58 protein-coding genes and 3 pseudogenes (1 of these 61 only partly in view) are annotated in these 56115 nt (G+C 51.1%); 36 read left to right on the top strand and 25 right to left on the bottom strand.

Annotated features, from left to right (window positions below):
* Together HEN33_RS09235 and HEN33_RS09230 are read left to right on the top strand one after the other, a co-directional pair.
* A protein-coding gene (locus HEN33_RS09235) for an IS6-like element IS26 family transposase (RefSeq protein WP_001067855.1) crosses the window boundary here: on the top strand, positions 1–545 show its 3' portion. Its footprint begins 160 nt before the window's first position; the window shows 545 of its 705 coding nt (coding positions 161–705); its start codon lies off the left edge, out of view; its stop codon occupies positions 543–545.
* A 52-nt stretch (positions 546–597) separates the two neighbouring features.
* Positions 598–735 (top strand): annotated as a pseudogene (locus HEN33_RS09230) (permease); the annotation flags it as partial.
* Positions 736–1027: 292 nt separating this feature from the next.
* Here HEN33_RS09230 and HEN33_RS09225 read toward each other — a convergent pair.
* From HEN33_RS09225 to HEN33_RS09210, 4 genes are all read right to left on the bottom strand, one after another.
* On the bottom strand, positions 1028–1645 hold the full coding sequence (locus HEN33_RS09225; RefSeq protein ID WP_000521603.1) for a ProQ/FINO family protein: 618 nt from the start codon (positions 1643–1645) through the stop codon (positions 1028–1030).
* A gap of 191 nt (positions 1646–1836) precedes the next feature.
* Positions 1837–3393: an AAA family ATPase gene (locus HEN33_RS09220; protein WP_000818556.1), complete on the bottom strand. Its 1557-nt coding sequence runs from the start codon at positions 3391–3393 to the stop codon at positions 1837–1839.
* A gap of 262 nt (positions 3394–3655) precedes the next feature.
* The gene (locus HEN33_RS09215) at positions 3656–4246 is read right to left on the bottom strand and encodes a hypothetical protein (protein ID WP_000194575.1); all 591 of its coding nucleotides are present in this window, start codon (positions 4244–4246) and stop codon (positions 3656–3658) included.
* Positions 4246–4503: a hypothetical protein gene (locus HEN33_RS09210; RefSeq protein ID WP_000343085.1), complete on the bottom strand. Its 258-nt coding sequence runs from the start codon at positions 4501–4503 to the stop codon at positions 4246–4248. Before HEN33_RS09210 ends, HEN33_RS09215 begins: the two co-directional genes overlap by 1 nt.
* Positions 4504–4856: 353 nt before the next feature.
* Here HEN33_RS09210 and HEN33_RS09205 point away from each other — a divergent pair, with 353 nt between their 5' ends.
* Complete coding sequence (locus HEN33_RS09205) at positions 4857–6995, top strand: AAA family ATPase (RefSeq protein ID WP_000350638.1); 2139 nt, start codon at positions 4857–4859, stop codon at positions 6993–6995.
* Between the two features lie 161 nt (positions 6996–7156).
* On the opposite strand, the gene HEN33_RS09200 is transcribed toward HEN33_RS09205, so the two are convergent.
* Both HEN33_RS09200 and vapB read right to left on the bottom strand, forming a co-directional pair.
* Positions 7157–7573 (bottom strand): type II toxin-antitoxin system VapC family toxin, encoded by a 417-nt coding sequence (locus tag HEN33_RS09200; protein ID WP_001044768.1) that lies wholly within the window; start codon positions 7571–7573, stop codon positions 7157–7159.
* Positions 7570–7800 carry a type II toxin-antitoxin system VapB family antitoxin gene (gene vapB, locus HEN33_RS09195; RefSeq protein WP_001261287.1) on the bottom strand — a complete coding sequence of 77 codons (231 nt, stop codon included), beginning with the start codon at positions 7798–7800 and terminating at the stop codon, positions 7570–7572. The genes HEN33_RS09200 and vapB overlap by 4 nt, the downstream gene beginning before the upstream one ends.
* 295 nt (positions 7801–8095) lie before the next feature.
* Between vapB and HEN33_RS09190 the strand changes: the two genes are divergently transcribed.
* Together HEN33_RS09190 and HEN33_RS09185 are read left to right on the top strand one after the other, a co-directional pair.
* Positions 8096–8386, top strand: a complete 291-nt coding sequence (locus HEN33_RS09190) for a hypothetical protein (protein ID WP_000111771.1) — start codon at positions 8096–8098, stop codon at positions 8384–8386.
* Positions 8376–9275: a TIR domain-containing protein gene (locus HEN33_RS09185; RefSeq protein ID WP_000963206.1), complete on the top strand. Its 900-nt coding sequence runs from the start codon at positions 8376–8378 to the stop codon at positions 9273–9275. Before HEN33_RS09190 ends, HEN33_RS09185 begins: the two co-directional genes overlap by 11 nt.
* 49 nt (positions 9276–9324) lie before the next feature.
* On the opposite strand, the gene HEN33_RS09180 is transcribed toward HEN33_RS09185, so the two are convergent.
* Together HEN33_RS09180 and pifC are read right to left on the bottom strand one after the other, a co-directional pair.
* Entirely contained in the window at positions 9325–11550 is a 2226-nt protein-coding gene (locus HEN33_RS09180; protein WP_000698737.1) for a KAP family P-loop NTPase fold protein, read from the bottom strand.
* A 1-nt stretch (position 11551) separates the two neighbouring features.
* A complete protein-coding gene (pifC, locus tag HEN33_RS09175) occupies positions 11552–12640 on the bottom strand; it encodes a transcriptional repressor PifC (RefSeq protein WP_000952217.1) in 1089 nt (362 codons plus the stop codon).
* Positions 12641–13182: 542 nt separating this feature from the next.
* Here pifC and HEN33_RS09170 point away from each other — a divergent pair.
* The 6 genes from HEN33_RS09170 (at position 13183) to HEN33_RS09145 (ending at position 17399) form a co-directional block, all read left to right on the top strand.
* Entirely contained in the window at positions 13183–13596 is a 414-nt protein-coding gene (locus tag HEN33_RS09170) for a hypothetical protein (RefSeq protein WP_000465043.1), read from the top strand.
* Between the two features lies 1 nt (position 13597).
* Positions 13598–14377 (top strand): site-specific integrase, encoded by a 780-nt coding sequence (locus tag HEN33_RS09165; RefSeq protein ID WP_021537353.1) that lies wholly within the window; start codon positions 13598–13600, stop codon positions 14375–14377.
* Between the two features lie 179 nt (positions 14378–14556).
* The gene (locus tag HEN33_RS09160; RefSeq protein WP_001144036.1) at positions 14557–15201 is read left to right on the top strand and encodes a ParA family protein; all 645 of its coding nucleotides are present in this window, start codon (positions 14557–14559) and stop codon (positions 15199–15201) included.
* Between the two features lie 86 nt (positions 15202–15287).
* Positions 15288–15596, top strand: a complete 309-nt coding sequence (locus HEN33_RS09155; protein ID WP_000030199.1) for a hypothetical protein — start codon at positions 15288–15290, stop codon at positions 15594–15596.
* 413 nt (positions 15597–16009) lie between these two features.
* Positions 16010–16990, top strand: a complete 981-nt coding sequence (locus HEN33_RS09150) for a plasmid segregation protein ParM (protein ID WP_000688514.1) — start codon at positions 16010–16012, stop codon at positions 16988–16990.
* Entirely contained in the window at positions 16983–17399 is a 417-nt protein-coding gene (locus tag HEN33_RS09145) for a plasmid partitioning/stability family protein (RefSeq protein ID WP_001278818.1), read from the top strand. The genes HEN33_RS09150 and HEN33_RS09145 overlap by 8 nt, the downstream gene beginning before the upstream one ends.
* Position 17400: 1 nt before the next feature.
* Here HEN33_RS09145 and HEN33_RS09140 read toward each other — a convergent pair whose 3' ends face one another.
* Genes HEN33_RS09140 through HEN33_RS09130 form a run of 3 tightly spaced genes read right to left on the bottom strand, consistent with a single transcriptional unit; the run spans position 17401 to position 19357 of the window.
* Positions 17401–18675: a Y-family DNA polymerase gene (locus tag HEN33_RS09140; protein WP_000457493.1), complete on the bottom strand. Its 1275-nt coding sequence runs from the start codon at positions 18673–18675 to the stop codon at positions 17401–17403.
* The gene (gene umuD, locus HEN33_RS09135) at positions 18675–19112 is read right to left on the bottom strand and encodes a translesion error-prone DNA polymerase V autoproteolytic subunit (protein ID WP_000109071.1); all 438 of its coding nucleotides are present in this window, start codon (positions 19110–19112) and stop codon (positions 18675–18677) included. The genes HEN33_RS09140 and umuD overlap by 1 nt, the downstream gene beginning before the upstream one ends.
* Positions 19109–19357, bottom strand: a complete 249-nt coding sequence (locus HEN33_RS09130; protein WP_000618110.1) for a DinI-like family protein — start codon at positions 19355–19357, stop codon at positions 19109–19111. The genes umuD and HEN33_RS09130 overlap by 4 nt, the downstream gene beginning before the upstream one ends.
* A 417-nt stretch (positions 19358–19774) precedes the next feature.
* Here HEN33_RS09130 and HEN33_RS09125 point away from each other — a divergent pair, with 417 nt between their 5' ends.
* The 9 genes and pseudogenes from HEN33_RS09125 (at position 19775) to HEN33_RS09085 (ending at position 24733) form a co-directional block, all read left to right on the top strand.
* On the top strand, positions 19775–20677 hold the full coding sequence (locus HEN33_RS09125; RefSeq protein ID WP_000273918.1) for a DUF1281 domain-containing protein: 903 nt from the start codon (positions 19775–19777) through the stop codon (positions 20675–20677).
* Positions 20674–20985: a hypothetical protein gene (locus HEN33_RS09120; RefSeq protein WP_010891263.1), complete on the top strand. Its 312-nt coding sequence runs from the start codon at positions 20674–20676 to the stop codon at positions 20983–20985. Before HEN33_RS09125 ends, HEN33_RS09120 begins: the two co-directional genes overlap by 4 nt.
* A 76-nt stretch (positions 20986–21061) precedes the next feature.
* Positions 21062–21745, top strand: a complete 684-nt coding sequence (locus HEN33_RS09115; RefSeq protein ID WP_000086178.1) for a DNA methylase — start codon at positions 21062–21064, stop codon at positions 21743–21745.
* Positions 21746–21967, top strand: coding sequence for a hypothetical protein (locus HEN33_RS09110; RefSeq protein ID WP_001104887.1), 222 nt, complete (start codon positions 21746–21748; stop codon positions 21965–21967).
* A pseudogene (locus HEN33_RS09105) lies at positions 21927–22413 on the top strand (DUF1380 family protein). The gene HEN33_RS09110 and the pseudogene HEN33_RS09105 overlap by 41 nt, the downstream one beginning before the upstream one ends.
* 50 nt (positions 22414–22463) lie before the next feature.
* Positions 22464–23234, top strand: a complete 771-nt coding sequence (locus HEN33_RS09100) for a hypothetical protein (protein WP_024133193.1) — start codon at positions 22464–22466, stop codon at positions 23232–23234.
* A gap of 416 nt (positions 23235–23650) precedes the next feature.
* Complete coding sequence (locus HEN33_RS09095) at positions 23651–24076, top strand: antirestriction protein (RefSeq protein ID WP_001198928.1); 426 nt, start codon at positions 23651–23653, stop codon at positions 24074–24076.
* 46 nt (positions 24077–24122) lie between these two features.
* Entirely contained in the window at positions 24123–24545 is a 423-nt protein-coding gene (locus tag HEN33_RS09090) for a DUF1380 family protein (RefSeq protein ID WP_000271725.1), read from the top strand.
* On the top strand, positions 24542–24733 hold the full coding sequence (locus tag HEN33_RS09085) for a hypothetical protein (protein ID WP_001027500.1): 192 nt from the start codon (positions 24542–24544) through the stop codon (positions 24731–24733). The genes HEN33_RS09090 and HEN33_RS09085 overlap by 4 nt, the downstream gene beginning before the upstream one ends.
* A 277-nt stretch (positions 24734–25010) precedes the next feature.
* Here the strand turns inward: HEN33_RS09085 and ltrA are convergent, their stop codons facing one another.
* Positions 25011–26678, bottom strand: coding sequence for a group II intron reverse transcriptase/maturase (gene ltrA, locus HEN33_RS09080; protein WP_176263375.1), 1668 nt, complete (start codon positions 26676–26678; stop codon positions 25011–25013).
* 1167 nt (positions 26679–27845) lie between these two features.
* On the opposite strand from ltrA, the gene HEN33_RS09070 reads away from it, so the two are divergent.
* From HEN33_RS09070 to HEN33_RS09020, 11 genes are all read left to right on the top strand, one after another.
* A complete protein-coding gene (locus tag HEN33_RS09070) occupies positions 27846–28373 on the top strand; it encodes a single-stranded DNA-binding protein (RefSeq protein WP_001276116.1) in 528 nt (175 codons plus the stop codon).
* Between the two features lie 57 nt (positions 28374–28430).
* Positions 28431–28664, top strand: coding sequence for a DUF905 family protein (locus HEN33_RS09065; RefSeq protein WP_000006012.1), 234 nt, complete (start codon positions 28431–28433; stop codon positions 28662–28664).
* 58 nt (positions 28665–28722) lie between these two features.
* Positions 28723–30681, top strand: coding sequence for a ParB/RepB/Spo0J family partition protein (locus HEN33_RS09060; RefSeq protein WP_176263376.1), 1959 nt, complete (start codon positions 28723–28725; stop codon positions 30679–30681).
* Between the two features lie 54 nt (positions 30682–30735).
* Positions 30736–31170: a conjugation system SOS inhibitor PsiB gene (gene psiB / locus HEN33_RS09055; RefSeq protein WP_000845897.1), complete on the top strand. Its 435-nt coding sequence runs from the start codon at positions 30736–30738 to the stop codon at positions 31168–31170.
* Positions 31167–31886, top strand: coding sequence for a plasmid SOS inhibition protein A (locus HEN33_RS09050; protein ID WP_001276260.1), 720 nt, complete (start codon positions 31167–31169; stop codon positions 31884–31886). Before psiB ends, HEN33_RS09050 begins: the two co-directional genes overlap by 4 nt.
* Before the next feature lie 129 nt (positions 31887–32015).
* Positions 32016–33191: an RNA-guided endonuclease InsQ/TnpB family protein gene (locus HEN33_RS09045; RefSeq protein WP_000942657.1), complete on the top strand. Its 1176-nt coding sequence runs from the start codon at positions 32016–32018 to the stop codon at positions 33189–33191.
* A gap of 446 nt (positions 33192–33637) precedes the next feature.
* Positions 33638–34138: an antirestriction protein ArdA gene (locus tag HEN33_RS09040; RefSeq protein ID WP_000117611.1), complete on the top strand. Its 501-nt coding sequence runs from the start codon at positions 33638–33640 to the stop codon at positions 34136–34138.
* Between the two features lie 728 nt (positions 34139–34866).
* Positions 34867–35301: a hypothetical protein gene (locus HEN33_RS09035; protein ID WP_000218863.1), complete on the top strand. Its 435-nt coding sequence runs from the start codon at positions 34867–34869 to the stop codon at positions 35299–35301.
* 93 nt (positions 35302–35394) lie between these two features.
* Positions 35395–35661 carry a hypothetical protein gene (locus tag HEN33_RS09030; protein WP_001247862.1) on the top strand — a complete coding sequence of 89 codons (267 nt, stop codon included), beginning with the start codon at positions 35395–35397 and terminating at the stop codon, positions 35659–35661.
* Positions 35662–35725: 64 nt separating this feature from the next.
* The gene (locus HEN33_RS09025; protein WP_000038404.1) at positions 35726–36628 is read left to right on the top strand and encodes an Rpn family recombination-promoting nuclease/putative transposase; all 903 of its coding nucleotides are present in this window, start codon (positions 35726–35728) and stop codon (positions 36626–36628) included.
* Positions 36628–36909: a hypothetical protein gene (locus HEN33_RS09020; RefSeq protein ID WP_001334682.1), complete on the top strand. Its 282-nt coding sequence runs from the start codon at positions 36628–36630 to the stop codon at positions 36907–36909. Before HEN33_RS09025 ends, HEN33_RS09020 begins: the two co-directional genes overlap by 1 nt.
* A gap of 30 nt (positions 36910–36939) precedes the next feature.
* On the opposite strand, the gene HEN33_RS09015 is transcribed toward HEN33_RS09020, so the two are convergent.
* Complete coding sequence (locus HEN33_RS09015; protein WP_000148286.1) at positions 36940–37191, bottom strand: helix-turn-helix transcriptional regulator; 252 nt, start codon at positions 37189–37191, stop codon at positions 36940–36942.
* 580 nt (positions 37192–37771) lie between these two features.
* Here HEN33_RS09015 and HEN33_RS09010 point away from each other — a divergent pair.
* Positions 37772–38620 carry a DUF4942 domain-containing protein gene (locus tag HEN33_RS09010; protein ID WP_001077027.1) on the top strand — a complete coding sequence of 283 codons (849 nt, stop codon included), beginning with the start codon at positions 37772–37774 and terminating at the stop codon, positions 38618–38620.
* A gap of 85 nt (positions 38621–38705) precedes the next feature.
* Here the strand turns inward: HEN33_RS09010 and HEN33_RS09005 are convergent, their stop codons facing one another.
* Positions 38706–39041, bottom strand: a complete 336-nt coding sequence (locus HEN33_RS09005) for a molybdopterin-guanine dinucleotide biosynthesis protein MobC (RefSeq protein WP_000157086.1) — start codon at positions 39039–39041, stop codon at positions 38706–38708.
* A gap of 233 nt (positions 39042–39274) precedes the next feature.
* Here HEN33_RS09005 and nikA point away from each other — a divergent pair, with 233 nt between their 5' ends.
* Together nikA and nikB are read left to right on the top strand one after the other, a co-directional pair.
* On the top strand, positions 39275–39607 hold the full coding sequence (gene nikA / locus HEN33_RS09000; RefSeq protein WP_001283947.1) for an IncI1-type relaxosome accessory protein NikA: 333 nt from the start codon (positions 39275–39277) through the stop codon (positions 39605–39607).
* 10 nt (positions 39608–39617) lie between these two features.
* The gene (gene nikB / locus HEN33_RS08995; RefSeq protein ID WP_001474686.1) at positions 39618–42317 is read left to right on the top strand and encodes an IncI1-type relaxase NikB; all 2700 of its coding nucleotides are present in this window, start codon (positions 39618–39620) and stop codon (positions 42315–42317) included.
* Positions 42318–42353: 36 nt separating this feature from the next.
* On the opposite strand, the gene trbC is transcribed toward nikB, so the two are convergent.
* Genes trbC through trbA form a run of 3 tightly spaced genes read right to left on the bottom strand, consistent with a single transcriptional unit; the run spans position 42354 to position 46935 of the window.
* Positions 42354–44645, bottom strand: a complete 2292-nt coding sequence (gene trbC, locus HEN33_RS08990; RefSeq protein WP_001289271.1) for an F-type conjugative transfer protein TrbC — start codon at positions 44643–44645, stop codon at positions 42354–42356.
* The gene (gene trbB / locus HEN33_RS08985) at positions 44638–45708 is read right to left on the bottom strand and encodes an IncI1-type conjugal transfer protein TrbB (protein ID WP_000151575.1); all 1071 of its coding nucleotides are present in this window, start codon (positions 45706–45708) and stop codon (positions 44638–44640) included. Before trbB ends, trbC begins: the two co-directional genes overlap by 8 nt.
* 18 nt (positions 45709–45726) lie before the next feature.
* A complete protein-coding gene (gene trbA / locus HEN33_RS08980) occupies positions 45727–46935 on the bottom strand; it encodes an IncI1-type conjugal transfer protein TrbA (protein ID WP_000121273.1) in 1209 nt (402 codons plus the stop codon).
* Between the two features lie 291 nt (positions 46936–47226).
* Between trbA and HEN33_RS08975 the strand changes: the two genes are divergently transcribed.
* Positions 47227–47379: a Hok/Gef family protein gene (locus HEN33_RS08975; RefSeq protein WP_001303307.1), complete on the top strand. Its 153-nt coding sequence runs from the start codon at positions 47227–47229 to the stop codon at positions 47377–47379.
* A gap of 71 nt (positions 47380–47450) precedes the next feature.
* Here the strand turns inward: HEN33_RS08975 and HEN33_RS08970 are convergent, their stop codons facing one another.
* Together HEN33_RS08970 and HEN33_RS08965 are read right to left on the bottom strand one after the other, a co-directional pair.
* Entirely contained in the window at positions 47451–47702 is a 252-nt protein-coding gene (locus HEN33_RS08970; protein WP_001291965.1) for a hypothetical protein, read from the bottom strand.
* A 923-nt stretch (positions 47703–48625) separates the two neighbouring features.
* On the bottom strand, positions 48626–48802 hold the full coding sequence (locus tag HEN33_RS08965) for a hypothetical protein (RefSeq protein ID WP_001054900.1): 177 nt from the start codon (positions 48800–48802) through the stop codon (positions 48626–48628).
* A 391-nt stretch (positions 48803–49193) separates the two neighbouring features.
* On the opposite strand from HEN33_RS08965, the gene HEN33_RS08960 reads away from it, so the two are divergent.
* Entirely contained in the window at positions 49194–49403 is a 210-nt protein-coding gene (locus tag HEN33_RS08960; protein WP_000062603.1) for a HEAT repeat domain-containing protein, read from the top strand.
* A 71-nt stretch (positions 49404–49474) separates the two neighbouring features.
* On the opposite strand, the gene excA is transcribed toward HEN33_RS08960, so the two are convergent.
* The 6 genes and pseudogenes from excA to traU form a co-directional block, all read right to left on the bottom strand.
* Positions 49475–50137, bottom strand: coding sequence for a plasmid IncI1-type surface exclusion protein ExcA (excA, locus tag HEN33_RS08955; RefSeq protein ID WP_000644794.1), 663 nt, complete (start codon positions 50135–50137; stop codon positions 49475–49477).
* 70 nt (positions 50138–50207) lie between these two features.
* The gene (locus HEN33_RS08950; protein ID WP_000698368.1) at positions 50208–52376 is read right to left on the bottom strand and encodes a DotA/TraY family protein; all 2169 of its coding nucleotides are present in this window, start codon (positions 52374–52376) and stop codon (positions 50208–50210) included.
* Between the two features lie 96 nt (positions 52377–52472).
* Positions 52473–53057, bottom strand: coding sequence for a conjugal transfer protein TraX (gene traX, locus HEN33_RS08945; RefSeq protein WP_001037998.1), 585 nt, complete (start codon positions 53055–53057; stop codon positions 52473–52475).
* A 28-nt stretch (positions 53058–53085) separates the two neighbouring features.
* On the bottom strand, positions 53086–54288 hold the full coding sequence (traW, locus tag HEN33_RS08940) for an IncI1-type conjugal transfer protein TraW (protein ID WP_001189158.1): 1203 nt from the start codon (positions 54286–54288) through the stop codon (positions 53086–53088).
* On the bottom strand, positions 54255–54869 hold the full coding sequence (traV, locus tag HEN33_RS08935) for an IncI1-type conjugal transfer protein TraV (protein WP_000337394.1): 615 nt from the start codon (positions 54867–54869) through the stop codon (positions 54255–54257). The genes traW and traV overlap by 34 nt, the downstream gene beginning before the upstream one ends.
* Positions 54869–56115: pseudogene (traU, locus tag HEN33_RS08930) on the bottom strand (IncI1-type conjugal transfer protein TraU); the annotation flags it as partial. The pseudogene traU and the gene traV, both read right to left, overlap by 1 nt.

Here is a 56115-nt window from a genome sequence, read left to right as displayed (position 1 = left end):
ATGCGCCTGAAATGGAAAAACGGCTGCGCTGGTACTGGCGTAACCCTTCCGATCTTTGCCCGTGGCACATGGATGAAACCTACGTGAAGGTCAATGGCCGCTGGGCGTATCTGTACCGGGCCGTCGACAGCCGGGGCCGCACTGTCGATTTTTATCTCTCCTCCCGTCGTAACAGCAAAGCTGCATACCGGTTTCTGGGTAAAATCCTCAACAACGTGAAGAAGTGGCAGATCCCGCGATTCATCAACACGGATAAAGCGCCCGCCTATGGTCGCGCGCTTGCTCTGCTCAAACGCGAAGGCCGGTGCCCGTCTGACGTTGAACACCGACAGATTAAGTACCGGAACAACGTGATTGAATGCGATCATGGCAAACTGAAACGGATAATCGGCGCCACGCTGGGATTTAAATCCATGAAGACGGCTTACGCCACCATCAAAGGTATTGAGGTGATGCGTGCACTACGCAAAGGCCAGGCCTCAGCATTTTATTATGGTGATCCCCTGGGCGAAATGCGCCTGGTAAGCAGAGTTTTTGAAATGTAAGGCCTTTGAATAAGACAAAAGGCTGCCTCATCGCTAACTTTGCAACAGTGCCATCGGTAGTGCTGGAGCGAGTCTGACAGAAGTAATATTGCTTAAATCAATGTTCAGAATGCCCATGATAATCGCATTTCTGACGGTTATCTTAGGTATGGCAATCCTTATGGGATATTTAACGCAATTTTTGTTTTAATCCTTATGAGAAGGGATTTTTGCGTCAATATGAAAATCCCTTCAGTCTTACGGCGCGGTTCTAACGGTGTAGCCCTTTTATTGTTATCCCTAAACCACCTCCTAGGGAGGTGGTGATTGATCCTGTAAGGCTATAGCCTGAAGAATGCCCATGTCGGAATATCTCTGCTTACTGACCACAAGTAAAAGCAACTGTTCTACCAGCAGCCTGCAAAAAACATATAAGCTGATCTGAAAGGAATACTTCACAATGAATATTATTGTGTTTGTAACCTGCTGTTATCGCGATGAAATTACCGTTCAGTTTTTTCGGTTGACGCGGACTGTTCCTGCATGGTTTTCATCTTTAGCTTCTGTTGTTCCCTTACTGCCAGCCAGCGTCTGGCATTCAGCGCATCGCATTCTGATACCTGACCTGCTGGTAGTCCATCCAGTCCATAACGAGGGATACCTGCGACAGCAGTACGCTGCAGATATACCTGTCGGGTGGTGATGCAGGATATTGCACAGGACCATTCATCCAGTGTCAGTTCTGTCTCAGGGTGTTCTGTCAGGAATGCGGCAAAATCATTGGTTATGCCAATTTTCAGTGGAAGAAATCCTCCGCCTTCTGCGCGAAGATGGGGAAACAGAGACTTCACTTTTTCCACGCAATCGTGAGTAAATTCATGAGTCCAATGAGGCTGGCGTGGAAAACGGCGTCTTTTCTTTTTTTTCTTACAGGCAGGAGCATCAGGGGTATGAGTATCGACGGCAGGCGAACTGATCCCCTCAGAGACTGATTCTTCCATCTTTTCTGTCTCTGAACGTGCGATAACACCTGTTTTTTCAGATAAGGAAGGGGGTAAAAGAGTGCGACGTTTTTTCACCATAATGATGGGTGTTTTCTTTTCTTCCTGATATTTCCCCATAAAAACCTCTACGATGTGTTCTTATATAATAATATATATCATATTTTCACGATTAACATAATATCTTCGTTAAGAAAACAACAGAGCAAAATTTGTTTTTTTTTGACAGGCATGAAATGAGCCAGCATAATTATATTAATTATTATCCCAAATGAGTTTTTGTATTTGCTCATTCGGGATGGTTGGATATTTTAAGTTATATCTACTGTATCATTCTCAGGTAATCGTTCCATTAAATCAGAAACTACGGGCTGTAACCAGTCAGTGACTTCACTCACATACTGATGCCATTCGGGATGCCTGGAGGCCAGATCCATCACTCGTGTTAACCCGGACGGACGATCAATGCCCAATTTAGTTAAAATATTCGAGATATAATTATGAGCATCAAGTTCAACTCTGATATCCCTTGCTGCTTCGATTATTTCTAAATATTCGCCACCCAATCCGTCCAGTGGGACATTTGTAATAAGATAATGAATGTATTGTTCAGGCTTAACCCCATTTGGGAGATTAAATTGTTTTACTTTTCCTTCCGCTGCCGCTTTTAACTCATAAGTTCGTGATTCTGTGCCGGTGAAAACTTTATCAAGAGCAGTTTTCTTTTCATTTTCTGTGGAATATTTATCGCCATCAAGAATATAAAGTTTACCAGATAGATTGTCACCACGAATAAGGGTACTGGCAAGTAGAGTGAATGCGTTTGAAGCTGCGCCAAATTTAAATATTTTTACATATTTGCTGGCCTTAAGTGAAGAACATATTTTATTTATTATGGCAACAGCTAAGTCATCTTCTACATATATTTCAATAGGCGTCGTTGATTCACCTGTTAATCTGTTTATAGCATCAGGTTTTGTTTCTTCAAATGAATAACTACGGCCTTGAATGTTTACGACGTGTCTTATATTTATCTTGTCTGATAAAGTGGTTATCATTTCTCTATGGGTAGTAAAGATGATTTGTTTGTTTTTATCTTTGGCATGAGATGATATGACTTCTATTAACTTTTTCAATGCTTCGTCATGCAACAATAAATCTAATTCATCAATTAATATTAAGGCGTTCTTGTCCGCTTTCAATATTGTTTCCAGAATTAAAAATATCTTTTGCTCTCCTGCGCTCATACTCAATGATGAGTAGGCCAGTCCCCCTGACTCAACTCCAATCAATATTTTTCCATTGGGTTGTTGATGCTGATTGAAACTTGTGTATGGTTTATTAAGTATATAGGAGGCGTAATGAAGAATGTTTGTTATTAAATCATTACTGACACTGCTGGTTTCATACTGAATATTATTCTTTTTTTCTGATTCTATTATAGGAACACATTTATCAATGCCAAGATAGTAAACTTCTCTTAAAGGACGACGAGCATAAATCTGAATCCATCGTGAGCCTCGAATATCTGCTTTTCCATAATTTTTCAATTCATTTTCAATCATTACCCCATCTTTACGATAAGTTAAATTTACAATGAAGTCACTGCCGTTCCATTCAGCATGTGGGCTGCGTGGAAAAAAATGCATTAACCGATGGTCTTCACCGGGGAAACCTTCTTCAGGCATGTATATGCTTGCTATAGCATGGAGTATTGTTGATTTTCCGCTTCCATTTGGACCTAAAATTGCGGTTAACGCATGAGGTTTAAAAATAATCTCGTTTAATCCATTTATACATTTTAGTTTGTTAATTTTAATGGAGTTCAAGACTTGACCAGTAATGGTTTTTTTATTTTTTTCTGCCATTTTCAAATCCTAGCATTATGTTGGGGGGATTCACCATGTAATTCAGAAACATATAACTGTGAACAGGGGATATATCAAATCCTTTTAATATTCTATTTGGCACAGTATTCTACATCAGGCCTCTTTTATGCTACAGACTTTTTGAGATGTCTGTAATTTTAGACTTAATGTTATGACTGATCATATCTCCTATCCACTGGTGGCGCAGGAAAGTTAACCAGCTGCCACCATGGGATGATGTGTAAACCGTGCTGGTATGTTTTTACGGGGTGACGCTTTCATTAACCTGTACACGAACCTCCATTCCGGCATCGTGACAGGCCTGCAGCCACTGCGCCACTTCCAGCGGATCGCCCTCCAGGCGTACCACCCTGCCTTCTTTATTCCATAACTGCAGACAGGTGCTGCCGTCGAGACGTACCACAAAATCCCCACGGCAGGCCTGATACGTTATGCCGTTCAGCTGCACCGCCAGATCAGTGGCAGAAGTGCCGTCTGCGGGCAGACCTGCTGCCGGGACCAGCGGCAGTACGACGACTTCTGCCGCACGCTGTTCTGCCCGGAGGCGGTCCTGTTCTGCCAGCAGCAGAGGCTGTGCCACGGCCCGGCCGGCGTCCGTCAGCTCGACAGCCAGCTGCAGATTCGGGGCGCGCAGGGTACGCAGCCAGCCGGCATCCTCCAGACGACGGCAGGAGGCGCGCAGGTTTGGCCCGTAGACCGGGGCTTCCCCGCTTCGCTCCAGCACCCGTTCCAGGTCCCGCGTCAGCACGGGGCCCGGCCGTTTTTCATCAAGCGCAGCCAGCACAATCAGCACTCTCCGCTGCAGTGGCGACGGTCGGCGGCTCTGGGTCATTACCTGTCATCCTCCGGCCAGATGAGGTTTCTGAGGCGCTGAAAGTCGGCGTCAATGAGCTCCTGTCTCTTTATGGCATTCATTGAGGCATAGCCATTTATGGCCAGTTCATGCCAGAAGATCAGCACGGCTCCGGCTTTGGCTGACTCGCAGAGATAAATCGCGCCCTGGCTGTCCAGATTGCATTCCCGGATGCGTTTTTCCGCAAACCGGGTCAGTTGTTCATAGCTGAGTGAAAACACCCTTTCTTCATCCATCCTGCACGCTCCATCTGATAATGTACTGACAGGTAAAAATAATATCCTGCATGATTTGTGTGCTCATGATTTCTGATAATATCAGATATTGTTTTATCATCAATGATGAAAACCATATCTGATATGATTTTATATATATTTCTTAATTATCATATCATTTGCGTCTTTTCTGCCGCGCAGATCCAGTTTCCGGCTAAGTCGGATCGACCTAATCTTTGTTTCTGATATGAACACCTCGGAGAGGTGTAAGCAATGGTATAAACGAAATGTATTATGTATCTGCATCACAGCATGCGGGCACATTTTGCGGAAGGATATGAATCCCCCCGGAATAACTGGCAAAGGACAGATAAATGGACATTGAAATACGCCACTGCAATAACATCGTACGAGCACATATCACCCTCACTGCCGATAAACTGAACATTAAGTTTGCGCCAAATGGTACTGGAAAAAGTACGCTGTCACGGGCCATAAGCTGTGCGGCGCGGGACGACATTCAGGGACTACAGGCACTGATGCCCTTCCGGCTGCGCGGAGAAAACCCCGATAGCACCGGGCCCATTGTCATCGGTGCTGACGGGATTGGGGACGTGATGTGCTTCAACGAGGAGTACGTCAGTCAGTTTACGTTCCAACCGGACGAGCTCATCAGTGATAGCTTTAATATTCTTATCCGCAATCAAGCCCATGCGGAAAGAGAGCGTGAAATAGAAGAAATGACGCAAAAGATCCGGGCTGTTTTCACGGATCACACTGAGCTGAACTCTCTGATAGACCATCTACAGGAACTCAGTAATGCTTTCAGATCAACCAGTTCCGGGATTTCACGTTCTTCAACCGGCATGAGAGGTCTGTCAGGCGGAAATAAAATACACCACATTCCGGCTGGTCTTGAGAACTATCAACCCTACATCCGCAGTGAACGCCGCGTGGAATGGATTGACTGGCAGACAAAGGGACTCGAGTTTTCGCCCCTTTCGGATGGCTGCTGTCCGTTCTGTACCGGTGATATCACGGGAAAGGAAGCACAAATTCGCCAAGTCAGAGAGGAATACGATAAATCCACCATTAAAAACCTGACCGCTATCATCAGACTGGTGGAAAACCTCGGTAATTACCTGACGGAGAGCGCCAGAGAACGCCTTCTGGCCATTACTATGCTTCAGAACGGTCCGGAAGCCGAACATATCGAGTACCTAGTAGCGTTGAAACGCCAGACCGATACGCTGACAGAGAAACTCACTGCGCTGAGAGGCCTGAATGTTTTCAGCCTGCAGGAACAGCAGAACGTTCGGGAGGTGCTCACTGCCAGGTTGATTGACCTGCAGTTCTTCCCTGATCTGCAATCCGAACTCATGCAGGGGATCACCGACAGACTGAACGCGGCCCTTATGGACCTGATAAACCTTGCCGGACCGCTGCAGGGAAAAATTAACCGGCACCGGGACAGCATGATCCGGCTGATCGCACAGCACAAAACAAACATCAATAATTTCCTCACTTATGCAGGCTATAAATACAGGGTGGATATAGCCGGCGAGGGAGAGCAGAGAAAACTCAGGCTACGACACATAGATTTTGACGGGTACGTCAGCGGCGGTAGCCAGCATCTCAGCTATGGAGAACGGAACGCCTTTGCGATTGTGTTATTCATGTATGAATGCCTGTCAAAAAACCCGGGACTGATTATCCTTGATGATCCCATATCTTCTTTTGATAAAAACAAGAAGTTTGCCATTCTTGAAATGCTGTTCAGACGTGCAAGTGGTGAATGCCTGAAGAACCGGACTGTACTTATGCTGACGCATGACGTGGAGCCTGTGATTGACACGCTGAAGTCAGTCAGAAGGTTGTTCAGTAATCAGGTGACCGCCTCCTGCCTGCGCCTGTCTGCTGGAGTCATAGAAGAATTACCTGTTAACGACGGCGATATCATGACATTCATGCAGATCTGCAAATCCATCACCGCGTCAGCAGACTGTGAGGAGATCATTAAGCTCATCTATCTTCGTCGCTACTTTGAAATCGTTGACGAACGTGGTGATGCTTATCAGCTTCTATCCAATCTATTCCATCGACGCGTCGTCCCGCTGGATTATCGCGAGCCTGCCGCTGCGGGCTCGGGCTATCCCAAAATGGCTCCTGAGAAAATTCAGCAGGCCTTGCGGGATATCCGGGAGTATGTGGACAGTTTTGATTACCCGCGACTTCAGGCTCTCGTCAGCAGCCCAGATGAAATAAAAAACCTGTACCGTCGCTGTCGTAACGGCTATGAAAAACTGCAGGTATTCCGTTTACTGGAACTGGATCAGGACCATCCGGTAATACGAAAATTCGTTAACGAAACGTACCACATTGAAAATGAGTTCATCTGTCAACTAGATCCGTCCAGATTCGATCTCATCCCGGAGTACGTGATTATGGAATGTGACAAGCTCATCGCCCTGCCACCGGCAGCAAACCAGAGCTCGGTTGCCCGTATCGCTTGAGCCACTGTTTTTGCCGCCGGAAGATAGGCTTTAGCTCCCTGATAGTCTGATCTTCGAAGATACCCTACAGTTTAGGACCGCTTACTGTAGATATCTGTTAAAACAGCCCGTATACGGGCTGTTTCTTGGTGCCCTTATCTCCTGACTTTGAAAAGAGTGTCTTACTTCACCCAGTCTTCCAGCACCAGGTCAGGCACTCGCTCAAATTCTCTTGTATTATTCGTTACCAGTATCGCCCCGGCGGCGATGGCGTGCCCGGCAATCGCCGTGTCGTTCGGGCCGATCGGCGTCCCGGCCAGCCGCAGTGCCACTTTAATCTTCGTGGTGGCGTCTACTGCGGCGCGATCCCAGGGCAGGATGGCATCGAGGCGGGCGCAGAATTCATCGACCAGTTGGACGTGACGTGGTGAGGCCTTTGGGCCGGTAGCCCCGAAGCGCATTTCAGAGTAGGTGATGGCCGAGACCACTATACGGTGGCCGCGTAGCACCGCCTGCTCCAGACGCTTCAGGACGGCTTCTGGCTGTTCACGCATGATGAACGAGCAGATACAGGTATCAAGCATATAAGTCTTGTTCACAGGTTAAATCGCCCTTCGTCGCTGACAACATCCTCGCGCTCCGCCATAAAATCTGGATCGGCTTTTTCGTACTCTAGGAATGATCCCCAGGTTGGCCGGACGGGGCGCAGGATGATGCTGTCCCCTTCCCGGACGATCTCGAGCTCGCTCACCCCCTCAAAATCCAGATCACGAGGCAGACGGATGGCGCGGTTGTTGCCATTTTTGAATATCGATACGGTTCTCATGTTTTTTCTCTCCCGAGCATATGGATATGTGAAACATATCCGGAATATTCAAAGCACCGGGTGTGTGCATATGTTTAGTATAGGCAGATGTGTGGCATATGTATAGCGGTAGCATATGTAGATGCCAGGCATATGTTTAGCATATCTCTATTTCTTTCTTTTTTATCGGAGATCCGAAAAAAGGTTAAGTCTGATCTTAATGAAATTACATGGAATTTGAGTGATATCCCTTACCCCACATCTCCAACGTGCTATCTATAAAGGTTGATACATCTCACTTAGTCCGGAGGTTGTTATGAGCGTCAAAATCACAGGTTTAGACAAAATGCAGAAACAGCTAAAAGAGGTTGAGAGAGCAACAGAGGCATTAAACGGAAGTTATGATGTCCACTTCGATGCTAACGATCCTGTCAGCATTGAGAACGCGATTCAGGAAGCCTATTCCATGGTGTACGAACGCGCTTCTGGTTATGCCACTAATCCGATGGTCAGCCCATTAATCGAACACATGAAAGAAAATCTGCGCCAACAGATTCTGGACAGAGCAGAACAACAAAGACAGGAGAGCGGGCAGGATGGCAATTGATATCTTTCAGTCACTTAAAAATTGCGTATTCGACCTTCAGCGCGCTGACGTTCAGAACTATCAGCAACCTCTTAAGCAATTGGCCCGGCTCTTGAACTCAGAGAATCTGCAGTCAGTTAATGCACATCTGACCCGCAATGTTGAACTTGATACCTTTCTGGCCAGGAGTGAAGATACTGAATCCAGCATGGCTGGTTCCGCTGTTCTACAGTGGCCTGATGAGCCCGCTGATATTTTGGGCCTGAAGTTGCTGCTGATCGAGAAAATGGCAGACGATAACAATTTTTCCTTTAATTTCTGTCATACATTTTTCTATGATCGAAACATTATTGAATCCATTCGAAAATTCACGTCGTCATTAGTTGCCCCGTTCGTGCGCGATTACCAGTTGTATGTGGAAAACCAACACGATCCTGAGCCTGCAGTGTTTCGGCCGGTTTCCCGAAAAATTTTTATTGTTCATGGCCATGATAATGATGCCCTTCAGTCTGTTGCCCGTTTTATATCCCGGATAGGTCTTGAGGAAATCATTCTTTCAGAACGTCCTGACGGCTCCAGGACGATTATCGAGAAATTTGAAGCAGAGTCAGGGGATGTCAGTTTTGCCATCGTGCTGATGACGCCCGACGATAGCGGCAGTGCTCTGGCATCTGAAAGCACACGTCTCCGCGCACGCCAGAATGTCCTGTATGAGCTCGGATATTTCGCCGGGAAGCTTGGACGCGGGAAAGTACTTGTACTCAGGAAGGGAGATATCGAAATCCCTTCAGATCTTGCCGGGGTTCTCTATACCGAGCTTGATGAGCATGGTGGATGGAAACGCAAACTGCTGAGTGAGCTTGCGTATGCCGGTGTTCCTTTTGACAAGGATAAAGCATTAAGCGCCTGATCTCCTTCATTTAGTAAGAAAAAGGCCGCTAAGCGGCCTTAATTTTTGGTCAGTCGTCATTTTCCAGCGCTGTTTTGAGCGCTTCCTGCTCCGGAGTCAGCTCGTTGCCGGACAGCATAACCTTCAACTTCTCTTCGACTGCTGGCCAGTCATCAAAGAACGGACTGACCTGGTCACGCGCAATCCGGCGATATGCCCCTCGGTGGGAGCTGAAGACACTGGTCTGTAATCGTATCAACAGGTTAACAAGGCCTTCATCAGTGGTAGTAACTTCTCTGACCCATTGCTTCACGGTTTCACCTGAACTCATGTCTCTCCAGGCGTAGAGATACCCGAGAAGAGACTTGCGCAGGAGAAGCTGTTGCTGAAGTTCTGGTTGATTCATACGTTCCGCAAACCTGTCACGCAACCGTTCCGTAATATCGCGACTGAAAAGAGCGTCTGAAGGCGAAGGTACTGCATTCTGAGCAAGTCCATGTTCCCAGATAAGATCCCGCATAAAATCGGCTATCCAGAACGGCGAAGCACCCGTAACGATCAGTTTTTCCATAAGCGTGATCGTTCTGGTCTCATCAATATCCTGCATATGCTTCAGCAGATGCCGTACAACCTCATTAATGGCCATTTCACGCAGGGAAAACCATGGGTTACGGATACTGAAGCGAGTGCTCACCTCATCGGTGTGATCGAAGAAAAAATGAACCAGTCCTGCGCACTCTTCGAAATTACGTTCTCTTATCAGGCCTGGAGTCAGTCTGCTCAGTATATGTTCAAACCAGGTTCCGGACAGACTGCCCACACTGTTGATTTTTGAGAGCAGCAATTCAGAAAGCTGCTGCTGTTTTTCCGATACGCCAGCCTGTTCAAAAAGCTGTCTGAAGAATTCAGGTGGCAGAACATTCTGTGGTGAGGAGAAGGCAAAATAATATCGCCAGTGCGTCAGGCTGCTGAGTCGTTTACCGGTCGTCTGGATATGACGAAAATCCTCACTGACGGGCTCAAAAAGATTCAGATATTCATCATTATGTCCACTGATACCTGGGATCCAGTCTGCAAGTGTCAGAAACGAGTCTGCATTTGATGCCCTGAACGTCTTCATACATCTGATAAGCCCCTCCCGGAAGTCTGCTTTCTCTCCGTCAGAAAGCATACCCTGACCGGTTTCAATCACGGACCGTTCTGTCAGGTAATGCTCTGTCCAGTCATACAGAGCCGGGTTTGTCACCCGTATAAGCTGAAGCAGGCACAAATCAGGGAAATAAACAAAATCCCGCATCCCCGGATAAAGAAAAATCAGGGAATTAATGGCCTGATGGATTTCCCGTGGCGTCGAAAGTGCGGCACCATAGGTATCAGTCACCGCGATGAGATCCCTTACCATTCCAGAGTCTGGCGGTTGATTATTAATTTGCTGATATAGAGCCTCAGCCCGCTGGCGAAATTCATTACGTAAATCAAAGGCTTCAGGTCGGGGTAATTTAAAACTAAGCTGAATGATTTTCTGGAGATAACGGCTGCCATCTTCGATATTCAGCGCATGTTCAACGGCATGAGTGATAATCTGCCTGTCATAACAGAGAATATGGGTAAAGCGGGGCAGATCGGCTACTGCACGCACAAGCCTGAACACTTCCGCCACCTGGGATGGCTCCAGTCGGTCCAGATCATCCATGACAACAATGAACTTCAGATCCAGACTCACCAGTTGTCCTGCAATTTCAGCCCGAAGCTTTGTCGTGGTTTTCTGATCAACAGCCAGACGGCTGTCTGAAAATACCTTTATTCCGCCTGCTATCCAGTTAATAATGCTGGAAAACTGTCCGATATATTGAACCAGTGGAAGGACGCGCGATGAAGTATCCTGAGCATACTCAATCACTTTTTGAGCTTCCGGTGACAACAGATATTTACGCCAGAGCTTTTTGAAGCCCTTCGGGGGATAGCGTATTTCCATTTCCTGCTGGATAACCGTGGCAACCGGAAGAAAGAGCGCTTCAACCGGACTGCCGCCACTCAGCCAGGGAGAAATATGCAGCACATGCGTGTGAGCATCTTTTTTCAGGGCAAGGTTTCTCAGGATCAGATTAAGGAGGCTTGTTTTACCCGATCCCCATGCACCTTCTATTCCGACAACATTTGAAGCCTCCAGAGGAAGAGTAAGGATGGAACGGGATATATTTTCTGCGATATTACCGAAACCGTATCGATCCTCAGGTACATCTTCAACTGCCGCATCAAGCCCTTTCTGGTTCCACAGCTGCCTCAGTATCTTCATATTACAGATCTCCGTACAGGCAGCGCAGCCCGGTCAGGGCCTCCGCCAGCGGGCCTTCTTGACACCGCGTGGCGAGCTCCCGGACCAGCGTCTCAAAGGCCTCCGCCGGCATAAAAATCCGCAGGCCGTCTATCCCGAAGAAGCCCTCCGGCGTGACGTTTCCGGGCGGGGAGAACATCACTCGCTCCCCCTGGTGACCGTGCGTCAGGGCTTCCGGATGCCGGGCATACAGCGTGAACAGGCCCAGCAGTTCGGATAACGCTTCCCAGCCGTACGGCACCACGAAGTCCTGGCCGGTGATCAGCAGGTGCAGACGGGGTGTGGTGTACCAGGCCCCCGGGCGTTCTCCGGGGTGCTGGCCGTCAACGCGGATCTCCAGGCGCAGCGTGCCGGCCTCAATGGTTTCCGTGACGGCAGAAATAACCGGGCGCAGCTCCTGTGCCAGCGTTCTTGCCTGTTCTGTGTTCCAGTCCAGGCCGCGCAGCATCAACGGGAAAACAGCTTTCAGCCGCGGCAGGGTGAAGATTTCTGCCAGCACCGCGTCCGGCACCTCCGCCAGGCCAAAACAGTCGCTCTCGAGCGGACGCAGGAGGTGTTCGGCATACATCTGATCCACCACGGGGCGCAGCGCTGCCCGGAAGGCTTCAAACTCTTCCGTCCAGTTTTTCCCGGCCAGGCGGAAAATCCCCTTCAGGTAGTGACCGTCCACAGGGCGATCGTGCTCCACCTGCCAGGCCAGCAGGTTGCCAGTGATGTCCAGCAGCGTGTCCAGGGCCGGGAGTGTGGCCAGCCTATTATGCCCGCGCAGGAAGGCCTCCCTGACGTGAACCAGGACAAAGCGCAGTTCGTCGCGGGAGAGCGCTGACGTGCCGAAGGTCTGGCCCAGAATGATATGCCGGTACAGCTGCCGGACCGTGGCCTCCGGATCGGCAATGAGCTGAAAATACCCGTCACCGGGCGCGACCGTTTTCAGGCCGTCATCGAGGAAGCGTTCGGCTAGGGCGTTGACCGAAGTATTTTCCCGACCGGCACGCGTTTTCAGCGCCTCGATAAGTTTTTTGTGAAAACGCAGGTTAAGCTGGCTTAGCATCATCGATCCTTTAATGTTTGTTTTGTTCTTAATGCTAACCTAGCATTTTATTATTAGCTATTAATCAGTTTTTTAGTTTTTGAAAATTGTGATGCTTCTAAAATTGAGGATTTTAATGCTACAACAATGCCTGCCTCTTCTTATTTCTCCGGAGATCCGAAAACCCCAGGTCACGGATCTTCCTCTCCCCCCACACAACGCCACCTCCTGTAAGCACAATATGTAGTGCTGCATTCAGCTGCTGATGACACTATATGTTGTGTTATTTCCCTTGCCTGTGATGCGCCGTGCAGGGGCGGAAAACAGCGATATGATTATTTCCTCATCGTGGTACACTTCCGGAAAGTTGTGATATTCCGGAAAGTCGGATCTGACGGAAACGGCTCTCCGGTAATTTAACTGCGTGGTTATATGGATGCTTGTTATCATGGTGATGATGATAACGGCATGATGTTATCAGACGGCGTGACGGTAAGGGCAGTGATGATGGATGACGTTATCGCATGACCGTCCCTGCCCGGAAAAGAAAAAAGGAGTCACCCATGTTTTTTATTGAGAATGAAGGTCAGGCTGTCGCCAGAACGGATTACTGGCAGTCTGTACAGGCGCAGGCCGGATATGTCTACCTCAGCTGGAATGCCGGCGCAGCCAGGCTGCTTGTCCCGGATGCGGCAAAACATTTACTCAGGGAGATGCGGGGAGCTGAGTACGTCATCATCAGTAAGGGAACGCTCCATGGCCGCGATGCGCTGGAACTGGTATTTGAAGACGGCAGCGATGCGCCGTTCGTGATCCACATGCTGAGTGAGCAGTGCGATCGCCTGCTCCCCGAAAACAACCAGGGAGGGGGTTTTGTTGTCACCGTCTGGACGCGTGGCGGTAACCAGCTCCGTTATCCGGGAAAATACCGGGTTGTGGAAAACCTGCCCGACGTTTCCCCGTGGAGTGAACACTGATATGCAGCACCTGCCGGCACCGATCCACCATGCCCGGGATGCCGCTCAGCTTCCTGTTGCCATCGATTATCCGGCAGCGCTGGCACTCCGCCAGATGTCGATGGTTCATGATGAACTGCCCAAATACCTGCTGGCCCCTGAAGTGAGCGCCCTGCTCCATTACGTCCCGGATCTGCGCCGCAAGATGCTGCTGGCCACACTGTGGAACACCGGTGCGCGCATTAATGAAGCACTGGCGCTGACGCGGGGGGATTTTTCGCTCACGCCTCCGTATCCGTTTGTGCAGCTTGCGACCCTGAAACAACGGACCGAAAAAGCCGCCAGGACGGCAGGAAGAACGCCCGCCGGGCAGCAGACTCACCGGCTGGTTCCGCTCTCCGACTCCTGGTACGTCAGCCAGCTGCAGACGATGGTGGCCACACTGAAAATCCCCATGGAACGGCGTAATAAACGAACAGGCAGGACAGAGAAAGCGCGGATCTGGGAAGTGACGGACAGAACGGTCAGGACCTGGATTGGGGAGGCGGTTGCCGCCGCTGCCGCTGATGGAGTGACGTTCTCTGTCCCGGTCACGCCACATACGTTCCGCCATTCCTATGCGATGCATATGCTGTATGCCGGTATACCGCTGAAGGTCCTGCAGAGTCTGATGGGGCATAAGTCCATCAGCTCAACGGAGGTCTACACGAAGGTGTTTGCACTGGATGTGGCTGCACGGCACCGGGTGCAGTTTTCGATGCCTGAGTCCGATGCGGTGTCTATGCTCAAAAGAATTCCATAAGCTCTGACTTTTTTAAATCCCTTTCGGATATCTCATGGATATATTATCGGTATTTCATATTCTGTTGACATGCAGGACCGGTATAGAGTAAAAAAACATCTATTGAGTACCTCTTGGATATCCGAAAGGTGTCTTATGGGGTCTTTATGGGTATTACATGTGGATTCTGGAGATACACTATGCCTGTTATTGCTAATACGCATCCCAAAGGTGGTGTGGGTAAGACAACTTCATCCGTAAACATTGTTGGTGAAATGAAGTCTGATACAGTTGATCTGGATACTCATACCGGGCTTTCTATCATTCTGGGGCTGAGACCTGAAGGAAAAGAAATTTCCGTGAAAGTACCCAAAACAGTGGATGAGTTAATCGAAATTATGACTCCCTACAAGAACAGCGATAAGACGTTACTTATTGACTGTGGGGGATTTGACTCAGATCTTACCCGTACTGCGATTGCCTTTGCAGACTGCGTTATTGTTCCTTCAAAAGACTCCCTGACTGAACGTATTGGTTTGATGCATTTTGATGGAGTACTGGACGAAATCAGCTCTATCATGGGGACCGATATAACTGCTCACCTGTATCTCTGTAAAGTTAATCCTAACAAGAAGAAATTCCCTAAGCTTGATGCAATCCTGCCATCGTTCAAACATCTGAAGCTGATGAAGAGCCGCATTTCTGCTCGTGCAGAATTTGAGGATGTCATTGAGACTGGGATGGGAATCACTGAGTCTGTTCATGGGCGCTATTCGGCAGGAGGTAAGGAAGTTATTGCCCTGATCGAAGAAATCAATCATCTGATTGAAAATAACAAACAGTAAGGTGTGTCTATTGGGTATCCATATAGTATCCTTTGGGCTTTTAATGGATATCTTTTAAGTATCTAACAAACATCCTGGGTTATCTCATGAGCAAAGCGAAATTTAGTGCACAGGCTGAAAAACTGAAAAACCTGGTGGATTCTGCCAGATTACAAACTTCTTCTTCTGCCGTAACAGCAACAGCCCCGTCTCAGCCAAATGAAGGTGCAGAGGAAGTTTCAGGTCGTCCCGTGGCTGCCAGGACGAAGGCTAAGAATCTTAAGGCCATACCGCTGTCGTATTTTGAAGCTCATGCGGAACTTAAAGCGACCAGTAAAACATCTCTGGATTTTAGCTCATATATTATTGAGGCTATAAGAGAGAAGCTTGAACGTGATGGTGCAATAGGTCAATAAACTATCGGATACCTTAAGGGTATCTGATGTGTGTCTTTTAAATGCGTTATGGGGATTCTTCACGTACCTAAAGAGTCCCCATTAGACATCTTTCTGTTTATGGTGACATGATTCGTCACCGCTTTCCTTTCCTCTCAGTTTCACCATTTCATTCCTTTTCCCTTAACCTGAACCATGATGTCCACGATGTTTTTATATTGCATTTATGTATCACATATAACCTTCATAATGTTTTTGTATCTATGATTTCCTCTGGTCTTAAAGTTGTGTGTACAATGTACATGCAATTTATCGTGTTTTTATGTTGCATTTGTCCTTTCAAAAAGACCGTTTTTTCATTATAATTGAATATACATTGCATGTATGAAGTATGTTTGTTTTTTCTATTTGTTTATGAGCAACGGAGACTGGTTATGAAAATCTTTATTGATGATGGTTCTACCAACATTAAACTTGCCTGGTTGGAGGATGGTGACGTGAAAACGTTAATCAGCCCTAACAGCTTTAAACCGGAATGGTCTTTTAGTTTACTGGATGATGCTGCTCCGGCTAATTACGAGATCGACGGCGAGAAGTTTTCATTTGATCCATTAAGTGCTGATGCTGTCGTAACGACTGAAACACGCTATCAGTACAGTGATGTGAATGTTGTGGCCATTCAGCATGCGCTACAGCAGACCGGCCTGAAAGCGCAGCCTGTTGATGTCATCGTCACATTGCCGATCTCTGAATACCTTGACGCCAACAATCAGAAAAATAAGCAAAACATTGAAAGAAAGAAAAAAAATGTGATGCGTGAAGTACGGGTGCAGGGGAGTGATGCATTTGTTATTCGCAGTGTTTCCGTTCTTCCTGAAAGTATTCCCGCTGGTTTCAGTGTTCTTGCGGGGCTTGAGGATGATGAATCCCTTTTGATCGTAGATCTCGGTGGTACAACTCTTGATGTGTCGCATGTTCGTAGCAAAATGACAGGGATTACAAAAACCTGGTGTGATCCGAATATCGGCGTGTCCCTGATTACATCCGGGGTTAAGGAACAGATGGCTGTACATGCTAATACAAGAGTGAGCTCATTCCAGGCTGACAATATCATTGTGCACCGTAATGAACCTGACTACCTTTCCCGTCGCATTTATAATGCTGAACAGCGTGAGTCTATCATTAATGTTATCAATGAACGGCAGAAGTTGCTTATTAAACGAGTTAATGATGTCATCAGCCGTTTCACCGACTATACACATGTAATGTGTGTTGGTGGTGGGGCTGAAATTGTGGCCGAGGCTGTGAAGAACCTGACTAAGGTTCCTGATGAGCGCTTTTATCTGAGCTCATCCCCGCAGTTTGATTTAGTCATGGGAATGATAAAAATGAAAGGTGGTGTGACTAATGAGTGATGAAAATAAATCCAGACGCTGCTCATTTGAACTTTTCCCGGATGAACGGACAGGAGATAAGATAGCAGATGAGCTCATTGCAAATGAAAAACTGAAGGAGCGGGGACGTTTCATGCGCGCGATGTTAGTTACTGGTGCGGCGTTTGCAGCTATAGATAAACGTCTTCCTTTGCTGATATCGGAGTTACTGACAGAAAATACGACTCTGGATGATATTAATAAGGTGATTTCCAGCGTAATACCAGGTGCTTTTTCGGTTGAAAAGAAATTGCTTGAATTACTGGAAAAACAATCTGGTCTCCATACGTCTGTGGATTGCAGTACTCCTCTTACAGAGCAGAGTCTGTCGAGAAATGACGGTGAAGACCAGACCAGAAGAAACGCTGAAAATATGTTCGGAGATGACTGAACTAACCCAGCCTGGCCAGGGGAATATCTCGCCATTTAGTTGTATAACACTGACTCAACATTTCCCGTTTCATTTGCCATTCAGGGGCGGTTCCTCGCCCCGCAAACCACACTTTCCCTTTTCCCGACTGGTTCAGTTCATCGAGTGTTTTCATTAACTTTTCACTGTTTTTACGGGGCTGGATTTCATCAAATAATCCCGGCTGCGCTATACCCGATGGTGTGAAATCAGCCAGCATGACACCTGCCTTCATATAGCGGTACCCTTCACGCCAGACATGGTTTAAGGCTCTGCATGCGGCGGCAATAATGTCCCGGCTGTCCTGTGTGGGCAATGGAAGCTTTTCCACAGCGGCATTGCTGTAACAGGGTTCTTTTACTGCAAAGGGTGATGTCCGTACAAATGTCGTCACCTGCCGGCAATACTGACGCTCCCCACGTAGTTTCTCTGCGGCCCGCTCTGCATACTGAACAACAGCCTGGTGCATGGCATCTTTGTCTGTGATTCGTTCACCAAAACTGCGACTACAGACAATCTGCTGTTTTGCCGGTGGTGCTTCTTCCAGGGATATGCAGGACTCGCCGTTGAGTTCGCGTACCGTACGCTCAAGAATGACGCTGAAGTTTTTCCGGATGAATGCCGTGTTAGTCTGCGCCAGCTGCAGTGCTGTGTTAATACCCAGCGCATTCAGCTTTTCCGTCAGTCTGTGTCCTACTCCCCAGACCTCACCAACTGGCTGCAGCCCCAGTAGCTTCAAGATCCGATTACGGTTTTCTGCCGTCAGCGCGACCACTCCGGAAAACTGTGGCCATTGCTTTGTTGCCCACTGTGCACTTTTAGCCAGCGTTTTTGTAGGCGCAATGCCCACCCCCATGGTGAGTCCTGTCCAGCTCTTTACCTGTTCCCTGAGCTGATGACCAAAAAACTCCGGAGAGATGCAATGATTTATCCCCCGCAAATCAATGAACATTTCATCAATTGAGTAGGGCTCAACTGCGGGAGAAAGCGACTCCAGAACAGCCATAACCCGTTGGCTCATGCTGTGGTACAGCGCATAATTGCTGGAAAATACATGTATTTTCTTCTCCAGGCGCATTTGTCTCACCTGAAACCAGGGCTGCCCCATTCTGATGCCAAGGGCTTTTGCCTCCGGGCTGCGCGCGATCACACAGCCATCGTTATTGCTGAGTACGATGACCGGTTCGTTGCGAAGGTCCGGGCGGAAAACTTTTTCACATGAGGCGTAGAAACTGTTGATATCAGCCAGTGCAAACATCAGCGTAACTCCCGCGTCCTGTGTATCACGTGAGTGACAACACCAAAAATACAGATGTTTTCCGGATACAGTGTGCGGAACTCCGGGCTGTCTGAAACCGGCTCCAGTGCCGGGCGTGGGCGCAACAGCAGTCGTTTGACGGTGAACTCACCGTCGATCTCAGCGATAACGATGTCCCCGTGTTGTGGTTTTTCGGCCCTGTCCACTACCAGCAGATCACCATTCTGCACGCCAGCCTGGTTCATCGATTCACCGCTGGCGCGCAGAAAGAAGGTGGCTGCAGGTCTGCTGATGCAATAGCTGTTCAGATCCAGTTCCTGCTCAGCATAATCAGTGGCAGGCGAAGGAAAACCGGCCTGGCAACGATCGGCAAACAACGGTCGCACGTAACTGTCATCGCCTGAAGGGTCAGCCGGACGGTGATAAACGGTACTCATGCTGCAGGCAGCCAGCTGTCGTCCTGCCAGATTTCTTCCAGCAGAGACAGGATACGTTCTTTATCCTTGTCGTTGCGGGCTCCTGTGACAGATACAGACGGGGCGCTGCCCTGGTCTATACGCAGCCAGATTTCCGGGTAGTGTGGTTTCAGACGTTGTTCGATTTCATTCTGTAGCGCCTGAAGTGTGCCTGATTTGAGGTTTTTTGTGCTCTGGCGGTCGAAAAGAATTTCAATGCGGATCATGTTCTCATCTCCCTTTTCTTTTGCTGTATGTATATACAGTATTCTAATAACTGAATCCGCACACAGTCAAATGTCATTGTTGTGACTAAAAAACGCTCAATTCTCTGAGTGTGTGGCTGTATGCCTGCTGTGGGCTGCTGTGTCCAGCTTATCCACAGCATTTTGTGCACGGTTCTGTGGACAAAATACCTGGTTACCCAGGCCGTGCCGGCACGTTAACCGGGCTGCATCCGATGCAAGTGTGTCGCTGTCGCCGGCCTCCTCACCCGGTCACGTTTCGTCGTTCCTCCTCCACGCGCTGCGGCTTCGGGGCCGCACCTGCATTCGTATGCGGTCGCCCGGTAACAGGTGCGGCACGGCCTGATGGAGGCCGCATGTGAGAGGAGAATTCCCATGCCAAACTGGTGCTCGAATCGTATGTATTTTTCTGGTGAACCGGCACAGATCGCTGAGATTAAACGACTGGCCAGCGGTGCAGTTACACCGCTTTATCGCCGCGCCACAAATGAAGGTATTCAGCTGTTTCTGGCCGGAAGTGCCGGACTTCTGCAGATCACTGAAAATATCCGCTCTGAACAGTGCCCCGGAGTGACGGCTGCCGGACGTGGTGCTGTATCGACGGAAAATATCGCGTTCACCCGCTGGCTGACACACCTGCAGAACGGTGTACTGCTGGATGAGCAAAACTGCCTGATGCTGCATGAACTCTGGCTGCAGAGTGGTACTGGACAGCGTCGCTGGGAAGGATTACCGGATGATGTCAGGGAAACCATCACTGTGCATTTCACCGCAAAAAGAGGTGACTGGTGTGACATCTGGGGTAGCGAGGATGTATCGGTGTGGTGGAACCGTCTGTGTGACAACGTAGTGCCGGAAAAAACCATGCCGTTTGACCTGCTGACGGTTCTGCCGACCCGCCTGGATGTTGAAGTGAATGGCTTTAATGGTGGTGTTCTGAACGGTGTTCCTTCTGCATATCACTGGTATACAGAACGGTATGGCGTGAAGTGGCCTTGTGGGTATGACCTGAATATCAGTAGTCAGGGAGACAACTGCATTCAGGTGGATTTCGACACGCCGTGGTGTCAGCCGGAAAGCGACGTTGTTGCAGCATTAAGCCGCCGTTTCGGCTGCACGCTGGAGCACTGGTACGCCGAACAGGGCTGCAATTTCTGTGGCTGGCAGTTGTATGAGCGCGGAGAGCTCGTTGATGTGCTCTGGGGGGAACTGGAATGGTCTTCCCCGACAGATGACGATGAACTGCCGGAAGTCACCGGACCTGCGTGGATAGTCGACAAGGTGGCGCATTACGGGGGATGAAGTATGACGGAGACGGGCGGGCAACCGCCCGTTTCTTTTCCGACAAAGGATGTCGCCGTGCTCCTCTGTTTACTGCGCCGGCTGATGCGGCGCGGCATAAACGCTGCCTGTGGTCAGTGTCCCGCGTCCGGCGGGCACGGGACGGGCGCTTTTACCGCTCCCGGCTGGCGTCGGTGACAGTGTACGCCAGCCTGTCGCCCTTTTCTGATGAACGCCCTTCAAGCCGCTTTCGCGGCATATTCTCGCCGTCAAAAAGACGACGGCTGCGATATTCCACGGTCGGCCTGACCCGTTACCGGACGCGGTGAACAGCCCACAGGCAGCGGGGAACGGGCACCACAGGGGTGCCCTCCCGGTGCCCTCTGAGAAAGAAGGAGTGTTGTTATGTCCCGTTTTGTCCTCGGTAACTGCATTGATGTTATGGCGCGTATTCCTGATAACGGCATTGATTTCATACTGACTGACCCGCCATACCTCGTCGGTTTTCGTGACCGACAGGGGCGTACCATCGCCGGCGATAAAACCGATGAATGGCTGCAACCAGCCTGTAATGAAATGTATCGCGTACTCAAAAAAGATGCGCTGATGGTCAGCTTCTACGGCTGGAACCGCGTCGATCGCTTTATGGCCGCCTGGAAAAATGCGGGATTCAGTGTGGTTGGGCACCTGGTCTTCACCAAAAACTACACATCGAAGGCCGCATATGTGGGTTATCGCCACGAATGCGCCTACGTTCTGGCAAAAGGCCGTCCGGCGCTGCCTCAGAAGCCATTACCCGACGTGCTGGGCTGGAAATATTCAGGCAATCGTCATCACCCGACGGAAAAGCCTGTTACCAGCCTGCAACCACTGATTGAGAGCTTCACACATCCGAACGCGATTGTGCTGGACCCGTTTGCAGGCAGCGGCTCAACCTGCGTGGCTGCCCTTCAGTCCGGACGCCGGTATATCGGTATCGAGCTGCTTGAGCAGTATCACCGTGCCGGACAGCAACGTCTGGCTGCCGTACAGCGGGCCATGCAGCAGGGGGCCGCAAATGATGACTGGTTTATGCCGGAGGCTGCGTAAATGAACTATGCCGGACATGAAAAACTTCGCGCCGAAGTGGCGGAGGTGGCCAATGCCATGTGCGACCTGCGTACAACCATGAATGAGATGGAGCGGCGGTACAGCTTTAATGCTGACACCCTGCCGGAACGTCTGGTGCGTCAGACGTTGTTTCGCGCAAACCGCCTCCTGATGGAGGCATATACCGAAATTCTGGAACTGGATTCCTGCTTCAAAGATTGAGGGGAGAGAGTATGTACGGAACATGCGAAATACTCTGCCGGGAGCTGGCAGCAAAGTATCCGGCAGACACGCCACTGATGCTGGTTGTCTGGTCCCCTGAAGAGATTCAGGCCCTCGCTGACGGAATGGATATTTCCCTGTCCGATCATGAAATCAGGACCGTCCTGGCGCGCCTGGAGGACATCCCGGAAGACCAGCGGATTGAGTCCGGTATTTCTTCCGGCGTGGCGATGGAGATTATCAGCAACGTGAGAGAAAACCGCCAGGTGACCGTCCCTGCTGAACTGCTGGCGTCCCTGATTCAGACCGCTGAACAGGCACTGTGGAAACGTGAATGGGCCGCCCGTGATAACGGCCTTGCCGTCCCGGAATGTGTTACCCGCCGTCAGGCAGTGATTAATCAGGCCCGCACCCTGCTGAAAAACAACACACACGAAAACAACTGATGTTATCGCCGCCTGCCCTGCGGGCGGCGATACAGGGAGAACGCTTAATCATGAACAAAACGCTGAATGCACTGGTTTGTCGTCACGCCCGTAACCTGCTGCTGGCGCAGGGCTGGCCGGAAGAGACGGATGTTGACCAGCGAAATCCGAACTATCCGGGCTGGATCAGCATTTACGTGCGGCTGGATGCGCCCCGGCTGGCGACGTTACTTATCAACCGTCACGGCGGCGTACTGCCGCCGCTCCTGGCCTCCGCCATTCAGAGACTGACCGGAACCGGGGCGGAACTGGTACTGTCCGGCAGTCAGTGGCAGTCGCTGCCGGTACTTCCGGCAGACGGAACGCAGGTGTCTTTCCCGTATGCCGGAGAATGGCTGACCGAAGACGAAATCAGGGCTGTTCTTGATGCGGTGCACGATGCGGTACGAAGCATCTGTTACCAGGTGGCAGAAGATGCGCGGCGTATCCGTGCGGCGCTGACCACCACCGGTCAGACGTTGCTGACCCGCCAGACGCGCCGCTTTCGCCTGGTCGTGAAGGAAAGCGATCACCCCTGCTGGCTCGATGAAGATGACGAAAACCTGCCCGTGGTGCTCGATGCCATCGTGAACCGGGGAGCACGTTTTTCGTCGGTGGAAATGTACCTGGTCAGCGATTGTATTGAGCATATCCTGTCCAGTGGGCTGGCCTGCGATGTGCTGCGTATACCGGATGAACCGCCCCGCCGCTGGTTTGACCGTGGTGTTCTGCGGGAGGTGGTCCGGGAAGCCCGGGCCGAAATCCGCAGCATGGCGGATGCCCTGGCAAAAATCCGGAAATGATGACACTGGCGGGGTAAATCCCCGCCTTTTTCCTGCCGGTCCCCGGACAGAGCACAAAGGAAGTCGCCGCCGGCTCCGCTTTACCCGGCCATGCAGGGCATGGCCTTGTGGTTTTTCAGTTATGTGGCCTCAGCGTCGTGTGCGGGCTGTGCCGTGCCTCCATCTTAGCCGGGCTGGCAGGGATGCAAGGGTACGCTTCGCCGCTGCGGTCACCCGGTCCCTCCTTCCCGTCTGCCGTGATTTTCCGGTCGTTCGTCCGCTCAGGTTTCGCGGCCTCACCCTGCAACTCCCGTCAGCCGTGTGCGTCAGGCTGCGGCTTCCCTTGCGCCCCTGCATCCCCGCCTTATCGCCCGGCTTTTATGGAGGCACGGCACCGCCCGGTGTCGCGGAATATGTGAACAACGGAGGAAAACATCATGCAATATGCGAAACCTGTCACTCTGAACGTTGAAGAGTGCGACCGTCTCTCCTTTCTACCGTATCTGTTTGGCAACGATTTTCTGTATGCCGAGGCGTATGTGTACGCGCTGGCGCAAAAAATGATGCCGGAATATCAGGGAGGCTTCTGGCACTTCATCCGCCTGCCGGACGGTGGCGGTTACATGATGCCGGATGGCGACCGTTTCCACATGGTGAACGGTGCAAACTGGTTTGACCGTACCGTGAGTGCTGATGCCGCAGGCATCATTCTGACTTCCCTTGTGATTAACCGCCAGTTGTGGCTGTACCACGACAGCGGTGATGCAGGACTGACCCAGCTTTACCGGATGCGCGATGCGCAGTTGTGGCGTCACATCGAATTTCACCCTGAATGCAACGCGATTTACGCGGCTCTGGACTGATTAACGGACGGGGCGGCAATGCCGCCCCTGTAAAGGAGACGAGAAAATGTACTGTACTGTTAAAGAAATTATCCGCGAAGTGCTGGATACAGACGTGCCGGACAGTGAATGCGTTTTTGCCGTGGTGCTGACCCGTGGGGATGTGCGTCACATAGCCCAGGACTGGAACCTGCCAGACGATGAGCTGGAAACCGTCATGCAGCGGCTGGACGATGCCTTTGAGCATGGTGCGGATGTCAGCGTTGTTCACGACGTTGTTCGTGAACTGATGGAAGAAAAGCGCGTCAGCCGTCAGGTGACAGTCCCGGCGGTGATGCTGGAAAAAGTGATGGCGCTGGCAGGCAGTGAAATGAAGCGCCTGTATGCCGTCGGGAGTGAGAACGGGGGCGACGGTGACGCATTCGTCAGGGAAGAACGCGAAGCGATGGACGTTGTGTTACAGGCGCTGGACGGGGAGCACATGTCATGAATATCAGCACAGAAACCCGCGAAATTCTGCGCAATTACAAAGCCGTGATTAATGCGCGGCGTCGTGAAATGGGGCAGAAACCGCTCACCACTGCGCAGATTGTTGATGAAATCTGCGATTTTGTGGTGAACCAGCAGGCGGTTTTCCTCGGTGGTCACTATATCCTTCAGGGCAGCAGAAACAGGTGATACAGGGCAGGCGGTGGAGGCCGCCTGTCAGCCCGCGCGAAAACCCCTGGCAGGCTGACGCCTGCCGGAAATGCGGGGTGCAGCGCCTGCGGCGCTGCCGGCCCGGCTTTCCGGTCAGAAGGTAGTGTATGGCTGTATGCAGGGAACAGGTGTGATATTCCGTGACACTGTCACCGTTTCTGGCTGTCTTTTATTGGTCGGGTAGCAGCGGCACATTGCTGCGCCGCCGCCCCCTAAGAACGGAGCGTGCGAGTTTCCCCGCACTCCGCTCAAGCCTTTATAAGTGCTTTCGGTGAGCACCGGCTTCCTTGCTGTGTAACTGTCGGTGGCAGTTCGGATGTAACAACTCGAGATTGGTCAGTTCGTCACTGCCGCCCATAACTTTCCTGATCCGGTGATGTATATTCCATCCGGTCTGGTTGGTTATGGGTTGTCCGCACTGCGGACAGTGTTTCCCCTGCCTCTTCCAGAGTTGAACTACTGTCTTCATCTTCTTTGATTTGCCTTTCCAGATTAGATCCAGACGACGTTCAAAGTAGATTTCCATTCCGGGGGTGTATGGTGTTGCTTCGCCTTTGATTTTTATATGGCGCTTTATCGGTGTTTCCATTGCCCGGAAGAGAGTCAGAATTTTCCCTTCCGGGGTTATGGCTTTAAAGATCCAGCGCCTGCCTTCAAAGGAGAAGTATCGTCCGGCGATCCACCGCAATCCTTTTCGGGGGTGCCTTCTTACACACCATCGCCATATAGCTCGCCAGATTTGGGTGTCGACATAATTAAATGTTTCTTTCGCCACGACGTGTCGGTGATAGGTAGCCCATCCCCGGATCACCGGGTTTAGCTGGCCTATCAGTTTCCATGCCGGGAGCGTCGGATTGCGTTTAATTATTTCTCTGACTTTACAGAGGAAGTTCTTCAGGTTTTTCTTCGACGGTTTAATCAGCATTTTACCGTTGTACTTCCTGACGTTCTGCCCTAAAAAGTCGAAGCCTTTATCTATATGTGTGATCGCGGTTTTTTCTTCCGACAGTTCCAGCCCTCGTTCGCGCATGAAAGCTGCAATCAGTGGTCTGACCTCATTTTCCAGCAATTCACGGGAGCTGCCTGAACAGATGAAATCATCAGCATATCTCACATAATTCACCTGGTGCTTTGCACTGTGATAACCACTTTTCCTGAACGTTTGCATCAGTTCCTTCTCCAGTCCGTCCAGAGCCATGTTGGCGAGAACAGGGGATATGATGCCTCCCTGCGGTGTCCCGCTGTTCGTATGGTTAAACACGCCTCTTTCCATGTAACCTGCTTTCAACCATTTTTTAAGCAGTCTCCTGTCCATCGGAATATGGGAAAGCAGCCAGTCATGGCTGATGTTATCGAAACACCCTTTAATATCGCCCTCCAGTATCCATTTGGGCGATACTTTCTGGCTCATCCGCAGAAAAATGGACTCAATGGCGTCATGCGTGCTGCGCATTGGTCTGAAACCATAGCTGTTGTGGTCAGCAGTGGTCTCGGATACGGGTTCCAGAGCCAGCAGCCACAGTGCCTGCATGGCCCGGTCCCTCATTGTGGGTATGCCCAGCGGTCGCGTTTTGCCGTTTGATTTTGGGATATATATTCGCCGTAGTGGCTGTGGCCTGTAACCACACAGATTCAGGCTGCATATCCCTTCCCATTTCTCCTTCGGTGTGTGCCATATTTTTCCGTCAATACCGGGTGTCCTTTTACCGGTATTTTCAGTTACACGCCTGACAGCCACGGCTTTGCCGGAGAATGAGCGGGTGAGGATGCGCTGTAGTTCTCTGACCTGCCGCCATTGTTGCTGTCGGGTTGCCTTTGCAATCCGTAACTGTAGCTTTCGCACCCGGGCATGGCATGCTTTCCAGTTTATGGTGTGCCAGCCTGTCGGGTGGGGTATCGTGGACACACTGATGTGTGTATTCATCTCGCTGATATCCTTTTGACTGCTTTACAGCTTTTCATGCAATTAAAGACCAGACGGAAGTCTGCCCGCTTTCGCGTCGGGGAACCTGCCCCGTATCCCGGTTATTACAGCCGGGCATTCGCTTTTTCCGTCCTCCTCTGCCCGCACCGCTAACAGTGTTCCTTGCGGTTCACCTGCCTGTGAGGCAGCGATACGGGTTTACCAGGTTCCGCTTAACATACAGAGGGTCAGGGCGGGTTCTGTCTCTTCACCGGGGGTCTCTGCGCCCATGTGCTCCCTGTGCGCGAGGTAGCAACCGGACCCCGTACCTTTTGGTTCAGGCCTGTCAGCATCTTTGGCCTGTTGCCGATAACGGTGTTTATCAACAGTTCACATGTGTTAACCCTTCTGACCAGCCTTGCTCTCCTGCCGCATGATGCTTGCAGCAAGGTAAAGCCCCTCACGGGGCTTTACCCGGGCTGACGCCCGGCTCTCGTTGTCCCGGGAGCTTCAGACCCCGCCGTTGCCGGCAGCGCCTGTCCCGGTAGGCTACAGCTAATGGGATAGCTGGTTTTATCAATGTAAAACAATACGTTAAGCGACTTCCTGTCGCACCGCCCACTTCGGCTCCCGGCTGCCTGGCGGCATCCGGTCGTCAGGCCCGACTCCGACAGGCAGCTGCTGGCGCACCCGCCAGTCTCCGCCGAACCCGCTGGCGCGGTTTCGGGCTGTCGCTACGGTCCGATGCGTGAAAACCCGGGCTTGCAGCGACCGTTCCGGTCGCGCCGCCCCTGTCGCGCCGTGACCTGCGCTCCCTGCACACCTGACGGTGTGTGAGGAAACTGCGCCTGATGGCGCAGCAGTCTTCCCTCCTGCCGCCACCTCTGCGGCCTGTTTCCCGCTGTGGACTTTCCGGGGGGCAGACGTAACCCCCTCCCGTTCCATCTGTCCAGGGTGAGATGCACCGGCCACAAAATTTTTAGCCATGAACCCGGCAAAAAATTTTGCGTCCGCCCCCGGACAGCTGTCCCGTGAGGCGGTAAACGGGCCCCCATCGGAAAGGTCCACTGCGGGGAGAAACCCCTGTGAAGTGGACGGCAGGAGGAGCTTTCGCTCCTCTGAAGGGGCACATGAACGTCCCGTCGCCGGTATCCGGTTTATCTCACATCTTTCAGTCAGGAGGTTCTTATGAGTGCACGTGGTATCAACAAGGTCATCCTCGTCGGGCGTCTGGGCAATGATCCGGAAGTCCGTTACATCCCCAACGGGGGCGCAGTGGCAAACCTGCAGGTGGCTACGTCAGAAAGCTGGCGCGACAAACAGACGGGGGAGATGCGGGAGCAGACGGAATGGCACCGCGTGGTGCTGTTCGGCAAGCTCGCGGAAGTGGCTGGTGAATATCTGCGCAAGGGCGCGCAGGTCTACATCGAGGGGCAACTCCGTACCCGTAGCTGGGAAGATAACGGTATCACCCGTTACGTCACTGAAATTCTTGTTAAGACCACGGGCACCATGCAGATGCTGGGGAGTGCACCACAGCAGAACGCTCAGGCGCAACCGAAGCCTCAGCAGAATGGGCAGCCACAGAGTGCTGACGCGACGAAAAAAGGTGGCGTGAAAACGAAAGGCCGTGGACGTAAGGCCGCGCAGCCCGAGCCTCAGCCGCAACCGCCGGAGGGGGAGGATTACGGGTTTTCAGACGATATCCCGTTCTGACTGGCCTGACTGTGATAACCGCCCCGCCCTGCGCGGGGCATCACCGGAGATATGAGGATGAGCGAATATTTCAGAATACTTCAGGGGCTGCCTGACGGCTCCTTTACCCGCGAACAGGCGGAAGCCGTTGCCGCACAGTACCGGAACGTCTTTATCGAGGATGACCACGGGGAACATTTTCGCCTGGTTGTCCGCAATAACGGTGCCCTGGTCTGGCGTACCTGGAATTTTGAGGACGGTGCCGGGTACTGGATGAATCATGCCATCAGGGATTTCGGGATTCTTAAGTAAGAGAGGTGCCGGACGCGCGAACGTCCGGCAGGACATAAGCAATTATAAGGGGATGATTATGCCTGTAACGAAGTGTGAACCAGAAACCACCCGCAAAGCAAGCCGTAAATCTGCAAAAACGCAGGAAACAGTCCTGTCTGCCCTGCTGGCGCAGACGGAGGAAGTGAGCGTGCCGCTGGCCTCACTGATTAAGTCACCGCTGAATGTGCGCACGGTGCCGTATTCTGCGGAGTCCGTCAGCGAACTGGCTGAGTCCATTAAGGGCGTTCGCCTGCTGCAGAATCTGGTCGTGCATGCCCTGCCAGGTGACCGTTACGGTGTCGCCGCAGGCGGTCGCCGACTGGCAGCACTCAACATGCTGGCAGAGCGCAACATCCTTCCGGCTGACTGGCCTGTCCGCGTGAAAATTATTCCGCAGGAACTGGCGACGGCTGCATCGATGACCGAGAACGGTCATCGTCGGGATATGCACCCAGCCGAACAGATTGCCGGATTCCGCGCAATGGCGCAGGAAGGCAAAACACCTGCGCAGACTGGCGACCTGCTGGGCTATTCACCCCGCCACGTCCAGCGAATGCTGAAACTGGCAGACCTTGCACCCGTCATCCTTGATGCGCTGGCAGAAGACCGCATCACCACCGAACACTGTCAGGCGCTGGCGCTGGAGAACGACACCGCGCGTCAGGTGCAGGTGTTTGAAGCCGCCTGCCAGTCAGGATGGGGCGGTAAACCGGATGTGCGGGTTATCCGCAACCTGATTACCGAAAGTGAAGTGGCGGTGGCGGGGAACAGTAAATTCCGCTTCGTGGGGGCTGATGCCTTCTCGCCAGACGAACTGCGCACCGATTTGTTCAGCGACGACGAGGGTGGCTATGTGGACTGCGTGGCGCTCGATGCCGCCCTGCTGGAAAAACTCCAGGCTGTCGCTGAACACCTTCGGGAAGCCGAAGGCTGGGAATGGTGCGCCGGGCGCATGGAGCCTGTCGGTGAGTGCCGTGAGGATGCCGGAACATACCGCTGTCTGCCGGAGCCGGAAGCGGTGCTGACGGAGGCAGAAGAAGAACGCCTGAACGAACTGATGACGCGTTACGACGCGCTGGAAAACCAGTGTGAGGAATCCGACCTGCTGGAAGCAGAAATGAAGCTGATGCGCTGCATGGCGAAGGTCAGAGCGTGGACGCCGGAGATGCGTACCGGAAGCGGTGTGGTGGTGTCCTGGCGTTACGGTAATGTGTGTGTCCAGCGTGGTGTGCAGTTGCGCAGTGAAGATGACGCGGCTGACGACGCTGACCGCACGGAACAGGTGCAGGAAAAAGCGTCAGTGGAGGAAATCAGTCTGCCACTGCTGACGAAAATGTCTTCCGAACGCACGCTGGCAGTCCAGGCGGCACTCATGCAGCAACCGGACAAATCTCTGGCACTGCTGGCATGGACGCTCTGCCTGAATGTGTTTGGCAGCGGAGCGTACAGTAAACCAGCACAAATCAGCCTGGAATGTAAACATTATTCGCTGACCAGCGATGCGCCGTCAGGGAAGGAAGGTGCCGCGTTCATGGCGCTGATGGCAGAAAAAGCCCGTCTTGCGGCCCTGTTACCGGAGGGATGGTCACGGGACATGACGACGTTCCTGTCGCTCAGCCAGGAGGTGCTGTTATCCCTGCTCAGTTTCTGCACCGCGTGCAGCATCCACGGCGTTCAGACCCGCGAGTGTGGTCACACGTCACGCAGCCCGCTGGATACGCTGGAGAGCGCCATCGGTTTTCACATGCGCGACTGGTGGCAGCCGACAAAAGCAAACTTCTTCGGACACCTGAAAAAGCCACAAATTATCGCAGCCCTGAATGAGGCCGGACTGTCCGGTGCCGCACGGGACGCGGAGAAGATGAAGAAAGGTGATGCGGCTGAACATGCAGAGCACCATATGAAAGACAACCGCTGGGTTCCAGGCTGGATGTGTGCTCCACATCCACAGACAGATGCCACTGAACGCACCGATAACCTGGCTGATGCCGCCTGATGAACAACCACACCGCCCCGCCGGAGACGGGGCGGCAGCAAGGGAGATACCGTGATGAAAACTGAACTGACCCTGAATGCCCTGCAGTCCATGAACGCACAGGAATATGAAGATATCCGTGCTGCGGGAAGCGATATGCGCCGTAATCTCACTCACGAGGTGATGCGTGAAGTGGACGCACCGGCTAACTGGATGATGAATGGCGAGTATGGCAGTGAGTTCGGGGGCTTTTTCCCCGTCCAGGTTCGTTTCACGCCAGCCCACGAACGTTTCCACCTGGCATTATGTTCGCCGGGAGACGTCTCTCAGCTCTGGATGCTGGTTCTGGTGAATTGTGGTGGACAGCCTTTCGCCGTCGTTCAGGTGCAACATATCTTCACGCCTGTCGCTATCAGTCACACGCTGGCGCTTGCCGCGACACTTGATGCGCAGGGGTACAGTGTTAACGACATCATCCATATCCTGATGGCAGAAGGAGGTCAGGCATGAGCGCACGTTCACGGGCACTGATCCCCCTCAGCGCAGAGCAACAGGCCGCCATGCAGGCTGTGGCTGTCACAGAACAACGTCGTCGTCAGGGACGCACACTTTCAGCATGGCCTTATGCCAGCGCTTTCTTTCGCTGCCTGAATGGCAGCCGCCGGATTTCGCTGACCGATCTCCGCTTTTTTGCTCCTGCGCTGACGAAGGAGGAATTTCATGGCAACCGTCTCCTGTGGCTGGCTGCCGTGGATAAACTGATTGAAAGTTTTGGTGAAGTCTGTGTTCTTCCCCTGCCATCCGATGCTGGGCATCGTCTGTTCCCGTCCGTTCCTTTTCGTGAAGGTGAGCGGCGTCGTCAGAAAACCACGCTGACAGAGCAGAAATACAGCCGCCAGCGGGAACGTGAGGCAGAACGACGGGAACTGGAATACCAGACATGTTTTGCTCAGGCGCAGATTGACCTTGCGTTTCATACTCCCGCCACGGTCGGAAGCTGGTTGTCCCGCTGGTCTGGTGTTGTTGAGGAGCATGATCTGGAAACGATTTTCTGGGGGTGGTGCGGGCGTTTTCCATCACTGTCATCATTTGACCGGTTTTTCTGGCAGGAGGAACCACTCTGGCGGCTGATTTTTGAAGCCGGTGAGGCCGGTCGTGGTGCACCGGTACAGATACGTGCACTTGAGCAGTGGATGATCCCGAACAAGCTGGAGAACGCAATATGATGAAATCAGCGAAAAGCCGCCGAGAACCCTCGCCCAATGCGGGTGGGGAGGAAAGGCGGAAAAGCCCGAAGGGCTTTAAAAATATTATTACGGTGTTAGCATAAAAACCTGTACCAATGAGCGGTGACTATGTTAAGAGCAACAAAAATACGCATCTATCCTACTCCTGAACAGGCTGCATTTCTCAACGCCCAGTTCGGTGCGGTACGTTTTGCGTACAACAAAGCTCTTCACATCAAAAAACACGCTTACCAGAGACACGGAGTAAATTTAAGTCCGCGTAACGATCTGAAACCGTTGTTGTCTGTGGCCAAAAAGTCCCGTAAATATGCCTGGCTCAAAGAATTTGACTCAATGGCATTGCAACAGGCGGTAATCAATATTGATGTGGCATTTTCCAACTTTTTTAATCCGAAGCTGAAAGCGCGGTTCCCGACGTTTAAACGCAAACACGGAAAACAATCGAGCTATCACTGTGTCGGGATTAAGGTGCTGGATAATGCCATCAAAATCCCCAAACTGGCCCCGATAGAAGCACGCCTTCATCGTGAACTTCATGGAAAGCTGAAAAGCATCACTGTCACCCGTTCTGCAACGGGGAAATACTACGCTTCCATTCTTTGTGACGATGGCGCTTCCGCACCAGAGAAACCCACGTACCTGAAGGAAGAAAAGATTACAGGTCTGGATATGGGACTGGAGCACTATGCCATCACTTCTGATGCTGTAAAAGTTCCGAATCCTCGCCATCTTATCAATGTAAGTCGTAATCTGCGACGCAAACAAAAAGCATTATCCCGTAAGCAAAAGGGAAGCGCGAATCGTAAAAAGGCCAGAATCCGTCTTGCGGCCTTACACGAACGGGTGGCGAATGCCCGTGCTGATTTTCAACACAAGCTCTCTCGCGCGATTGTCGACGAAAACCAAGCGGTAATTGTGGAGACGCTGAAAACAGCCAACATGATGAAAAACCACAATCTGGCAAGAGCGATAGGTGATGCTGGCTGGCACAGCTTCATCACAAAGCTGGAGTACAAGGCAGCGACAAAAGGCGTTCACCTGGTAAAACTCGACCAGTGGTTTGCCAGTTCGAAAACGTGCCATTGTTGTGGTTACAAAATGCCGGAAATGCCACTTCATAAACGCATCTGGCGATGCCCTGAGTGTGGAGCAGAGCACGACCGCGATATCAATGCGGCACTCAACATCCGGCAAAAAGGAATACTGGAACTAAAGGCGGCGGGACTCGTCGTCTCTGCCCATGGAGGCCAGCGTAAATCCGTCGCACAGACGGTTGCGGCCTGAGAAGTGGGAAGCCTCGCCCGACAGGGCGGGGAGCAGTCACGGGTGGTCTGGAGGTCATGCGGCGTGTCCTCTGCACTCGCCGGAATAAGGAAGTCGCCGGCGGCTCCGCTTTTACCCGGCCATGCGGGGCATGGCCTTGTGGGGTTTCAGCTCTGTGGCCTCAGCGTCGTGTGCGGGCTGTGCCGTGCCTCCATCTTAGCCGGGCTGGCAGGGATGCAAGGGTACGCTTCGCCGCTGCGGTCACCCGGTCCCTCCTTCCCGTCTGCCGTGATTTTCCGGTCGTTCGTCCGCTCAGGTTTCGCGGCCTCACCCTGCAACTCCCGTCAGCCGTGTGCGTCAGGCTGCGGCTTCCCTTGCGCCCCTGCATCCCCGCCTTATCGCCCGGCTTTTATGGAGGCACGGCACCGCCCGGTGTCGCAGAACATGTGACTATGGAGGATTCGGGAATGTCTGTTGTTGCACCTGCTGTATACGTTGGAACCTGGCACAAATACAACTGTGGAAGCATCGCCGGACGCTGGTTTGACCTGACCACGTTTGATGATGAGCGCGACTTTTTCGCCGCCTGCCGTGCTCTTCACCAGGATGAAGCCGATCCTGAACTGATGTTTCAGGATTATGAGGGATTCCCGGGGAATATGGCCTCTGAATGCCATATCAACTGGGCCTGGGTTGAAGGCTTCCGCCTGGCACGGGATGAAGGCTGCGAAGAGGCTTATCGTCTCTGGGTGGAGGATACCGGTGAGACGGATTTTGACACCTTCCGCGATGCCTGGTGGGGCGAGGCTGACAGTGAGGAGGCTTTTGCGGTTGAGTTCGCCAGTGATACCGGCCTGCTGGCTGACGTGCCGGAGACGGTGGCGCTCTATTTTGACTATGAGGCGTATGCGCGGGATTTATTCCTGGACTCCTTCACCTTTATTGACGGTCATGTGTTCCGTCGGTGATTTACTCCCCCGCTCCGGCGGGGGTATGGCCTGCCAGGCCGCCGGAAAACCCTGGCAGGCTTACGCCTGCCTGAAATGCAGGAGGGCCGCGCCTGCGGCGCTGCCCTTCCTGCCCGTCATGGTGTGAGGCATTTTTCTGTTATGTCGTTTCTGTTGTTCTGATTTCCGGAGGCGGGGACACCTTCGGCTCCCGGCTGCCTGGCGGCATCCGGTCGTCAGGCCCGACTCCGACAGGCAGCTGCTGGCGCACCCGCCAGTCTCCGCCGAACCCGCTGGCGCGGTTTCGGGCTGCCGCTACGGTCCGATGTCTGAAAAACCAGGCTTGCAGCGACCGTTCCGGTCGCGCCGCCCCTGTCGCGCCGGAAACGGCGCTCCCTGCACACCTGACGGTGTGTAAGGCCACTGCGCCTGATGGCGCAGTCAACCCTTCCGCCGCCACCCCTGCGGCCTGTTTCCCGCTGTGGACTTTCCGGGGGCTGGAGTAACCACATCCCGTTTCAGCAGTCCAGGGGAAGATATACCGTCCACAAAATTTTTAGCCATAAACCCGGCAAAAAATTTTGCGTCCGCCCCCGGACAGCTGCCCCGTGACGTGGTGACGGACGCCCCATCGGAAAGGTCCACTGCGGGGAGAAACCCCGAAGAAGTGGACGGCAGAAGGGGCTTTCGCCCCTCCGGGGAGCAACCGGTCGGCCCGGCGACCTGATTCAGCAGAAGGAGACGTTTTCATGACAGTCAGCAGCACGATTTCCGTTTTTTGCCGCGACGGGGTGTTCCGTACCGTTTACTGCCACCTGCACGGGGAGCCGACCTGGAACGGTCGCATCCTGCATACCCACTATGCCACCGGTCAGCAGGCCGAAGCCCTGGTTGAACACGGTGATATCCGTTGCCTCGGTCCCCGTTGCGACAAACCCGCCGGGCATACGCTTCAGAACCCGGTGGACGGTGTGACGGCTTATTACGGACGTGACAGTGGTTTCCGGATGGACAGTGAGGCGCGTGAGTACCGTTCTTTCAGGGAGGCTATTGCCACTGAAAGCACTGAAGAGGTGCGCTTCCATTATGTGTTCATCGACGGCTACTGGAAGGTGATGTACCGCACGCCGGAAGGCTGGAAGATGAAAGCGCTCGCGCTGGCACTGCGTCGCTGTCCGAAATGAAAAAAAGGCAGGGCGATAAACCCTGCCTCTCTCCGCCGGCGCTTCCCCGCCAGGAAGTCCGGCATCTCAATCACTATCTATGGAGATTATGCCATGAGACCATCAATTATCTTCGCAACCGCCGAGTATGTAAAGCGTCTGCGTGAAGAGTGCCTGCGGGAGAATAAACCCCTGCACCGCCATACCCGCTTCAGACGTCAGGAGCTGGCACAGGATGAGATTAACCCGGACGTCCTGGCGATGAGCGGTCATATCGCCAGACGCTGCAGTGAGCAGAAGCGGGTACGTATCCCCGCCATGAAAGTCAGCGAATGGGGCCACCTGCTCCGCGCGCTTGAAATTGAGCGGGTCTGCCACTGATTAACCCTTGCCGTCTGCCTGTGCAGGCGGCAGGATACGTTCAGACATCTCACCAGGAGGAACCGTGAGTAAGAAGAAAACCACCACGACGCCCACGCCGCATGATGCCGCGTTCCGGTCGTTCCTGGCGAATCCCGACGTTGCCAGGGATTTTCTGGAACTGCATCTTCCTGCGGAGTACCGGCAGTTGTGCGACCTGTCCACGCTGAAGCTGGAACCCGCCACCTTTGTTGAGCCGGACCTGCATCAGTACGCCAGCGATATCCTCTGGAGCGTGAAAACCACCGGGGGTGAAGACGGCTATGTTTATACGCTCATCGAGCACCAGAGCACCGAAAATCTGTACATGCCTTTTCGCATGTTACGCTACAGTGTGGCGGCTATGCAGAGACATCTGGAGCAGCACAAAACATTGCCACTGGTGATTCCGGTGCTGTTCTATCACGGTGAGCGCAGCCCGTATCCGTACAGCATGAACTGGCTGGACTGTTTTGAGAATCCGGCACTTGCGGCTAAAATATACACAAATCCGTTTCCGCTGGTTGATATCACTGTCGTTGATGACAATGAAATCATGAACCATCGCCGGATGGCCGCACTGACGCTGCTGATGAAGCATATCCGCCATCGTGACATGATGGAGCTGCTGGACAAACTCCCGCAGGTCATGGTGGAAATTTCAGACGAGCAGGTGCGTGTTCTGATTCATTACATCGTTAACGCAGGGGACTCTGTATCACCGGAATTTATGCGGGCGCTGGCTGAGCGTCTGCCGCAGCATGAGGATAAACTGATGACTATCGCAGAACGTCTTGAGCAAAAAGGTCGCCAGGAGGGCAGGATGGAAGGTGCGCTTGAAAAAGCCCTGGCTATTGCGTGCCAGCTTCAGAAAATGGGGATGACGCCGGAGCAGATTAAGCAGGCTACCGGACTTTCCGATGACGAACTGAAGAAAATCACTCATTGATGAGAACCGCAAAGCCCGGCAAAATCCCGGGCTTTTTTGCCAGCAGGAGCAGAGAAAACAGTATGACGCTTGCAGAACGTCTTATACAGAAAGGTTTCGACGAAGGTTTTAAAGAAGGTTTTAAAGAAGGTTTTAAAGAAGGTTTTAAGAAAGGTGCGCTTGAAGTGGCGCGGGAAGCAGCCTGCCGGCTGCGGGATATGGGCTGGACGCCGGAACGGATTCAGGAGGCGACCGGACTTTCCGGTGAAGAACTGAAAAAGCTGTTTCCTGATGAGCAGTAGCCTGGCATTCAGCCAGGCTGTGAATCACGCTCACACATTCCCTGCAGTTTCCCCCAGTTCATTTTCCAGTCGCCTGATGATATCTGCCTTACGCATCCCCTGCATGTGAGGCAGCAGGTCACGGACTGAAAGTGCCTGGGTGGTCCTCCAGACGGTGACGTCCACCTGTTCCGCATTTTCCCAGGCGTGCCATGTTCTCTGCGTCACGCCAAATTCTCTGGCCGCTTTTTCGCGTGACCAGAGCATGCTTTTTCGCCAGATTCGCAGTTCCCAGCCGGTCATAAAACACCTTTGAAAAAGTGAAAAAACTTCACTTTATTTTATCATCACAATTGCCAAATCAGCGCGATAAATAAGTGTAAAAAAATGAAGAAATTTCACTTTTTTTTGCTTGTAAATGTCGTGCGGTTTTCTCTGTTTTCACCTGTGCGGGAGTGGTGTGCCAGTGACCACCACATGCCATTGTTGTGCCGTCGTTTTTCTTCAGTCGCGCCGTATGCGGCGCTCCCTGCACACCTTACGGTGTGTAAGGCCACTGCGCCTGATGGCGCAGCTGTCTCTGCCTGTCTGCCGCCGCACTGCGGCCTGTTCTCCGCAGACGGACTTTCCGGGGGTACATACATGACCACATCCCGTTTCAGTCGTCCAGGGGAGAGATGTACCAGCCACAAAACTTTTTGCCGCAGGCGTCAAAAACTTTTGCGTCTGCCCCCGGACAACTGCCCCGTGACGTGGTGAGCGTCCCCCGTCGGAAAGGTCCACTGCGGGGAAATCCCCGAAGACCCGGACGGCAGAAGGAGCTTCGCTCCTCCGGGAAATGACCTGGCTGACCCGGCAGTCGTGACGATGAGGAGACAATGTGATGAATCAGACTTTACCCACTGCTGACCTGAATACTGCCGGCACGACAGATGTTATTCCGTCTGTGGCTATCGACCGCATCATCGCGCAGCGTAACGAAGGTATTGCACTGTTCATGCAGGCGATGGAATGCCTGGCGACAGCGCGCAAGATTCTGCTCGATGCGTCAGGTGATATTTTTCTTTACGGGTTTGAAGACTGCGTGACTGATTCCGTTCGTCGCATAGATAAACCGGAAGAAGCGAAAAGGAATATCACCCGTCTTGCCGACCGGAAAATCTGGGAGCGCCTGATGACAGATACGGGCATGTACACCTTCATGAGTTCATGCCAGCGTGATGAGTGGAACAGCCAGCTGATGAGCGACACCTGTCCTGAAATCACCCTGGACAATGTACTGGCAACATTCCGCCATCTGAATGCCTGCAAGATGCAGACATTTGAACAGGGACTGATTGATGTCTACCGGAAATTGTCATGGGATTACAGAACCAATAATCCCTGCCGTCTGGGTAAGAAAATCATTATTGAAAACCTGCTGTACCGCTGGAGTAACGGGCGTGTGACGCTGGACTGCAGCGGACGGGAGGCACTGGATGACCTGGTACGTCCGTTTTATCTGCTGGAGGGGCGCAACGTTCCTGACTTCAGGAACAGCATCGGGGCGCAGTATGGTGAATTTCTCGGGAACGGCGACAATGTCGGTAAGCTGTTAGAAGGGGAATATTTTACGGTGCGTGGCTACCAGAAAGGGACCGTACACATTGTCTTTAATCGTTCTGACCTTGTTGAAAAACTGAATGATATTATTGCACGGCATTATCCAGGTGTATTGCCGCCACGAGTCTGATTAAACAGAAAAGCCCTGGTATTTATGCCGGGGCTTTTTTTTCTGTAATCATCATAATCTCAGAACACGATGTGACATTGTCACATCAATTGTTGTTCATATCGATGCCATCTTTCCTGCCTGAATCTGTCTTTTTAGGTGCTGTTTTAGAGGAAGAACGGCGGGATGGTTTTTTCGATTCTGCTTCCCGAATAATGTCACGAAGTGCCTTCTCTCCTACTTCATACCCTGCATTTTTGAGCGTGTCACGAACATCTGCCAGTGTATAACCCTTTGTCCTTATCAGGACAATAATGTCATCACGAATGGCATCAAGAAAATCACGCAATGTTTTCCGTTGAGCGGTGAGATCTGGCAATTCCGATAAAGCAGCTTTTGCCAGCTGGATGTCATCATCTGAGTAAAATTTTTTAGAAGCCATTGGCACTTTCTCTCCGTTTCATGTTGAAGTCTGATTTTATCATCAAAAACTGACTCCTGGCAGGGCTGCGCCCTGCCTCTGCCGTCTGCATAAGACTATGATGCACAAAAATAACAGGCTATAATGGCCTGAAAAACGGGACAGGATGTGTAATTGTAATACCGTCACACGCGACGCTATTACAATTACCATCTGGTCAGGGCTTCGCCCCGACACCCCGTAAGGAGCCTGAAGTGAGTGATAGTGCGGTAAGAAAGAAAAGTGAGGTACGGCAAAAGACAGTTGTCAGGACACTCAGATTCTCTCCTGTTGAGGATGAAACTATCAGGAAAAAAGCTGAAGATTCCGGACTTACTGTATCTGCTTACATCCGAAATGCAGCACTGAATAAGCGAATTAACTCCCGGACAGATGATGCTTTTCTGAAGGAGTTAATGAGACTGGGAAGGATGCAGAAGCATCTGTTTGTTCAGGGAAAAAGAACCGGTGACAAGGAATACGCAGAAGTACTTGTTGCCATAACCGAACTTACAAATACATTGCGTAAACAGTTAATGGAAGGTTGAGGATTCTCCGGTGAATGCAGTCATTCCGAAAAAGAGAAGGGACGGCAAGTCTTCGTTCGAAGACCTGGTGTCCTACGTCTCTGTCCGGGATGACATGACCGATGAGGAACTGAATTTATCTTCTTCTTCGCAGGCTGAACAACCGCACCGGAGCCGCTTCAGTCGTCTTGTTGATTATGCAACACGCCTTCGAAATGAATCATTCGTGGCACTGGTTGATGTCATGAAGGACGGCTGCGAATGGGTTAACTTTTATGGTGTGACCTGTTTTCACAACTGTACATCGCTTGAAACTGCCGCTGCAGATATGGAGTACATTGCACAGCAGGCACACTATGCGAAAGATAATACTGATCCTGTTTTTCACTACATTCTTTCCTGGCAGGCCCATGAAAGCCCGCGTCCGGAACAGATTTATGACAGTGTACGCCATACCCTGAAATCTCTCGGGCTGGGTGAACATCAGTATGTCTCTGCCGTGCATACCGATACTGATAACCTGCATGTTCACGTTGCGGTCAACCGGGTGCATCCGGTTACAGGTTATCTCAATTGCCTTTCATGGAGTCAGGAAAAACTCAGCCGTGCCTGCCGTGAGCTTGAACTGAAGCATGGTTTTGCTCCGGATAACGGTTGCTGGGTCCATGCGCCGGGAAATCGTATCGTTCGCAAAACTGCCGTTGAACGTGATCGCCAGAACGCTTGGACACGCGGAAAAAAACAAACTTTTCGCGAGTATGTTGCGCAGACAGCGGTAGCTGGTTTACGCAGTGAACCTGTACATGACTGGTTATCCCTGCATCGTCGTCTTGCTGAAGATGGTCTGTACCTGTCTCAGATGGACGGAAAATTTCTGGTGATGGATGGCTGGGATCGCAACAGGGAAGGTGTACAGCTTGACTCGTTTGGCCCTTCCTGGTGTGCAGAAAAACTCATGAAAAAAATGGGTGACTACACGCCAGTACCAAAAGACATTTTCAGCCAGGTGGAAGCACCAGGACGCTATAATCCGGACTTCATTGCAGCTGATGTTCGCCCGGAAAAAATCGCTGAAACAGAAAGTCTGCAGCAGTATGCCTGTCGTCATCTTGGAGAACGTCTGCCGGAAATGGCACGGGAAGGACGGCTGGAGAACTGCCAGGCTATTCACCGCACACTGGCTGAAGCGGGATTATGGATGCGTGTTCAGCATGGTCACCTGGTTATCTGTGACGGTTATGATCATAACCAGACTCCCGTTCGTGCTGACAGCGTATGGTCACTGCTGACGCTCGACAATGTGAATCAACTCGATGGTGGCTGGCAGCCTGTACCAACAGATATTTTTCTCCAGGTTACGCCAACAGAACGCTTCCGTGGTCGTCGTATGGAGAGCTGTCCTGCGACCGATAAAGAATGGCACCGTATGCGTACAGGTACGGGGCCGCAGGGGGCTATCAAACGCGAACTGTTTTCTGACAAAGAAAGTCTGTGGGGATACAGCATCAGCCATTGTAGCCCTCAGATTGAAGAAATGATCACACAGGGTGAGTTTACCTGGCAGCGTTGTCATGAGTTGTTTGCACAACAGGGACTGATGCTACAGAAACAACATCACGGGCTTGTTGTCGTTGATGCCTTTAATCATGAGCAAACGCCGGTGAAGGCCAGCAGCATTCATCCTGATCTGACTCTGGGGCGTGCAGAGCCACAGGCCGGACCTTTTGTGAGTGCCCCAGCAGATTTGTTTGACAGGGTGCAACCTGAAAGTCGCTATAACCCGGAGCTGGCTGTCAGTGACAGGTACGGGGTCAGCAGTAAACGTGACCCAATGCTGCGCCGGCAGCGACGTGAAGCCAGAGCTGAGGCCCGTGCTGACCTGCGTGCCCGCTATCTGGCATGGCGTGAACAATGGCGTAAACCAGATCTGCGTTATGGGGAACGTTGTCGGGAAATTCATCAGGCATGCCGTCTGCGGAAGTCACACATTCGTGCGCAGTACGATGATCCGGCATTACGTAAGCTGCATTATCACATTGCAGAAGTTCAGCGAATGCAGGCATTGATCAGGCTGAAAGAAGACATCAGGGATGAGCGGCAGAAACTTATTGCTGACGGGAAGTGGTATCCACCCTCTTACCGTCAGTGGGTCGAAATTCAGGCTGCTCAGGGAGACAGGGCTGCTGTATCGCAGCTGAGAGGCTGGGATTATCGCGATCGCCGTAAAGATAAGTCACGCACAACGACAACAGACCGCTGTGTCGTGCTTTGTGAACCGGGCGGAACGCCGGTATACGGTAATACCGGTGATCTCGAGGCCCGTTTGCAGAAGAACGGGAGTGTTCGTTTCCGTGACCGTCGGACGGGAGAGTTTGTCTGTACGGATTATGGTGACAGGGTTGTTTTCCGTAATCACCATGACCGCAATGCGCTGGCAGATAAACTGGATTTGATTGCACCGGTATTATTCGGGCGTGATCCACGCATGGGTTTTGAACCAGAAGGAAACGACAAACAATTTAACCAGGTCTTTGCTGAAATGGTTGCCTGGCATAATGTGACAGGCCGTACCGGTCACGAAGACTACAGGATTACGCGACCGGACGTGGATCATCACCGTGAAGGAAGTGAACGCTACTACCGCGATTATATCGCGGCGAACAGCAACGATGACGCATCACTGCCTCCGCCGGAGCAGGATAAACGCTGGGAACCGCCTTCTCCAGGTTAAAAAAAAGGCCGCGCCAGAATCCGGCGCGGCCACTGTTCAGTACATTCCGTCCCAGTCCGGACGGTTGGTTTTTTTATGATGAAACCCGTTTACAGGACGCCCTGTCAGGTGGTTATTGTCCTGTGGAAGCGTTAACAGGTTTATACCTGCTCGTTCTGCTCTCACTGATATCTGATTTTCCTCTTTTGTTTCAGGTAGTTCTGGTCTGTTCAGCGTGATATAGCGAATTCGTCGCTCTTCCCGTGTGGTCGTTTTAAGCGTATTTACCGCTGTTTCCCACAAGGCACTTTCACGTGCGTTGATATCTGTGTCGTACTCTTCCAGCATTGCCATAGCCGCCTGACGTCCTGCAATGCGTTGCTGGAATGTATCCACGATCGTGTGCGGCTCTGTGCGAATTTTTCGTCTTTTTCTGGAGGGTTTTGCAGTCAGGACGCCAATGATGGCACTGACATTTTCCGGTGACGGTATTCGACGTTGAGCTGTACGGGGAACCAGACGGCGGAGACGGTCTAGGCGAGGTGCATCCACGCTGATATACCTGTTTATAACAACGGGATCGCTACTGCAGCTTTTCTCATTGTCAGGGATGAAGAATGATGCTGATGGTACGGTTTCTCCCCGGAAAATAGAAAAGAACTCGCCAGGATGAAGTTCAATCAACTCCTGAACATCTATCTTACTTTCCATCAGGATGCTGATTTGTGGGCTGTCAATCCATGATTCACCAAATATGCCGTCCTGACGCTGCAGGTTGTTCATCCTCGCCCTGGCTTCTTCACCGGCGGCGCTTTTCAGCGTTCTGGCCGTACTGCCCTCGCTGACAATCCTGCCGGCAAATTTTGTCCCCGTGTTCTGCATCAGTGTTGCAGTATTCGTGGCTGTTGTCTGTCCTTCTATACGTTCCTGGTCCTGTGCCATCAAAATCAGAGCAAAATCCAGTGAACGCACCTGAGTGGCTTCCACAGCAATACGGTCTGTATAGTATGCCCCCACTTCATCAAGGAAACACAGATAAGGGAAACGCCCCTTATATTTTTTGACTTCCAGTGCATCGGAATCAGTTCCTTCGAGGCGGTAGCCCAAATCACGGGCGAGAATCATACTTTTCTGGGTGATAAACATTCGTCCCAGAGCAGACGTTGTATGCGCTGATGTATCCAGAGCGGGGATCATTACCATCAGAATCCTGTCGCTGTGAATGCTGTCACGGATATCGATATCACCGGAATCTTCAGCAAAAATATCCCCGAATGCTTCCGTGAATGTGCTGAAAGTTTCAGAAAACTGCCCGGAGAGATAAGCATGTTGTTTTCTGGGTTCTTCCGTCCAGGCTGATGGTGTCCTGACCAGCGACAGGTCGAAACCGGGAACGTCCTGAAGGTAGTTACGTAACGGTGCGATAGCTTCTTCCGGCCACTGATCATCGAGGCCACGACAGTAAAGTTTGGCCATCCCTTCGAGAGTCATATGTTCACGGAGCATCTGCAGCGACATTGTTTTGCCTTCGCGCACACACCAGAATTTAGTACCAAATACCAGTGCCTTGTTCATGGCAATGGCCCGGGACTGCCACTCGCCCCCCTGGACGTTCTGGGGCAACATTGACTGCATTGTCTCCGCTGTGAATGCCTCAGTGCTGTAACAGAAGGGATTCCAGGTATTTGACTGAGGTCGTGTTTTTTCACCACTCAGAATGATTTCACTGCGGGATTTTCCTCCGTTCATGAAGTTGATGACTTCCACATCGTCTTCACGGCCAAAGCGTCTGGCCAGATACCAGATCGTTCTTGCCGTATCATTCTGTGCCTTGCCATCGACAAGGGTGAATCCTCTTGCCCAGCAAAGCGGGTTAATCGCCCAGGCAAAGATGGTTTCCGTTTTACCACCACCGGTGGTGGCGAAAAACATTATATGGCGGGTCAGATCGTCCATACTCAGCCACAACTCCCGACCTATATCCCTGACGCGTTGATAACCAACATAAAATATGCCGCTGGCCGGTGACTCCAGGATGACCTCATACTGAAACAGAGTTGGCCAGAAGCTGAAAAGGCTTCTTTTAATCATTCTGTCCTGTGACGGGTCAGCACATTCCAGCGTCATGGGCATACGAAGAGGGCAGCGCCATCGCTGCAGACTAAATACCAGCATCGTTATCAGTGTGAACAACAGACATGCCGGTAATGCAAGTGGCCAGATAAAACTGGCCACAAGACTTGCCACCAGGCAAAAGCCATAGATATTGAGACTCTGGAGTGCATTCCAGACAGGATTTCCCCAGGCTGTACGGTGTAAAAGCTCGGGGTTAACGCGATGTTCACTCATGGTCAGACTCGCTGTCGGTGGTTTTCAGGAATAAATTAAGCGTGCCAGTTTCCTGCAGAATTCCAGTAGGCAGATGCCAGCCCGTGTCGGACAGCACCCATGGGGTACCGGCAAATCCGAACTTACGGAAGGCGACATTGTTAACATCAATCGCAGCTCTGGCTGCTTTCAGGCATGTTTCATCTGCAGGCGTTGTTTCTTCTGATGGCGTCATCATTCCGTTATCTGCGGAATACAGTCGGTGCCAGCCGGCAGCACGTTTCTGAGCATCTTTTTCACACAGCAGTGGTGCCACACGGTCGGTGGATTCCTCTCCACCAATAACTGAAACCGGGTAGATAACGACATTGAAGTCGCTGGCCAGGCGTTTTAAGGCCGGCTCCAGAAGTCTGCAGTTAGGACAGGCAGGATCGAGAAATGCGAACAGGGTTCGTTCATGACCGGATGACAGGTTGATGGTAAACATGCCCCGATCGGCGTTCCGCTTCAGAACAGTAGCCAGATTATGTCGCGCAGCTGCGGCTTCCGGATTTTTGCTTGTGATTGTTTTCTCCGGTACCTGGACGTCTTTTTTCGGGGGAACCGGGAGTTGAATGCCTTCATTTAATGGCACAGTGTGATTCAGGTGAGGGGGAAGCAGTCGTGGCTCACCTGCTGTCTGTACTGCTTCAGGCGTTGTATCATCCCAGAATACACGATCAACATAGCGGAACAGAGAGAAGCCAATCGTTGCCATTACGAACAGCACAACGCTGGCGATTATGCCACGGAACAAAGGTGTTCTGCTGAAGCGGCGTTCCATCAGATATTCAAGGCGCAGGCAGGAATCAATAGCTGTAAGTATCTGGTCAGCGTTATGCTCCTGTTTATCAATCAGGACGGTTTCTTTGTTACGGGTGCCCATGGCGTCAAAGGCTATATGAATCAGTTGATTATTTCGTGTTACCAGCCCTGACAGGGCATCCCGTGGAAGGACGGCAATAATTTCTGTCCTGCCATCCGGCCAGATTGCCTGCACGGAAATATGTTTTGCAATACGTGTTGCAAAGTACTCGATTGTCATTTTCAGTTCTCCGGATAATCAGAATTCGTTGTCTGTAGCAGGTGTGCGGGGCAGGATGTCGTCGGTGAGGGACCAGTTGGTCAGGATGCGGCGTTTCCGGTCGCGATCTGGTTGTGGTTCATCCCAGATAAGACCGAGACTGAGCATATCCCGCCGTAAGCCTTCCACCGCTTCATCAACACAGGGTTCAGGGCAGGGGAGGCCAAAACGCATGGCTTCGGCCTCTGCACGTGCAACGGCCACCACGCCAGCGCCTTCAATAAATCCTTTCGTGGTATTGGCGCGGTGTAATGCATAAAACAGCGTCCTGTCCACGCCTTTCAGCCAAATCCAGTTGGGGGGCGTAAGCCGCAGGTCATGTGCATACAGCCAGACCAGCCCACTGCGGACGTAGCGATGTTGTTTCAGCCATTGCTGTGCTCCGTTGCTTTTAATCACTCTCTGGAAAGCTGATTTGGCCAGTGAATAAACAGGGGTACAGAATTTCCCACTGTCCCGTTTGCTTTTAATTCTGCATGAGAGGTTCAGTGTATCCATGAGCTTTAATGCTGCCTTACGATCATCCAGGAAATACTGAAGACCAAATATGGCAAAGAGCGCTTTTTCATGTGGTGCCATGTCTTTCCAGGACGTTAAAGGTTTACCTAACTGGGCCATGAAACATCGTCTTGCAGCTGCAACATCGAGCTGCATATTGGTGATGAGAGTATGCTGCTCGACAAATGCTTCCGGGGTGAGAGCAACCCGCCGTTCAGGTCGTTTGCCACCATGAAAGAGTTTTTCCGGATCACCATCTGCCAGTACAGGGGCGATAGCAGGGGACAACGAAGCAAAGATGTGTGGCAGGCGGGTAATATCTACTGGTCTGCGGGTGAAACGACTTTGTCCCGGATGTTGATACCACTCCCACAAACACCAGAGTGTCACAGGTAAGAGGTACATCCACAGAATACCTATGGTCTGCTCCATGACGTTAACCCACTGGCTATAGCTTATGTTGGCGGCGTTGTTACCGGTCATGGCAAGCAGGTTGTATCGTGGTGCTGCATAGTTATGAAATGGTCCCCAGTCAACCAGTCCCCATAAGGTATGAAGAATCAGGCAGCTGGCGTAAACCACTTCCGGCAAGAATAACCATATAACGAATAGCAGCAGGATAAGAAGGACACCAACAGCGCCCCATATCTGCATAGGATCTTCTGCGACAGGCTGTCGATTGTAAGACATGACAAAGTCTCCATTTCTGGAATTTAAATCAAACGGAAAGGTTAAAAATTTATTTGCAGGCGATAAGAGCTAACCAGAGGAATTAGCCGTGTGATAAAAGGATTGTTGCAGATACGAAAGTCGTTAGAATAGCTGCGGGCGCTTGAGGCTGTATGCCGAAAGCGTTTTGTGGACGGTATACAGCAGAAAGCCCCTGGAGATTTTTTTATCAATCAACCAAGGGCTCTACTGTAATGCTTCGACAACATTATAGTAGCCCGATAACCGCCGTAAGGCAATGGAGGGGCTATGATGCCACAGCGAACGTTTTTAATGATGTTAATCGTCATCTGTGTGACGATTCTGTGTTTTGTCTGGATGGTGAGGGATTCGCTTTGCGTACTCCGGCTCCAGCAGGGAAACACAGTGCTTGTGGCAACGTTAGCCTACGAAGTTAAACGTTAACGGGCAACACGGCGGCAGGTTTTCTGCCGCCGCTTTGTTGCGAAGGCTGACCTCATTGCGCCCTTTCTTCTTCAATGAAGCGTATCCGGTATTGTTTCATTTCCCCTGAAGCCGATTAGCTCCAGCCGAATGCCTTTGCCATCGGGGGCCACGTTCTGCATTTCGCAGATACCACGTCGGGTCATGAGTGTGAAGGCTGTCATTGCCAGCATGGCTAACGCGTTTTCCTCGCTTCCGCTGCGTTTCTCGAGAGCATCGGCAATTTCTTCTATGCTCCCCACCTGAAAGCAAGAGTCGAATTCTTTACTCCACTTTTCTGACATCGGATTTTCTTTCTGTATTTATGGGTAGTTATCGAACTGAATGTGCCAGTTTTTTCAGAAGACGGCAAAGTTGAGATGGCTGGTTCAGGTTCAGAGCATGAGTTTCCCCGGTGTGACGGGCATGGCGGGGCGGATTTTGCAGATACAAAAGACGTAAAAAAACCGACTGGTGAGGCCGGCTTTTTTACTGTTACGCTACAAAGTTGATGACTCTGACCAGAAAAGAGCTGTCTATAACTGACGCTAAAAATGATAATTTGTTCTACCTGATTAATGCAACATGCCATAAGTTTACGGGAAAGGCTGACCACCTGATATTGTTGCAAAATACGAAAGTCGTCAAAATCGCGGTGGGGAGCTTGAGGCTGTAAGCTGAAAGCGTTTGTGAAAGCCCCGGGAGATTGTTCTATCAATCAACCAAGGGCTCTACTGTAATGCCTAGACAACATTATAGTAGCCCGCTGACGTCCTCCACGCCAGAGGGAGCTTGCTACGTACAGCTTGTCGTTACTCAGAAGTAATAAATGTAAAAAAACCGACTGATGAGGTCGGTTTTCTTACTGTTCCGTTACAGAGTTGGTGGCCCTGACTGGAGGAAATCTCTTTTCAGCTAACGTTCTTATAATAGTGTTCTGTTCATTTGATAACAACCACCCTTGTAATCCGCAGGTTAGCACTGTCTGGCGACACTTCTGTCGTGATGACGGTAACCAGAACATGAGTCTTCCCGGTATAACAGGCATGGTGGGGCGGATTTGCAGAAACAACAGATGTAAAAAAACCGACTGGTGAGGTCGGCTTTTTTACTGTTCCGCTACAGAGTTGGTTGCTCTGGGCGGGAAAAGACAGTCTGTATCTAACATAATCAATTCTATGCTTTGTCCCACACTATGTCAAAAATCCTGCTAATCAAAAAAGAGATCTCACGTTAAAAATTTGTACCCTTCTTTAACTTCCAGTGCCTGCTCCTTTGACTCAAACATCAGTCTTGTTTTCCCGGGAACACCCCATGAAATGTATTCAACATCTATCCACCATTTTCCATATTCTTCATATGGCCCGGATATTACTTTTTTGACAAAGGCGTCTACCAGATTCATTGTTTTTTCCTTTTTGTGTTGAAAATAATTAATGCCAGAGCACAGCGAAAATAATGAATGCGCTGGCTGTGATAATTGCGATTTTCTCCCATATGATATTTTTCTCATGGGGGGTTCTACGGAGATTATTTCTTCGCATTGAGATACCGGTATTCATGTTTTATCTTGGACTTTTGTTTTGTTGTCTGTCTGGCAGGCTGTTCTGCGCCCGTTTGTGACAAGGTTAGCTTATGGGGTTAAATGGTCACGGACATCATGCGGACGGTTCCCTGTCACATGCCATCTGGTTTTTTCATTCAAATTGAGAGATATTGCTAAGTTGAGTCGCTTGCGATAGTGGACTCCTGTTTGTAAGTGAGTGCCATTGTTTATTTCATGAAGAGGATTGATTATGAGCATGCCTCCTGCGATAGCTAATACTTTCTTGTTTGAAATGATGAAGAGTAAATCAAAAGACGTTACACTTGCTGCGATCTATGCATTAGGTGAAGGCCGGTGTCAGGCGGAGAACATTACTCGTGAATTACATAGATTGAGTCAAAGTGATGATATGGAAATAAAAATTGCTGCGATTAAAGCACTTGGTCGAATTTATCGGTAACGGCATAAGTTATCTGTTGTAATGAACAAAAGCCGGCTCATTTGAACCGGCTGTTATGGAGGGAGCTTATCTTAAAATACTTCGGCTACAGGCATGCCTGCAATCTGCTCCCACTCCTTACGCTTTTCCTGAATCAGGCGAGGAAAGTCGACAGGGTAATCATATCCTCGACTTGCCATTGCGTGCATGGTGTTTGATGCTGTTTCTGGATGAGCACACCATGATGGAACAGGAACCATTGGCAGATTGATGTATTTCGTATGAATTTCCAGTTTTTTGTCGTCTGTTACAGTACGAGTGAAATTATGAATGTCAAAACCGATAACATCCATAATGTTGCCTGGATAGATACGGACATACAACATTGTGCCATTTTTAAGGTCAATGCCGAAATAAGCTCCCTGGGTTAAAGATAATCCCTCATACCCCTTCTCTGGAGAGTAGAAGCCTGACTCTTTTATTGTTTGTACAACTTTTCTTATTTTTTCTCTCCTTGTTTTTGCACGTGAGTACATCCATATGCCTGGCGCAAGTAATAAGAACCAACTACCGAAAGTGACAACATAATCTTCGACCTTATTTCCGAAATAACGATCAGAACATAGCATTTCGGTAAAGCCTAATGCGCAGAACAGAAAAAAAGGTATTCCAAGAAAGAAATAAGCTTTTCTTAATACATAATAAAATAGCCACCAGGTTGGAAATCTGTCTGTTGTTTCTTTTTTAGCTTTCATATAATGCCTCCCCTCGTACTATCTATTATTTTAATGCCGATGGGGAGGTTGTGCAATATTTATATTGATATTATCCTTTTATTCCGTCCTTGTCGTCACTTCCTTTTGTATTATCTTTAAGACGATCTGTTTTCATTCCAGGAGTATGTCGGATATTGCGACTTCCTCCAATAAATATTTCTTTAACAGAATTTGCCATGCTGCCAAGCGTGTTGGCTCCATCACGTCCCCCTAGGAAGTTAATAACATGATCAGGTAGGTAGGCCTGAAGGGCAAATATGGCAGCTACAGTGGTTGTACAAATTCTGGCGTATATCAGCAAGAAACCAGCAAGACTGAAAATACCGGTCAGCGAATTGAACTGTACGTTAACCAGGGCAGCGCCAAATAATGCATTCAGTATTGTGCCTACGGCGATGATGGCTACAGAAGCAAAGAAAAAACCAAAGACCATGATGGGCGGCCTTATCATACTATCAATTAAGTATATATAACCGTAGGCTGCCCGACTTCCTCTGTCTTCTGATGTCCCGAGATGTGTTGCAGCCCACAGCGGCCCGGCGGTACATCCTATTAATACGCTGACTATCCAGTTCCCGATGCCTGTCATCCAGAAAATAAACGGAATGAATGGCAGGTAAATTGATAAGGAAAATCCAGCACAGAACATCAGGAACAAAAGAAAATAAACAGGTGGTGCAAGTGCTTCAAACAGCGCGGTAAGCATCGAAGCGGCACCTGTTAGTGAGTTGAAGAATTTTACAAGAATTGAATCTTTGCCACCGGCAACGACAACTCTGGCCGTTGTATATATAGTCCAGATTCCTTCTGCACTTACCATTGTTATATCTCCGATATTTTTCATTTTTATCAGAGGATTAATTTGAGCACTGGTTGTGCCTGTGCCACTTGTTTCCGTTGCAATCCTGTTAGTGAGACTAACAAGGGGGCCCATAATTTCAGACAAGGCAGATTTCGGATCTTGTGCATTTGCCATGCGTTGTTCACTGGATGATACTACTGTGCCCAGCGGTGGCGTATAGGAGGAATTCTGCAGTTGCGTCCTATAGGCACTCATGACCGCACTGAATAAGTCAGTATCACCAACTTCTCCCAGTGATGACATTGAAGTTACAGCTGGAGCTCTGTCAGCCAGCTCTGCCAGACGCTGGTTAGCAGTGGCAAAGGTCTGATACCATGCGCCAAGCGTTACCCACCCGTAGGTTGTGAGATAAGATTTAAGAGCCTCTTTTCTGGATTGCTCTCCGTTATCAGTGGGTAGCGATTTTTGCACAGCACGTTCGTATTCGTCGGCTGCTTTCTGAATTCGTGTCTCGATATCCGGCAGTGTTCCGTTGCCAGAATTTCTTTTTTCCAGAAATGTTGTCACAAACTCACTGGCAGCGTTGTCCATGTCGCTAATCATATTATCCATGGCTGCACGTTGTGCTGAGATAACACCGCTGTACTCGTTTTTACTGAAGGGATTAAAGAATTTTCCAATCGTCGACTGATCTGTTGTTCCGTTTCCTTCTACTGACAGGCTGGCTGTACCACAGATACCGCTGCCATTGGATACCGTGACAGTGTAATTACCACTGGCGGTTTTAGCTGATTCTGTCATCAGTGAAGTCGAGGATTTGGCGGTCTGATTAAAATCATTTAGTCCTGCGTTAACCGCATACTTACATAGTTCCATTTCAAAAATGCCACGCGCAGCTGTTCGTGTGGATGCCTGAACTGGCTGTACAGTCATTGAATAACCATTTGCGATATTATCAGCGGCAACTTGCACCATCACATTGGCGGACCCAACCCCCATTATCGATGCGCCCCATAACATAATGAGCTGAGCGAGACTCCAGCCATTTCCGGTAGGAACGATCATCAGAAAACCTGCGACGAAACTCAGTATGCCGACAATATCGCGCCCGACGCTGAATACCTGTCCCTGATGCCCCGAACGCACAACATGGCGGATACTAATGAAGATACACCAGACGATAGCAAGTACGGCAATGATATTGTTGAACACCCAGAACATGCTTCCGATCAGGGTGGGGTCGCTGGTTGACAGTGGATTGGTGACCACATCACCGAATATCGTGACCAGCGCCTGGCGGGACAGATCGTCAGGATTGGTGGCGGCAGACACAATATCCTGATAGGTCACTGAAGCCATTGCCGGCAGTGAGGATATAGCAAGGCCTGCACAGAGTGCGCGAAGTAAAATTTTCACAGTAACTCCGGAATAGAATTGCGTATGGGCAAAGGCCACACAGGATTTAATTAAGGGGGATGGCGACATGCCAGTGGTACTGGCATCTGGACGTGATCAGTATTGTTTACTGGTTACGGCAATTAATGTGGCATTGCGCCAGCCATTGCGGTCGTTCAGAAAATCACGGAAAGTCCCCTGCTCGGGTTCGCTGACTTTTCGTTCATGCAACTGCCAGAGGCGGTATGTAACTATCAGAGCTCTGGAAGCACAAAGAGCGACGCCTGACAGTATCAACATAAGAGTGCTGATGGCGCGTACCAGTGTCATCAAAGGTAATGAGGAGGCGGCAAAGAGCATACCGCTGAGGAATAAAGCGATGGCCAGCAGACTCCAGCAGCATAACCGCCATGCTGTTCTGCGCCGACGGAAACGGCGATCCAGATCGTCTACTGACATATGGCTGGCCAGCAGAGCTTCTTCCCACGAGAGGCAGAGTTGCGCCTTTTTATTATTTACCTGACGGAATTTTTCCAGCCTGCTTTTTTGTTGCTTTAGCATATGCTGTACAGAATTCGTTATCAGGCGAGTCTCCATCAGCGGAACAAAAATGTTAATAATCCTCCGGGTGGCTATGCGGGTTATGGATGGTGATTTTTTGACGTTTTTCGTCTGGTCTGAATTTTCCGGTAACTTATTCATTTTTTCAGTCCTGTTCTGACGTCAGCTTTCAACGTGCGTTTGCCTGATTGATTGTTTTCTCAAGGCTACCGAGTTGTTTTTCATAATACTGGCGGGCAGTCAGAGCCAGTTGCTGGCCAGAGATAACATTACCCTGGCGGATCTGTTCTTTCAGATCGTTCAGCTGCCAGTTCATTTGCGCAGTGATTCTTACCAGTTCACGGAGCAGGTTATCCCCCTGCATTTCCTGTAAATCCACCAGGTATGCTGTGTTGGCGTAGCGCCGGCCAGCCTCAAAAGCTTCAAACTCACGGGTACTCATATATCCCCGTGCTTTTGCTTCTGGTGAAGCCACCTGGTCGAAGTAAGCGGCCGCTGAGTCTGACTGCAGTGTTTCAGCCAGTGCTTTACGTGTGCTTTCATTAGGCGTGCTGTCAGCAATCAACGTCAGTTGGGGATTCGACGCAGAATCAATGATGCCGTTGTATTCGTTCTGGAGTCCGACGTAGGTTCGCCCACTCTGGGTATTCACTTCTCCTTTACCCAGAGCACGACCGGCAGAGGGGCGGGAAGTGTTTTTCATGTAAGCCGTCGCTGCATCTATTTGCTTCTGATCCCATGTCAGTGCCGCAGGTGTGTCCGCTGTACCTGCGCCGTGATAAATCGAGCGTACCTGACTGTCTCCACCTGGTATTTCGCCCACAGAAGGACAAACGGCGGTTCCTCCAAAACGTGCATATTCTGCTTCTGTACAGTAACTGGCGTGTATGGCCGCGCCATCATAAGCTTCCCGCACGGGAGAGTTTGCTGCGCTGGCCAGACGGTCGCGGATGTTACGGTTGCTCACACCGCCACCTTTACTGAGTTTTGAGGCTGCGGATGCTGAGGCACTTTTGCTTTCTGTTGCAATCCCTGATGCGGATTCACTGCAGATGGAGTCTGGCACGGTGAAGCTTTTCCGTGCCTCCTCGAGGCGCTGAGTTTCATTACTGAAAATCATCTGCTGACGTGTCGCCTGTCCGTTCTGGGCAATGACACTTGCCAGCTTTTCAGAGTTCTGATTGATAGCGGTACCCGTGGCTGTCTGGGTACTCAGTATGTCACTCAGCACACCTTTGATGGCCTCCATTCTGGGGACGACCTGCTGTTCAACGGGGCGGCTGGCGACGACGGTGACTGAATACGCATGAGCCTGGCATGCCGTTCCACTCAGGATGGCTATAAGGGCTGCGAGTAATGTTTTTCTTTGCATTTTATTGTCTCCTGCTCGGGGTGGAGCACAAGGTCAGGAAGGCTGTCGTATTTTCTGTCTTCAGGTAGTGGGGCCAGTGGAAAACACTGATATCGCCTGGTGATATAACCTTTCCTGTTCCGGTTATCGATGATGCTGAAAGAACGACGTCTGACGCGCCGTAAGGTGGACGGGTCAGTATCCATGACAGGCCAGTCACCGGCACTCAGTGCCGGCGTTCCGGGAACGGATGGCCATAACCAGGTATCATCGGACATCAGCGAAGCCAGCGGTGAAGGGAGTATCCACTGGATGACATGCTGAACGTCGAATGGTGCTTCATCCGGGACAGAAACCTGCCATATTGCCGTTGTTATCAGCTCATCTGTGCTGGACGGCAACAACAGCCGCATGCCTGTAACCTTTCCCTGTGTTCTGGCATCCGAGGCGTATATCACTCTGGGATTGGGGGCCGGATGTAACCTGAAGAGACGTGACGGCAGAGTGAATGAGAAACTGTCACCTTTTACCTCAAGTTTTTTAAGAAATACCTGCCCTCTGGCAGGTCTCCGGCAGCGTGGGGTGATATGAATTGTACACATCAGAGATTGTATCCCTGTTTTCGGATGAGCTCCGAGGCCAGATCTTCAATAACATTGTCACTGTTATGTTGGCCCGCCCGGTGCTCAATTAATGACGTTGCAGAACCTCTGGGGAAGTTTTCGGCCAGAATCTTACGTGCCCGAACTGAACCTAACTTATTTGTCAGCGTTTTACGCAGGGCACTGTCTTTTGGCGATGAGTTCAGCGCCCATAGCTCCAGTGGACCGACGGTAAATTTGAGTATTCTCGCAAGCGTGCCACTTTTTACCCTGAATACTCCCAGAACAGGAACACCACTACCATCTGGTGCCGGGCCTTCCGGCATTTTCAGGAAGCGTTTCAGCATAAATTCAGGCACGTTGAAGTTATCCCTCAGTACGGGGATATCTTCGGGTTTGTAGCGTATTAACCAGAGAGTATTTGCTGACTTAAGAACGCTTTCCGGGTAGTCCCTCAGATACTGCGTACTCAGAACCGTGCGGATAGCAAACTTGCGTTGTTCGCGCTCCTGGGTATCCAGATTTTCCCAGATGAAGTCAATTCCCCGGGCGTTATGCAGTTCATCATAAACTTTTGTCTTAACCTCCTGATCAAGTTGGTTAATACGTTTAAGAGCGATTTCATGGTATTCCCGTGGAAGCTGCTTTAACACTTCATCCCTGTATTGTGGCAGGGTGAAGTCACCACCGGCGATCTGACCTGCAAGCAGGTACATGATGCCGGTTTTAAGCCTGCCTGCAGGCGTTTTGTCACCGGCAACATTATTCAGATCGACAGCGATGACCCGGGTTTCCGGGTTGATCATAAACCGGGTATACCCGGATATCATGGGGTAGTCGTTATGTCCCTGCTCCAGGGCGCGGCGGATGTAGTCCAGCAGAAGCTCGTTTGAACCATCACGCTGAACAGTACCGAAAACATCCCTGAGACTGGTATGGCCCAGCATCGAGGACACTTCGGGAAGCTGGGGCATTGCCTGATAATGAGCCCGCTGAGCCGCCATGATATACCCGGCATTGTGGAGCATATCCCGGACTTCGAACCAGGTTGATCTGGCCCACCAGGCTGCATCATGTTTTTCATACAGTCCCGAGTCCTGCAGTGCTGAATCCACCAGTTCTTCCGTTGAAGCGCGATAAAGTCGCGGATTATTTTCACCGTACTCTTTAAAAGCCAGCTCGATAAGCTGGTTGAACCGCCCCGGTTTTCCTGGAGAGTGTTTTATCTGTGAACTCAGGCTGCCAG

The sequence above is a fragment of the Escherichia sp. 94.0001 genome, from assembly GCF_013369155.2.
In the GTDB taxonomy this organism is placed as follows: Bacteria; Pseudomonadota; Gammaproteobacteria; order Enterobacterales; family Enterobacteriaceae; genus Escherichia; species Escherichia coli_F.
Note: the sequence above shows the minus strand (reverse complement) of the source record. Positions and strands in the feature narration are given on the sequence as shown.

Bases quoted from the DNA above. Each gene is read 5' to 3' on its own strand.
- HEN33_RS09065 (WP_000006012.1), top strand. From the start codon at position 28,431: ATGAGCGAATATTTCAGAATACTTCAGGGGCTGCCTGACGGCTCCTTT.
- HEN33_RS09155 (WP_000030199.1), top strand. From the start codon at position 15,288: ATGAGCAAAGCGAAATTTAGTGCACAGGCTGAAAAACTGAAAAACCTG.
- trbA (WP_000121273.1), bottom strand. From the start codon at position 46,935: ATGTCTTACAATCGACAGCCTGTCGCAGAAGATCCTATGCAGATATGG.
- vapB (WP_001261287.1), bottom strand. From the start codon at position 7,800: ATGAGAACCGTATCGATATTCAAAAATGGCAACAACCGCGCCATCCGT.
- HEN33_RS09050 (WP_001276260.1), top strand. From the start codon at position 31,167: ATGAGCGCACGTTCACGGGCACTGATCCCCCTCAGCGCAGAGCAACAG.
- HEN33_RS09160 (WP_001144036.1), top strand. From the start codon at position 14,557: ATGCCTGTTATTGCTAATACGCATCCCAAAGGTGGTGTGGGTAAGACA.
- HEN33_RS09140 (WP_000457493.1), bottom strand. From the start codon at position 18,675: ATGTTTGCACTGGCTGATATCAACAGTTTCTACGCCTCATGTGAAAAA.
- HEN33_RS09005 (WP_000157086.1), bottom strand. From the start codon at position 39,041: ATGGCTTCTAAAAAATTTTACTCAGATGATGACATCCAGCTGGCAAAA.
- HEN33_RS09035 (WP_000218863.1), top strand. From the start codon at position 34,867: ATGACAGTCAGCAGCACGATTTCCGTTTTTTGCCGCGACGGGGTGTTC.
- traX (WP_001037998.1), bottom strand. From the start codon at position 53,057: ATGAATAAGTTACCGGAAAATTCAGACCAGACGAAAAACGTCAAAAAA.
- HEN33_RS08975 (WP_001303307.1), top strand. From the start codon at position 47,227: ATGCCACAGCGAACGTTTTTAATGATGTTAATCGTCATCTGTGTGACG.
- HEN33_RS09015 (WP_000148286.1), bottom strand. From the start codon at position 37,191: ATGACCGGCTGGGAACTGCGAATCTGGCGAAAAAGCATGCTCTGGTCA.
- HEN33_RS09100 (WP_024133193.1), top strand. From the start codon at position 22,464: ATGAACAAAACGCTGAATGCACTGGTTTGTCGTCACGCCCGTAACCTG.
- HEN33_RS09215 (WP_000194575.1), bottom strand. From the start codon at position 4,246: ATGACCCAGAGCCGCCGACCGTCGCCACTGCAGCGGAGAGTGCTGATT.
- HEN33_RS08960 (WP_000062603.1), top strand. From the start codon at position 49,194: ATGAGCATGCCTCCTGCGATAGCTAATACTTTCTTGTTTGAAATGATG.
- HEN33_RS09205 (WP_000350638.1), top strand. From the start codon at position 4,857: ATGGACATTGAAATACGCCACTGCAATAACATCGTACGAGCACATATC.
- HEN33_RS09115 (WP_000086178.1), top strand. From the start codon at position 21,062: ATGTCCCGTTTTGTCCTCGGTAACTGCATTGATGTTATGGCGCGTATT.
- HEN33_RS09130 (WP_000618110.1), bottom strand. From the start codon at position 19,357: ATGATCCGCATTGAAATTCTTTTCGACCGCCAGAGCACAAAAAACCTC.
- HEN33_RS09190 (WP_000111771.1), top strand. From the start codon at position 8,096: ATGAGCGTCAAAATCACAGGTTTAGACAAAATGCAGAAACAGCTAAAA.
- HEN33_RS08965 (WP_001054900.1), bottom strand. From the start codon at position 48,802: ATGAATCTGGTAGACGCCTTTGTCAAAAAAGTAATATCCGGGCCATAT.
- HEN33_RS09060 (WP_176263376.1), top strand. From the start codon at position 28,723: ATGCCTGTAACGAAGTGTGAACCAGAAACCACCCGCAAAGCAAGCCGT.
- HEN33_RS09095 (WP_001198928.1), top strand. From the start codon at position 23,651: ATGCAATATGCGAAACCTGTCACTCTGAACGTTGAAGAGTGCGACCGT.
- HEN33_RS09090 (WP_000271725.1), top strand. From the start codon at position 24,123: ATGTACTGTACTGTTAAAGAAATTATCCGCGAAGTGCTGGATACAGAC.
- HEN33_RS09225 (WP_000521603.1), bottom strand. From the start codon at position 1,645: ATGGGGAAATATCAGGAAGAAAAGAAAACACCCATCATTATGGTGAAA.
- HEN33_RS09145 (WP_001278818.1), top strand. From the start codon at position 16,983: ATGAGTGATGAAAATAAATCCAGACGCTGCTCATTTGAACTTTTCCCG.
- HEN33_RS09170 (WP_000465043.1), top strand. From the start codon at position 13,183: ATGTTTTTTATTGAGAATGAAGGTCAGGCTGTCGCCAGAACGGATTAC.
- traW (WP_001189158.1), bottom strand. From the start codon at position 54,288: ATGCAAAGAAAAACATTACTCGCAGCCCTTATAGCCATCCTGAGTGGA.
- HEN33_RS09165 (WP_021537353.1), top strand. From the start codon at position 13,598: ATGCAGCACCTGCCGGCACCGATCCACCATGCCCGGGATGCCGCTCAG.
- HEN33_RS09185 (WP_000963206.1), top strand. From the start codon at position 8,376: ATGGCAATTGATATCTTTCAGTCACTTAAAAATTGCGTATTCGACCTT.
- HEN33_RS09070 (WP_001276116.1), top strand. From the start codon at position 27,846: ATGAGTGCACGTGGTATCAACAAGGTCATCCTCGTCGGGCGTCTGGGC.
- HEN33_RS09125 (WP_000273918.1), top strand. From the start codon at position 19,775: ATGTATTTTTCTGGTGAACCGGCACAGATCGCTGAGATTAAACGACTG.
- HEN33_RS09040 (WP_000117611.1), top strand. From the start codon at position 33,638: ATGTCTGTTGTTGCACCTGCTGTATACGTTGGAACCTGGCACAAATAC.
- HEN33_RS09120 (WP_010891263.1), top strand. From the start codon at position 20,674: ATGAAGTATGACGGAGACGGGCGGGCAACCGCCCGTTTCTTTTCCGAC.
- HEN33_RS08970 (WP_001291965.1), bottom strand. From the start codon at position 47,702: ATGTCAGAAAAGTGGAGTAAAGAATTCGACTCTTGCTTTCAGGTGGGG.
- HEN33_RS09220 (WP_000818556.1), bottom strand. From the start codon at position 3,393: ATGGCAGAAAAAAATAAAAAAACCATTACTGGTCAAGTCTTGAACTCC.
- trbB (WP_000151575.1), bottom strand. From the start codon at position 45,708: ATGACAATCGAGTACTTTGCAACACGTATTGCAAAACATATTTCCGTG.
- HEN33_RS09045 (WP_000942657.1), top strand. From the start codon at position 32,016: ATGTTAAGAGCAACAAAAATACGCATCTATCCTACTCCTGAACAGGCT.
- HEN33_RS09180 (WP_000698737.1), bottom strand. From the start codon at position 11,550: ATGAAGATACTGAGGCAGCTGTGGAACCAGAAAGGGCTTGATGCGGCA.
- HEN33_RS09150 (WP_000688514.1), top strand. From the start codon at position 16,010: ATGAAAATCTTTATTGATGATGGTTCTACCAACATTAAACTTGCCTGG.
- trbC (WP_001289271.1), bottom strand. From the start codon at position 44,645: ATGAGTGAACATCGCGTTAACCCCGAGCTTTTACACCGTACAGCCTGG.
- psiB (WP_000845897.1), top strand. From the start codon at position 30,736: ATGAAAACTGAACTGACCCTGAATGCCCTGCAGTCCATGAACGCACAG.
- HEN33_RS09020 (WP_001334682.1), top strand. From the start codon at position 36,628: ATGAGAACCGCAAAGCCCGGCAAAATCCCGGGCTTTTTTGCCAGCAGG.
- HEN33_RS09010 (WP_001077027.1), top strand. From the start codon at position 37,772: ATGAATCAGACTTTACCCACTGCTGACCTGAATACTGCCGGCACGACA.
- excA (WP_000644794.1), bottom strand. From the start codon at position 50,137: ATGAAAGCTAAAAAAGAAACAACAGACAGATTTCCAACCTGGTGGCTA.
- pifC (WP_000952217.1), bottom strand. From the start codon at position 12,640: ATGCTAAGCCAGCTTAACCTGCGTTTTCACAAAAAACTTATCGAGGCG.
- umuD (WP_000109071.1), bottom strand. From the start codon at position 19,112: ATGAGTACCGTTTATCACCGTCCGGCTGACCCTTCAGGCGATGACAGT.
- HEN33_RS09110 (WP_001104887.1), top strand. From the start codon at position 21,746: ATGAACTATGCCGGACATGAAAAACTTCGCGCCGAAGTGGCGGAGGTG.
- HEN33_RS09030 (WP_001247862.1), top strand. From the start codon at position 35,395: ATGAGACCATCAATTATCTTCGCAACCGCCGAGTATGTAAAGCGTCTG.
- traV (WP_000337394.1), bottom strand. From the start codon at position 54,869: ATGTGTACAATTCATATCACCCCACGCTGCCGGAGACCTGCCAGAGGG.
- HEN33_RS09085 (WP_001027500.1), top strand. From the start codon at position 24,542: ATGAATATCAGCACAGAAACCCGCGAAATTCTGCGCAATTACAAAGCC.
- ltrA (WP_176263375.1), bottom strand. From the start codon at position 26,678: ATGAATACACACATCAGTGTGTCCACGATACCCCACCCGACAGGCTGG.
- HEN33_RS09210 (WP_000343085.1), bottom strand. From the start codon at position 4,503: ATGGATGAAGAAAGGGTGTTTTCACTCAGCTATGAACAACTGACCCGG.